Genomic DNA, 57,671 nt, shown 5'->3' with positions numbered 1-57,671 from the left:
GTCAGGTCAGGCTTTGGCAAAAAGCCTGCACCCTTGCAGGGCCATTCGATCAGGCACAGCGCATCGTCTTCGAGGTAGTCGCGGATGCCCAGGTACTCCAGCTCTTCAGGGTCGACCAATCGATACAGGTCGAAGTGGAAGGCGCGAACATCGCCAATCTCATAAGGCTCAACCAGGGTGAACGTCGGGCTTTTCACCGAGCCAGCATGCCCCAACCCCCGGATAATGCCCCGCGACAAGGTGGTTTTACCTGCCCCCAGGTCCCCCTCCAGAAAAAGGATGCCGTGCCCTCGGGTCACTTCAGCGAGACGGGTGCCCAGCGCGACCATCGCGTCTTCATTGGCCAGGTACAGGGTTACTTCAGACACGGTGCTTGCTCCTCCAGCAACTGACGAATGGTGGGAATTAAATCACTGGCCGCCAGCCCCCGGCCCATTTTGCCTTGTTCCTCACCCGCGACGGCATGCAGCCAGACGGCCAGCGCGGCCGCTTCGAAGGCGTCCATTCCCTGGGCCAGCAATGCACCCACCACGCCAGCCAATACATCACCCAAGCCGGCACTGGCCATGGCCGGATGCCCGCGATCACAGCGAAACACTCGACCATCGGGACTGGCGATCAGACTGCCCACGCCTTTCAAAACCACGACTGCCTTGAATTGCGTGCTCAGCGCGCGCGCCACGGTAAGGCGATCCGCCTGAACCTCAGCTGTCGAAATCCCCAAAAGACGCGCAGCTTCCCCTGGATGCGGAGTGATCACGCAATCCTTGGGCAGGCTCACGCCCCCCAGCGCCAACAGGTTCAGTGCGTCGGCATCCCAGACTTGGGGCAACGGCGAATTGGCCGCCGCCGACAGCAAACTGCGACCCCAGGCGTTCTGCCCCAGCCCCGGACCAACCACCAGCACCGAAGCCTGGCCCAACAGCCCCATCAACTGGTTGGCCGATGAAGCCCCCACGGCCATGACCTCGGGCAAGCGAGCCAACGCCGCCGGCACATGTTCGCTGCGGGTGGCGACCGAGACCAGCCCGGCACCGCTGCGCAAGGCGCTTTGGGCGCTGAGCAGGATCGCACCGCCCAACCCCCGGTCACCGCCAATCAATAGCACGTGACCGAACCGGCCTTTATGGGCGCTCGGCGAACGTGCCAAGAGCGTCGTTAAACAGGCTGGATCCAGTGACTGAACGTCGGGTAAATCGTGTTTTGTCTGCGGCATGCGTCTTCGGGCTCCGATGTCTGGCAGAATTATACGCACCTCAGCTCCGGTTTCTCTTGTCTCATGCCTGCAATTACCACAGACCTGCCCGCTCTCGCCCAATCGATCAAGGACTGGGGCCGCGAGCTGGGCTTTCAACAAGTCGGCATTAGCGGCCTGGACCTGGCTGAGCATGAGCAGCACCTGGCGCGCTGGCTCGAAGCGGGCTACCACGGTGAAATGGACTACATGGGCGCCCACGGCAGCAAGCGCTCACACCCCGACGAACTGGTGCCCGGCACCTTGCGCGTGGTGTCGCTGCGCATGGACTACCTGCCGGGTGACACCCGGATGGCCCAGATGCTGGCCCAACCGGAAAAAGCCTACATCTCGCGCTACGCCCTGGGCCGCGACTACCACAAGCTGATCCGCAAGCGCGTGCAGCAACTGGCGGAGAAGATTCAGCAAGTCATCGGTCCGTTCGGCTACCGTGCGTTCGTCGACAGCGCCCCGGTCCTGGAAAAAGCCATCGCCGAGCAGGCAGGCCTTGGCTGGATCGGCAAAAATACCCTGGTGCTGAACCGCAAGGCCGGCAGTTACTTTTTTCTGAGCGAACTGTTCGTCGACCTGCCCTTGCCCGTGGACCCGCCCCACAGCACCGAACATTGCGGGCGCTGCACGGCGTGCCTGGACATCTGCCCTACCAACGCGTTCGTCGGCCCCTATGTACTGGATGCCCGGCGCTGCATTTCCTACCTGACCATCGAATTCAAAGGTTCCATCCCCGAGGACCTGCGACCGTTGATCGGCAATCGGGTGTTCGGCTGTGATGATTGCCAGATCGTCTGCCCGTGGAACCGCTTCGCTCGCCCCTCCGGCGAGAGCGACTTCAAACCCCGCCACAACCTGGACAATGCCGAACTGGCCGAACTGTTCATGTGGGACGAAGACAAGTTCCTGAGCAGCACCGAAGGCTCCCCCCTGCGTCGCGCCGGTTATGAACGCTGGCTGCGCAACCTGGCGGTGGGCCTGGGCAACGCGCCATCGAGCATTGTGGTGCTGGAAGCCTTGAAAGCGCGGGCCGAGCATCCGTCAGAGCTGGTTCGCGAACACGTGGCCTGGGCACTCAGGCAACATGCCAGTCGTTAATGCTCGTCGTTATAGACGAACTTGGGCATTTCCCAATGAAAGCGGATCGCCAACAGTCGCAGCAGGACACCGCCGAACAAGGTGATCAGGATCGCCTGCTCCCCAGGTAATTGCAGGTACAGGCAAAACATGTAGCACCAGGCGGCCGCGAACGAGACGCTGGCGTAGAGCTCGCGGCGGAAGATCAGCGGAATGTCGTTGCAGAAGATATCGCGCAGGATGCCGCCGAACACCCCGGTGATAACGCCGCTGACGGATGCCACCAACATACCGTGGCCCATTTCCAGCGCTGTCATGCAACCGATCAGGGTAAAGGCCACCAGCCCCACCGCATCGAGCACCAGGAACATTGAACGCAGATGACGCATCCAGCGTGCCGCGAACACTGTGAACATCGCCGCGACTGACGTCAGCACCAGATATTCCGGGTGCTTGACCCATGTCAGCGGGTAATGCCCGAGCAGCACATCACGCACCGACCCGCCACCCAGCGCCGTGACACAGGCGATCAACACCACACCAAACCAGTCCATGCCACGACGACCGGCAGACAACGCGCCGGTCATGGCTTCAGCAGTAATGGCAATCAGGTAGAGCATCAGCAACATGGCGGCGGTCCTTGCAAGAAGGCGCGCAGTCTACTCAGATCGTCGAGGTACCAAAAGAGGGCGAAGGGCGAATGCAAAACTGTGGCGATGGCGCAAGCTCGCGCTGGAGTGCGAAGCGCACCCAACCCCGATTGCCTGATAGACCATAGCAGCCGGGTTTACGGCTGCTACGCCCGAACGCGGACCGGCCGGCGGGAGCAAGCTCCCTCGCCACAAAAAGCTCCTCCGCCCACAGATACCCCTTTACGCCGCATCAAGCCTTGATGAAGTGCTGGCGGTAATGCTGCAACTCGGCGATCGACTCGCGGATGTCGTCCAGCGCCAGGTGGGTGCTACCCTTCTTGAAGCTGTCACGTACCTCTGGCGCCCAGCGTGCGGCCAGTTCCTTGAGGGTCGAGACGTCCAGGTTGCGGTAGTGGAAGTAGCTTTCCAGGGACTTCATGTGGGTATAGAGGAAGCGACGGTCCTGGCAAATGCTGTTGCCGCAGATCGGCGACTTGCCCTTGGGTACCCATAGTTCCAGGAACGCCAGGGTCTGGGCTTCGGCTTCGGCCATGCTGATACGGCTGTCGCGCACCCGCTGGGTCAGGCCGGAACCGCCGTGTTGACGGGTGTTCCATTCGTCCATGCCGGCCAGGATCTCGTCGCTGTGGTGAATGGCAATCACCGGGCCTTCGGCCAGGGTATTGAGATTGCTATCAGTGACAATGGTGGCCATTTCGATGATGACATCGGTGTCCGGGTTCAGACCGGTCATCTCCAGGTCGATCCAGATCAGATTCTGTGGGTTTTGCATGTGTCGGCTCCTAAGCAGTATTGCGCAGTTTAGCCTAGGCACGTACGCGGGCGTGCTAAACTCGCGGCCGTTTTACCTAATCGCTGCATTATCAACACGGAACACCCATGGCCAAACGCCAACTCAATCGTCGTCAAAACTGGCGCATCGAAAAGATTCAAGGCGAGCGCGCTGCCCGCGCCGCCAAACGCGAATCCTCCGCCGTACAAGCGCTGGAAGGTGGTGACCTGGGCCCTGAGCAGACGGGCCTGGTAATCGCCCACTTCGGCGTACAGGTCGAGGTCGAGGCCTGCGAGGGCGAACTGGCCGGCCAGGTGTTCCGCTGCCACTTGCGCGCCAACCTGCCTGCGCTGGTGACCGGCGACCAGGTGGTCTGGCGTGCCGGCAACCAGGGCATTGGGGTGATCGTCGCGCAACTGCCGCGCAACACCGAACTGTGTCGCCCGGACAGCCGTGGCCAACTGAAGCCGGTAGCGGCCAACGTCGACATGATCGTGATCGTCTTCGCGCCACTGCCCGAGCCGCACGCAAACCTGATTGACCGCTACCTGGTGGCCGCCGAACACGCCGGCATTCGCCCATTGCTGTTGCTCAACAAGTTCGACCTGATCGACGAGCAGAACGCCCCGGCGCTCAATGCGCTGCTGGCGGTCTATCGCACACTGGGCTACCCCGTGCTGGAAGTCTCGGCGCACCATGGCAATGGTATGGAAACCCTGCAGAAGCAGCTGGACGGGCGCATCAGCGTTTTCGTCGGCCAGTCTGGTGTCGGCAAGTCGTCGCTGGTCAACAGCCTGCTGCCGGAAGTCGATACCCGTGTCGGCCCGCTGTCCGAACTGTCCGGCCAGGGCACTCACACCACCACCACCGCACGGTTGTTCCACTTCCCCGGTGGCGGTGAGCTGATCGACTCCCCGGGCATCCGTGAGTTTGGCTTGGGCCACGTCAGCCGTGCCGACGTCGAAGCCGGTTTCATCGAGTTCAACGACTTGATCGGCACCTGCCGCTTCCGCGACTGCAAGCACGACCGTGAACCGGGTTGCGCCCTGCTCAAGGCACTGGAAGACGGCCGCGTGCAGCAGCAGCGCATGAACAGCTACCGCTCGATCATCGCCAGCCTGCCCGAAACCAGCTATTAAACAGACCGTCCACGCCCCTGCCACCCGGCAAGGGCGCGGACTGCTCTGCCCGCCTTGCACCCAGAGCCAGGCGTATTAACTCAACACCCCCCTTACAAGAAAACCAACGCGAACTGCTGTCTTACCGAACGCAGGTCCGGATCCGGCGCGGTTTTTAAGGCAAACGCCGCCCATGAAAAAGCCGACATCGCTGTCGGCTTTTTCATTGATCACTGCTTGGGGGCTTCAGTTGGCTTCGGCAGCGGGTCGTCAAACAGGTTCAAACGCTCCCGCAACTCATGGGCCGGCAGCGGTTGCTTGTCCGCCGGCAACGCGTTTGGGTCGACCGGCGTGGCAGGTACTTCCCCTGGTGCGCCCTGTCCAGAAGTCGGCGCAGGCTCGGCGCCTTGCTCACCTTCGATGGCGCGCTGGGCCTTCTTGGTCAGCACCACGATGTCGATACGCCGGTTGACCGGGTTGAACGGGTTCTTGCGGTCAAACAGAGCCGAGGAGGCATACCCCACCACTCGCGCCACTTGCTGCTCGGGATAGCTACCGGCCACCAAGGCACGGCGTGCAGCGTTGGCACGGTTGGCCGACAGCTCCCAGTTGCCGAAATCACCGGCGCCCGCATATGGCTTGGCATCGGTATGGCCACTGATGCTGATCTTGTTCGGCACCGCTTTGATGGTGTCAGCCATGGCCAGCAGAATGTCTTCGAAGTACGGCTTCAGGCGCGCACTGCCGGAGTCGAACATCGGCCGGTTTTCCGAATCGATGATCTGGATCCGCAAACCGTCCGGGGTGATTTCAAACAGGATCTGGTCCTTGAACTTCTGCAGTTGCGGGTTCTCTTCGACCTTGTTCTGCAACTCTTGCAGCAACAACTCGAGCCGCTCGTGCTCGACCTGCTCGGCCATGCCTTCAACCTGCTCGGTATCGATGGTCACCTTGTCCGGCTGCGGCTGGGACTTGACCTCCGGGCTGAGGGTCTTGTCCGGTGCCAGCTCCGGCGAGCCCCCCAGATCGATAATGTAAGGCGTGCCGCTTTCCGAGAAGCCGATCGGGTCCTTGAAGTAACCGGCAATGGCGATCTTCTGCTCGGGCGTGGCCGTGGATAACAGCCACAGCACCAGGAAGAACGCCATCATCGCCGTCGCGAAGTCAGCGAAGGCGATTTTCCAGGCGCCCCCGTGATGCCCGCCAGCAATGCGCTTGACGCGCTTGATGATTATCGGCTGATTATTTTCCATAACTTAGCGACCGCGAACCGCTTGTTCCAGCTCGGCGAAGCTCGGACGGTGCGACGGGTACAGCACCTTGCGCCCAAACTCCACCGCCAGCGATGGCGGCATGCCGGAAGCCGAAGCCACCAGCGAGGCCTTGATGGCTTCGTAGACGTTCAGTTCTTCCTTGGCGTCATGGGCCAGGGAATGGGCCAGTGGACCGAAGAAACCGTAGGCCGCGAGAATACCGAAGAAGGTCCCCACCAGCGCCGCACCCACGTGCAGACCGATGGACTTCTGGTCGCCCTCGCCCAGGGAGGCCATGGTCACCACAATCCCCAGGACCGCCGCGACAATACCGAATCCGGGCATGGCGTCAGCGATACCGTTGACCGCATGGGAGGGATGTTCCAGGCTTTCCTTGAGGTTGTACAACTCCATGTCGAACAGGCCTTCAAGCTCATGGGGAGCCATGTTGCCGGAGGACATGATGCGCAAATAATCGCAGATGAACGCGGTCATGCGCTCGTCCTTGAGCACCGTCGGGTACTTGGCAAAAATCGGACTGGCCGCGGCATCTTCGATATCGCCCTCGATCGCCATCATGCCTTCACGGCGGCTCTTGTTGAGGATCTCGTAGATCAGGCCCAGCACCTCCAGGTAGAAGGCGTGCGTAAAGCGCGTGCTGAACATGCTCAAGGACTTCTTGAACACGTGCATGGTCATGTAGCCGGGGTTGGCCTGCAGGAATGCCCCCAAGGCCGCACCACCGATGATCATCACCTCGAAGGGCTGGATCAGGGCGGCAATCTTGCCGTGGGAAAGCACGTATCCGCCGAGCACGCTCGCGAATACGACGATGATGCCGATAATTTTAGCCATAGATAGAAGGTACTTACTTAAGTCGGGTTCAAGGTCATATTCGGAAGGTAAAAAATCTCTTCTTCTACTTATCGGCAAAACTGCGCCAGACTGTAGCCCGTTATGGCGAAAAGCCAATTTGGCCCATTCCGGGCGTGTTTGAAGTCAATGATGATCGCGCCCAACCATGGCTAACGAAACGAACGTTCCAACTGCGAAACCGACCACACTCCAAGGCTGGGTCAAGCTGCTCGATAGCGTGACCTTGCCCGTGCCGCAAGCCAGTCACGATCGCGTTTGCACCGCCATCGGCAACAACCGCAGCTCGTTGCGCGACATCGCCGAGCTGATGCAAGACAGCCCGGCCCTGGCTTTGAGCGTCATTCGCGAGGCCAACCGCCACACCCACGGCAGCCTGACCGAGCCCTGCGAAAACCTTGAGGTGGCGATCACTCGCCTGGGCCTCAAACGCACGGAAGAACTGCTCGCCCGCCTGCCTGCAGTGCCCGGCAACCAAATCCCGCCAGCCCTGCGGCAGCTGCAACTGATCAGCCAGCACGCCACCCAGCAGGCCAACGGTTTTTTTGCCAGTCGCCTGGCACGGCTGTGGCAGGACATTCACTGGGGCAGTTTATTGTTCCTGTCCCCTTTGTGGCCTTTGGCGCTCAGTTATCCACAACTGCTGGAAGACTGGGAGCTGAGGGTTATCCACAAGGGGGAGCCAGCCCATAAGGTCGAGAAAGAACTGTTCGGGGTACGCCTGCTCGAACTCTGCCAGGCACTGGTAGATGTCTGGCGCCTGCCTGTCTGGGTTGCGCAAGGCTATCGCCTGTTGCTGAGCGAACAACGGGAACTGGCGAAGGTGCTGCACATCGCCCGTGACGCGGACCATCCGTTGCGCCAGCAGAATCGCCTGGACGACGATCCGACCCTGCGCCGCTGGCTCAACCAACCTGCCAATACAGTGCTACTGGCCAACGGCCTGGCGCTGTCGGCCCAACATACCTGGGACGGTCCCCACAGCTTGCGCTGGCAGTTCCTGACCAGCCTCTACCTGCAGATGCCGATGGATGAGTTGCAACAGCAACTGCACCAACAGGCCGCGCAAAGTGCCCGTCACCATGCCATGCCAGATCTCTGGCACCCCGCCGAGGCCCTGCTCTGGCCCTGGGGCGATCGCCGCCTGCACCGCGGGCTGCGTGCAGCTGACGCGCCGTCTGCCGAAGACCTGGTGAAATGGCGCCGGCAATGTGCCGAACTGCTCCATGAACCCAGCCGTTTCACCAACGCCTTGCACCTGACCACCTGCGCCCGCGATGCACTGGCGGCCTGTGGCATGCGTCGGGTCGTGCTATTGATGGTGGATCGCAGCCAGACCAGTCTGCGCGTCCACCAGATGGTTGGCCTGCCCAAGGAAACCGCGACCCTGACCCTGCAAGTCAGCCAGAGCAGTGTCCTGCAAAAACTGCTGGCCCAGCCGGCACAATTGCGCCTGACACCCGCCAACCATGCCCAGTTCTCGGCCCTGCTGCCGGGCAGCCTGCGCACGTTGTTCGGCGGCGAACACCTGCTGCTGCGCTCGCTGGCCAACCATGGCCGGGTCATCATGCTGGTGGTCGCGGATCAGGGCGGAGGGCCCTTTTCGGACATCAGCCTGCAAGCGTTCGGCAAAACCGTGCAGTGCATCGAAAAGGCCCTGCACAGCTTTAGCAACCGCGGCCAATAGCCGTTGCGCTACAATCCTCCCCTTTTGTGCTCTGGAGACCTCACATGTCTGACTTCTCTGGCTTGCCGCTGGTGATCGAGCCGAGCGACTTGCTCCCTCGCCTCGACGCCCGCGAACTGATTCTGGTGGACTTGACCAGTCCCGCCCGCTACGCCGAAGGGCACATTCCCGGCGCGCGCTTTGTCGATCCGAAACGCACGCAACTCGGCCAGGCCCCCGCCCCGGGGCTGATGCCCCCGCAGGCAGCACTCGAAACGCTGTTTGGTGAGCTGGGACACAACCCCGATGCGGTCTACGTGGTGTATGACGATGAAGGCGGCGGTTGGGCCGGACGCTTCATCTGGCTGCTGGATGTCATCGGCCACGGCAAGTACCACTATGTCGACGGCGGCCTGACGGCCTGGCTGGCGGAAGGTCTGCCCATGTCGATCCAGATCCCGCCACCTGTGGGTGGCCCGGTTCCACTGACCTTGCATGACGAGCCCACGGCGACCCGTGAGTACCTGCAAAGCCGTCTCGGCGCCGCCGACTTGGCCATCTGGGATGCCCGTGGCCCCCTGGAGTACTCTGGCGAGAAAGTGCTGGCGGCCAAGGGCGGGCACATTCCCGGCGCGATCAACTTCGAATGGACTGCCGGCATGGATCAGGCGCGCAACCTGCGCATTCGTACCGACATGCCGCAAATCCTCGAACAGCTCGGGATCAGCAAAGACAAAGAAGTGATCACCCACTGCCAGACCCACCACCGCTCTGGCTTTACCTATCTGGTGGCCAAGGCGCTCGGTTATCCGCGGGTCAAGGGCTACGCCGGTTCATGGGGCGAATGGGGCAACCACCCCGACACGCCTGTTGAGATTCAAGGTTCTTAAGGACAGTCAATGAAAAAGCGTTTGTTTATCCTCAGTCAGTACCTGCTGCCCCATCACCTGCTGTCGCGCCTGGCCGGCTGCATTGCCGAGTGCCGCGTGCGCTGGTTCAAGAATGCCTTCACCGCGTGGTTCGCCAAGCGCTACCAGGTGGACATGTCGCAGGCACTGGTCGAAGACCTGACCGCCTACGAACACTTCAACGCGTTCTTCACCCGCGCCTTGAAAGACGGCGCGCGTCCCCTGGACCAGACCCCGGGCGCGATCCTCAGCCCGGCAGACGGCGCGGTCAGCCAGCTTGGCCCGATCGAGCACGGTCGGGTGTTCCAGGCCAAGGGCCACAGCTTCAGCGTACTGGAACTGCTCGGCGGTGATGCCGCCAATGCCGCGCCCTTCATGGGTGGCGATTTCGCGACCATCTACCTGTCGCCCAAGGACTACCACCGCGTGCACATGCCGCTGGCCGGCACCCTGCGGGAAATGGTCTACATCCCGGGCCGGATCTTCTCGGTCAACCAGACCACCGCTGAAAACGTTCCAGAGCTGTTCGCCCGCAATGAGCGTGTTGCCTGCATTTTCGACACCGAACGCGGCCCAATGGCCGTGGTATTGGTGGGTGCGATGATCGTCGCCTCCATCGAGACCGTCTGGGCCGGCCTGGTGACGCCACCCAAGCGCGAGCTGAAAACTTTCCGCTACGACGAAGCCGCCCGTGCGCCGATCCACCTGGAAAAAGGGGCCGAACTGGGTCGCTTCAAGCTGGGTTCGACAGCTGTCGTCTTGTTTGGTCCAGACCAGATCCAGTGGGCTGAAGACCTGGCGGCCGGCTCGCCGGTGACAATGGGCCAGGGTCTCGGCTCACCGAAAGCCTGATCTCTGTGCATAAAAAAGCGCCGCTGATAGCGGCGTTTTTTTTGCATTCGATTCGCCTCAGAGTTGACCGTCGCGATCGCGCAAGCCCAGCAGATACAGCACCCCATCCAGCCCCAGGGTCGAAATGGCCTGCTTGGCCGACTGCTTGACCAGCGGCTTGGCGCGGAAGGCGACGCCCAGGCCCGCAATCGCCAGCATGGGCAAGTCGTTGGCACCGTCACCGACCGCGATGGTCTGCTCCAGGCGCAAACCTTCCTTGTGGGCCAGTTCACGCAGCAGATCGGCCTTGCGCTGGGCATCGACAATCGGTTCGACCGCCACGCCCGTCACTTTACCGTCGACCACTTCCAGTTCGTTGGCGAACACGTAGTCGATGCCCAGTTTGGCTTGCAGTTGCTTGGCGAAGTAGGTGAAACCGCCCGACAGAATCGCGGTTTTGTAACCCAGGCGCTTGAGTTCGGCGAACAGGGTTTCTGCGCCCTCGGTCAGGCGCAGGGAGGCACCGATCGAGTCCAGCACGCTGACATCCAGGCCTTGCAGCAACGCCAGGCGTTCTTTGAAGCTGGCACGGAAATCCAGCTCGCCCGCCATGGCCCGCTCGGTGATTTCCGAGACCTGGTCACCCACACCGGCCGCCTTGGCCAGTTCGTCGATGACTTCGGCTTCGATCAGCGTCGAGTCCATGTCGAACACCGCCAGACGACGGTTGCGGCGAAACAGCGAATCTTCCTGGAAGGCGATGTCGACGCTCAACTCCTGAGCCACGCTGAGGAATTCGGCACGCAGGGCTTGCGGATCCGCGGCCTCACCACGCACGGAGAACTCGATGCAGCCCTTGCCCTTGTCGGCCGGGGTGTCCAGAGGCATGCGCCCGGACAAACGATCGATATGGTCGATGTTCAATCCGTACTTGGCAGTGATCGAGCTCACGCGCTGCAATTGCTCGGCGGTCACTTTGCGTGTCAGCAAGGTCACGATATGGCGCTTTTTGCCCTGCGCGCCGACCCATTGCTGGTAATCCTCTTCGGAAACCGGCGTGAAACGCACCTGCTGATCCAGCTCGTATGCCTTGAACAGGATGTCCTTGAGCACCGAAGAACCCTGTTTGGTATCAGGAATATCGACCAGGATGCCAAACGACAAGGTGTCGTGGATCACCGCCTGGCCGATGTCGAGAATGTTCACACCACCCTGGGCCAGTACACCGGTAATGGCCGTAGTCAGACCCGGACGGTCGACTCCCGTGATGTTTATCAGGACGATTTCGCGCAAGGCGCACCCCCGCAAGTGGAAAAAAACCGCATTCTACCCACATTCAGTGACCATCGGGCACAGCCAGCGCTTTGCCGGTCTGGGGGCTATCGCTATACTGCGCCTCAACTTCACGGACAAAAGAGCCGAGCTCAGTGAACCGGCCAACGCCAGTCAAAACCGACAACTTCTTTCTGCTGATCTTCCGGGCACTGCGCCACCGCCGTGTACCGATTGCATTGCGCATTGCCAGCCATAACGTGATCCTGGTCGCATTGGCCCTGGTGATCTACGCCTGCGTGATGGGTCTGCAGTTCAAACAGGCCATGCACGAGCAGGCCGATGCCCTGGGCCAGAGCCTGACCACGCAGACGGCGACGTCAGCCACCGAGCTGTTGGTGTCCAACGACATCCTCAGCCTCAATGTGCTGCTGAACAACCTGACCAAGAACCCATTGGTGGCCCACGCGGCTATTTATAGCGTGGACAACCGGATTCTCGCCGAGGCCGGGCAACGTCCCAAGCATGGCTTGCTGGGCGAAGCCCAAGGCATGTACGAGAGCAAGATCACCTTCCAGGACGTGACCGCCGGCCAATTGCGCATCAGCCTGGACATGGATCAGTTCGAACAGCCGATGACCATCAGCCTGCAAAGCATGGGCATTCTCAGCGCCATCCTGCTGGCCTTGTCCCTGGCGTTGAGCCTGCGTCTGGGCCGGCACATCTCCACGCCACTGCTGCAACTGCGCGTGTGGCTGCGTGATATCGACGAACACACCCCGGCCACTCAGCGCCAGGATGAAATCGGCGACCTGGCCCGCCAGCTGCACAGCAGCTTCGCGCCAGAGCCGGTGGAGCCAGAACCGGCGCCCGAGCCTGACGTCGACGATGAAGACGACACCGACGAAGCCGAACCCGGTTTTGAAGTACGCAACCTGCGCGACCCGAGCTTCGACGAGAGCGCACCCGTGACAGGCGTGAAAGCCGCACCACGGCATCGGGTAAAAGCCGAAGAAGACGAATCGGACGAAGAAGACCCGTTCGCCGACCTTCGCGACAGCGATGCGACCGTTGCACCCGCCAAGCCGCAGCCCAAGCCTGCTGCTCCAGCCGCGCCACAGCACAGTGCCGTACTGGCCGTGCAACTGGGCGCTCAGGATCAACTGCGCCGGTTGCCGCGCACTCGCCTGACCGAACTGCTGGATCGCTACCGCGACTGCCTGGATCAGGCTGCCTCGCTGTATGAAAGCGAGCTGCACACCCTGAACGACGGCAGCACGCTGATGTTGTTCCACACTCAGGACAGCGGCGACGACTACCTGACCAATGCCATCTGCTGCGGTGAGTTGCTGCGTGCCCTGGGCCACCAACTGCAGATCGAGGTCGCTGACAGCGGCATCACCCTGCAATTGCAGCTGGGCCTGACCCTGGGTGACGAGCTGTTCGGCCTCAGCCAGATCGACCTGTTGCTGACCGAAACCGCCCAGGACGCCCTTGCCCTGTCCCAGCACAGCCGCAACCTGCTGCTGGTGGAGCGCAAGATCAGCGACGACGTGCTGATCCGCCAACGCGCACGGATCCGCCCGATCGCCAGCCCGGAAGGTGCCTGCTGCGTCGAGCGCTTGATGGAGCCGTATCCCTCGATGCTCGAGCGCCAGCTGGCCCGCATGCACGAGACCAGCACCAAAAGCTGAGCCTGACCGGTAACAACAAAAGCCCGCCGATGAGTGATCATCCGCGGGCTTTTTGCTGCCTGCCCCCGATACCTTCGCCGGTAAGCGGCGCGCCGCCCAACCAGCTTGCATGCCTAAACGTTAAGGGGACGAGAGCAGCAAACACATGTCTGTGGCGAGGGAGCTTGCTCCCGCTGGTCGGTCCGCGTTCGGGCGCAGCAGCCCCCGATAAGCCCACCAAGGACTTTCTGAAAGACCACCATCGCCTTGTCAGGACCGCTTCGATCCTCAACGGCTGCTTGCTCCCTCGCCACAGAGCCTGATCGCTCAGGCTTGATGGCACGAAAAAGCCCGCACTCGGCGGGCTTTGTCTGCAGCATCGAGCTTAGAAGCGGAACACTTCCATGTCGGTGCGGATCGGCGAAGCCATCGGGATCTTCGGCTGCTTCTCCGGCTCAGCCGGTGCGGTCGGTTTTTCCCGCGCGGGCTTGCTGCGTGGGGCATCGGCAATCGGCGGCTGGTTGGCCAACGGCTTGAGGGCCACCGACAACTGCTCGGCCAGGCGCTGCAACAACACACCCTGAGCCTGCACCTGAGCCGCAGTACCACCGGCGTGCTGTTCTTGCAGGTGAACGATACGGTTATCGCGCACCTGGCCGCGACGGTCGATCAAGCGCCACTGAGCGTCGAGAATCGCCGGTTGCGACTCACCCGAGTCCAGGCGCGTAATCGACAGCAGCACCTGCACGTCCGGGGCAAAGCCCTGCGTTGCCGGTGCCAGGACTACGCGCTGGCTGTCCAGGCGACCGGCCACTTGCCGCAGCAGCAACTGATTGATATCAGAAGACAGACTGCCCGCCCAACGACCATCGGTGGACGCTTGCAGGCTGCCGTCGGGTTGACGCTGCAACAGGGTTTCACGTTGCAGGTAATCAGCAATCAGAACCGGACCCAGCAACACCGCCATGCCGGCGCTTTGCGCAGGCTGAGCAGGGCTGCCGCTGTCCAGTTGATACAGCGACACCGGCTGGTGAACGCTGCAACCCGCCAGGCCAAGAACGCCAGCGAGCAACAAAAAAAGAGGAAGGCGCAGAACAGTCATCATCCCATCCAGGTGGCGGCCACACGGCCGCTCACAGTGAAAAATACTCTAACAATATGACGAACGCTCGACCACGCCGGCGCTTGAAAGGCCATATCATCCGTGAATATGCCGTTCGACTCCAGCGCGAAAGTACCGATCTACGCGTTAAATCATAGATTGAGCGCCCTAAGGCACTTAATCCAGAGCTTCTACCAACAACGCATCCACCCGCTGGAAGCCCCGTGGCAGTTTATTGCCTCGACGTCCACGCTCACCCTTGTAGTGTTCCAGGTCGTCGGCCTTCAGCGACAGCGTGCGTTTACCGGCCTGCAACACCAGCGTCGCACCGTCCGGCAATACCGCGATATCGGTGACGTATTCCTCGCGACTGGCTACACGTTCGCCGGAGATACCAATGATTTTGTTGCCTTTGCCCTTGCCCAACTGTGGCAGGTCGCTGATTTTGAAAATCAGCAGGCGGCCTTCGGTGGTCACCGAGGCCAGCCAGTTCTGCTCACGATCAGCGACCGGGCGCGGCAGGATCACCTTGGCGTTGTTCGGCAGGCTCAACAGCGCCTTACCGGCCTTGTTCTTGGCTTGCAGGTCTTCACCCTTGACCACGAACCCGTAACCGGCGTCGGAGGCGATGACGTAGAGACCATCATCCTCTGGCATCAGTACGCACTCGAAGGTTGCCCCTGGCGGCGGCGTCAGGCGACCGGTCAGCGGCTCACCCTGGCCACGGGCCGAAGGCAAGGTGTGTGCCGGCACCGAGTAGCTGCGGCCGGTGGAGTCGATAAACACCGCGAACTGGTTGGAACGACCGGCAGCCGCCGTCTTGAAACCGTCCCCAGCCTTGTAGGAAAGGCCCGTGGCGTCGATGTCGTGCCCCTTGGCCGAACGCACCCAGCCTTTTTCCGACAGAACGACTGTCACTTTTTCGTTCGGTAGCAGATCGTGCTCGGTCAACGCCTTGGCTTCGGCGCGCTCGACAATCGGCGAACGACGGTCGTCGCCGTAGGTTTCGGCATCCTTGATCAGCTCACTGCGCACCAGCTTCTTGAGCTTGGTTTCACTGCCCAGCAGCGCTTGCAGCTTGGCTTGCTCCTTGAGCAACTCGTCCTGCTCGTCGCGCAGCTTCATCTCTTCCAGCCGTGCCAACTGACGCAGGCGGGTGTCGAGGATGTAGTCGGCCTGGATCTCGCTCAGGGCAAAACGCTCGATCAGCTTGGCTTTCGGGTGTTCCTCGGTACGGATGATGTGGATCACTTCATCCAGGTTGAGGTAAGCGATCAACAAACCGTCCAACAGGTGCAGGCGACGCTCGACCTTGTCCAGGCGAAATTGCAAGCGACGACGGACCGTCTGAACCCGGAACTCCAGCCACTCGACCAACAGCGCGCGCAGGTTTTTCAGCTGCGGCTTGCCGTCCAGGCCAATGATGTTGATGTTCACCCGGTAGGTGGACTCAAGCTCGGTGCTGGCGAACAGATGCTGCATCAACGCTTCGTGATCGACCCGACTGTTGACCGGGATGATCACGATCCGGCATGGGTTTTCGTGATCGGACTCGTCACGCAAGTCGGCGATTTGCGGGGCCTTGGACGGCTTGGCCTGCATCATGGCGGCAATTTGCTCGAGCACCTTGGCGCCAGAGACCTGATGAGGCAGCGCAGTGACGATGATGTCGCCGTCTTCGACGTGGTAAACAGCGCGCATGCGCACCGAACCACGACCGGTTTCGTAGATTTTCAGCAGGTCGGCGCGCGGCGTGATGATTTCCGCTTCGGTCGGATAGTCCGGGCCCTGGATGTGCTCACAGAGTTGTTCGACCGTGGCTTTTGGCTCATCGAGCAAACGCACGCAGGCGGTCGCGACTTCCCGCAGGTTGTGCGGCGGAACGTCGGTGGCCATGCCCACGGCAATACCGGTGGTGCCGTTGAGCAGGATATTCGGCAAGCGTGCCGGCAGTACCAGCGGCTCGTCGAGCGTACCGTCGAAGTTCGGCCCCCAGTCCGCGGTGCCCTGGCCCAGTTCGCTGAGCAGCACTTCGGAATAACGCGACAGGCGCGCCTCGGTGTAACGCATGGCGGCGAAGGACTTCGGATCGTCCGGCGCACCCCAGTTACCCTGACCGTCCACCAGTGTGTAGCGGTAGCTGAATGGTTGGGCCATCAACACCATGGCTTCGTAGCAGGCCGAGTCGCCGTGGGGGTGAAACTTGCCGAGCACGTCACCGACGGTACGCGCGGATTTCTTGTGCTTGGAATCGGCGTCCAGCCCCAACTCGCTCATCGCATAGATGATGCGCCGCTGTACCGGCTTCAGGCCGTCGCCGATGTGCGGCAAGGCCCGGTCCATGATCACGTACATGGAGTAGTTGAGGTAGGCATTTTCGGTGAAGTCAGCCAGCGATCGGCGTTCTACGCCATCTAAGCTGTCTGCAAGGATATCGCTCATGCGGGCCTCATCAATTCGTTGTCTGGCGCAGCAGCATGGTGCCGCCGCGCTGGGTAAATTCAAGTTGTTTCAGGGCGCTCATGCCCAGCAGCACTTGCTCGCCGCCCAGGCCTGGCGCCACCAGGGCACGTACATCGTGCAGGACGATGTCGCCCAGTTTCAGTTGTTCAAGGCGGGTCCGGTAACCCTGGCTGCGACCGTTGGCCGTGCTCAGGGTGACCGGCGCCCCTTTTTCCAGCTTCAGGCGCTCGGCCAGCCTGGACGGGATCGACACATCGGTCGCCCCGGTATCGAGCATGAAATTCACCGGTTGGCCGTTGATCTGGCCATCGGCAACGAAATGCCCCTGGCCATTGCTGACCAGTTTCACTTCGATAAAACCGTCACCCTGTTGCGAGCTGACCTGGGTGTTGGGGTTTTCCAGGCGCTGCTCCCAGGCCCCGAAGAACCGCGTCGCCAGAAACAGCCCGGCGCACCAGGCCAGCACCAGCAGTACTCGACCGGCGCGCTTGCCCGGAGCCTGCTGAGTCATGGCCGGGCGCTCCAGCCGCCTTGCGGCGCGGCAAAGCGCCAGACAATCGGCCTGAATTCACCATCGGCGCGAGCTCCGTTGTTGTTGTCGATGCCGACCCAGGCACCGTCGGCGTCGACCACCAGGGCCTCGGCAAGGCCATAGGCCTGTGGATAACGGCGATGAGCCTGCAAGGCTTGCTCGGCAAACGACCAACATTGCTCGACCTTGGCACTCACTGCATCGCGACGACAAATTTCGAAGGCGTTGCGCTCCAGCGTGAATAGCTTACCGTCGAACCACGACAGGTCGGCAAAGTCCCGGGGAACCGGCTTTGCATTGGGGAACTGCTCCGGTTGCATTTGCATACCCGCCTCACTCAGCAGCACGCACCCTCCGTCGCAATCCCAAACCGATTGCTGGCGCTTGATCCGTAACAGCCCGCGCCGTTCCCGCTCGGCCGCCAGCCATAACTGACTGCCTTCAGGGTCGACGGCAATGCCTTCGAACAACCCATTGAATCGCAGTAACATCCCACTGGCCCGCGCTTCGCGGATCATGCTCGGGGCGATTTTCAGCCACTGGGCAGGTCCCGTCACAGGGACTTGCAACACCGCCGCATGAGACTCGCTGACGATGTAGCGATTGCCCGCCTGATCGCAGGTAATCCCTTCAAAATCCAGATCACCACCACGAATGAACGACGCCGCCCAGGCCCGCGAACTCAGCCCCCAGGGCAAGCCGCTTTCAGGTACCGGCGGCACATCAATGGGCACGGCTTCAGCCTGCCAGACGTTCTGGCGAGTATCGAGGCGATAGATCTGCTCGTCGTCGCGATCAGACACCGTCCACAGGTCGCCACCACATTGCGCCAGTCCCGACAGGTTACCGCCGCGCATGCCTTGCACGGCATGCTCGGACAGCAGTGTCAGTTCAGGCGCCGGCTGCGCGAACACCGCGCTGGCCAGGAACAGTAACGCAAGGGCGAAACCGCTCCGCATCAAGCCAGAACCTCGGCCAGGTTGCCCTTGGATTCCAGCCAGGACTTGCGATCGCCGGCGCGCTTTTTCGCCAGCAGCATGTCCATCATTTCCGACGTGGCCTCGAAATCATCCAGTGTCAGCTGTACCAGACGACGCGTATTCGGGTCCATGGTGGTTTCACGCAGCTGGGGCGGGTTCATTTCGCCCAGGCCCTTGAATCGGGTGACCTGCGGCTTGCCGCGCTTCTTCTCGGCCACCAGGCGGTCGAGAATACCGTCACGCTCGGCGTCATCGAGGGCATAGTAAATCTCTTTGCCCAGGTCGATGCGGTACAGCGGCGGCATCGCCACATAGACGTGACCGGCATCCACCAACGGGCGGAAGTGCTGGACGAACAAGGCGCAGAGCAGGGTTGCAATGTGCAGACCGTCGGAGTCGGCGTCGGCGAGGATGCAGATCTTGCCGTAACGCAGCTGGGTCATGTCCGCCGCGCCTGGATCGACACCGATGGCCACGGCGATGTTGTGCACTTCCTGGCTGGCCAGCACTTCGCTGCCGTCGACTTCCCAGGTGTTGAGGATCTTGCCGCGCAACGGCAGGATCGCCTGGAACTCCTTGTCCCGCGCCTGCTTGGCAGAACCACCCGCGGAATCACCCTCCACCAGGAACAGCTCGGAGCGCATCGGGTCCTGCCCGGCACAATCGGCAAGCTTGCCCGGCAACGCCGGCCCCTGGGTAATGCGCTTGCGCTCGACCTTCTTGCTCGCCTTCAGACGACGACCGGCGTTGTTGATCGCCAGCTCTGCCAGCAGCATGCCGGTCTCAGGGTTTGCATTGAGCCACAGGCTGAAGGCGTCCTTGACCACACCCGAAACAAACGCCGCCGCTTCACGGGACGACAGGCGCTCCTTGGTCTGGCCGGAGAATTGCGGTTCCTGCATTTTCATCGACAGCACGAAAGCAATGCGTTCCCAGACGTCTTCCGGCGCCAGCTTCACGCCACGGGGCAGGAGGCTGCGGAACTCACAGAATTCGCGCATGGCATCGAGCAGGCCCTGACGCAGGCCATTGACGTGGGTACCGCCCTGGGCTGTCGGGATCAGGTTGACGTAGCTTTCCTGAACACTGTCGCCGCCTTCCGGCAACCACAACAGTGCCCAGTCGACGGCTTCCTTGTTACCGGCCAGGCTGCCGCAGAACGGCTCGTCCGGCAGGCGTTCGAACTCGCTGACCGCATCGACCAGGTAGGAACGCAGGCCGTCTTCGTAATGCCACTCGACCTTTTCGCCGGTGCCTTTGTCTTCAAAGCTGACCAGCAACCCCGGGCACAAAACGGCCTTGGCCTTGAGCACATGCTTGAGGCGGCTGATGGAGAATTTCGGCGAGTCGAAGTATTTCGGGTCCGGCGCGAAAAACACGCTGGTGCCGGTGTTGCGCTTGCCAACGGTGCCGATCACTTCCAGCTCGGTGGCTTTGTAGCCATCGGCGAAGGTCATCTGGTACTCGTTGCCGTCACGCTTGACGCGCACACGTACCTGGGTCGACAGGGCGTTGACCACCGAAATACCCACCCCGTGCAAACCGCCGGAGAACTGGTAGTTCTTGTTGGAGAACTTGCCGCCCGCATGGAGCTTGGTGAGGATCAGCTCGACGCCCGAAACGCCTTCTTCCGGGTGGATGTCCACCGGCATGCCGCGGCCGTCATCGCTGACTTCCAGGGAGTGGTCGGCGTGAAGGATGACCTGCACCGATTTGGCGTGCCCGGCCAAGGCTTCGTCGACACTGTTATCGATGACTTCCTGGGCGAGGTGGTTCGGCCGACTGGTGTCGGTGTACATGCCGGGGCGTTTACGCACCGGGTCGAGGCCCGAGAGGACTTCGATGGCGTCTGCGTTATAAGAGCTAGCGCTGGGAGTGGCCATGGGGTCTCGTCGTCTGTCGTTCATGAAAATAGGGGCAAGGATTCACAGTGCCGTGAAATCAATCGCCTGGTACACATCTGCGCCAATGCCGGCAAAACTCAACAGCGCCGGCAATCGCCCGGCAAACCCCTGGAAACCATGGTCGCCGCCGGCCTGGATGCGCAAGGCACAGGCTCGGTAATACTGCTGGGCGAGGCGGTAGTCCAGCGTTTCGTCGCCAGTCTGCAACCACACCTGATACCGCTGCGGATCCTGGAGGCACGGCACATCAAGCTCGGCCAGGGCCGTCACATGATCGTGGGTCAACTCCCAAGTCTCTTCGGTATACAGGTTTTTCTGTGTCCCCAGGTACCCGTCGAACATCCGGTGCGGGCTGACCGCCGGGTTGATCAACAAGGCCTTGAGGCCGTGGCGCTCAGCCAGGTGAGTGGCATAGTAGCCGCCGAGTGAGCTGCCGACCAGCAGTGGCCGCCCCAGCTCGGCAATCGCCTGCTCCAGCTGACCGATGGCCTCGCGCGGGTGGTGATGCAAAGCCGGAACCCGCAACCGATCCCCCAGCCCGAGCCGCTCTATCACACCCACCAGCTGACAGGCCTTTTTCGACGAAGGAGCGCTATTGAAACCGTGGATATAAAGGATCGAACCCGACATGCAAGCACCCTGTACGGTGAGGTGAAGTGCCGCAGTTTACAGGGAGTCGAGCGGGGTTGGGGGTCTGGCATGGATCAAAATGAAAGCGCCCCCCCGCCGAACACGACATCACCAGGAGAAAACAACCGCCAGTCGGAGCGTCAGCACCGGCAAGCCAGCACACCACAAAACCACCCCGCTCTCTCCGCTCTCTCCTCTCTCCTCTCTCCCACCTGCCACCAGCCACCAGCCAACTCCCACCACTCAACAGGCCGAGCGTTAGCTCGCCTGCCGCCCTTGATCTTGCTTTGGCTTTGGCTTTTGATCCACCCGCCCCTTCGGGAGGCTGAGTGCAGGTATTCATCCGGGGATTGGCGCGCAGCGCCGTTCGACGCAGTCGAACTCATTGCATGGAGGTCGTCGCGCAGCAGACCGGAGGGCAATGCCCCCGGATGGATGCCGGAGCGAAGGAACCCCGAGCCTAGGCGAGGGGCCGGACGCTCGGGGCGAAGCGTTTTTTTGCTTACTTTTTTTAGGCGCCTGTAAAAAAAGTGAGTCGCCGTCGGGCGAAACCATAAGTCGCCATGACCGCAGCAACGGATATGTACACCGCACCTGCAAGAGAATGGCCGGCCACCAGACAGCCTTCGCGGGTAAGCCCGCTCCCACAGGCGTACACCAGCAAGAGACAAATCGACTATCAGACCCGAGGAAGCACTCAGTAACCGTTAGACCCGTAATCCACCTGAAACTCAAACCCGCTCACCCGCTCCACCCCGGTCTCAAGCCCCCCATCCGGCAACAACCGCAACCACCGATAACCCGGCGCCAGGGTATCGACCTTGAAATCCTCACTGCGCGGCTCGAACTGGATACAGGTCGACGGCGATGCAATCAAACGCACCCCGTTGCGTAACTGATCGATTTCCTGATGCACATGCCCCCACAACACCGCACGCACCTGCGTAAAACGATCAAGCACGGCAAACAACGCCTCCGGATTACGCAAACCGATCGGCTCCATCCAGGCACACCCAATGGACACCGGATGATGGTGAAAACACACCAGATGATGACGCTGCGGCGCCTCGCTCAAGGCCCGGGCCAGCAACTGCAACTGCTCGTCCTGCAAGTAACCGGGCACCGACCCCGGTACAGCGGAATCCAGCAAGGTAATCCGCCAGTTGCCAATGTCCACCACCGGCTCCAGAAAAGCACTCTGCACCGCCGCCTGGGCCATGATGTGCGGCTCGTCGTGATTACCCGGAATCCAGCGCGCCGGGGCATCGATTTGCCCGCTCATCTGGCGAAACTGCTGGTACGACTCCAGGGTGCCGTCCTGGGACAGGTCACCGCTGGCAATCACCAGGTCAATCCGTGATTGCTGCGCCAACGCCAGCTCGATGACCTGCTGCAGGCTGTCGCGCGTATTCATGCCCAACAGCGTTCCGTCAGCTTCGGCAAACAGGTGGCTGTCAGAAAGCTGCACCAACAGCACGGGGTCACTGGCATTCAGAGTGGATACGCTCGGCAAGGCGTTCTCCCGGGGCGTGGACAGGGATTGGGATGGAGGGGGCAATTATGCTGGGGCAATCGTGAAAGAGGAAACCTGTGAACCGGACACAGTTCACATCTGCTGCTTAACGCACCACTTCGTATTCGTGCCCGCACGCCAGGCAATGGCTCAGCCATTCGCCAAGGAAGACGTTGAGCTGGGCCTTTTCGTCCGGTTGGTGCATCAACGCATTGGGGTAAGGATAGATGCCCCGAAAGCGCCGCGCATGCTCGGCGCTGATGACCTCGGCCATGCGCGCATCGTGATAGACCTGGACTTCCAGCTGCGGCACCGGCAACCACGGCAGGCTGTGCTCCTGACGCACGCGCAAGGTCGTGGTGTACGGACAAGCCCGCAACACCTCCAGCGTCAGCACACCCAGCATCTGGTCGCCCTGGGTCATGGCAATGCGCCGGGCCCCTGGCTGGTTGCGCATGTCCGGCAGCAAGCGCAGCAACCGGGCATAGTTGGCCTCGCAGGCGCTTTGCAGCCCCACAAGGTCGACCCGATATCGGTCGCGCTGTTTGATTACGACCATAGCCCCCTCACTTCAACGCGGTTCAAAGCCAGCCATTGCAAGGCAATAATGCTCGCCGCGTTGGAAATCCGCCCATCACGCACGGCCTGCAGGGAATCTTCAAAGTCCCAGGCCGTGACGCGAATATCTTCTGCCTCCTCTACCAGCCCGTGCAGGCCACCCGCCTCGCTACTGTCACAACGCCCCAGATACAAATGCACGTATTCGGTACTGCCGCCCGGCGATGGAAAGTAGTTGAGCATCGGCCACAGCGCAGTGAACTCAAGCCCAGCTTCCTCCTGCGCTTCGCGGTGAGCAACTTCTTCTGGTAGTTCGTCCTTGTCGATCAGACCGGCGACCAGTTCGATCAACCAGGGATTGTCAGTCTTGCCCAGCGCCCCCACGCGAAACTGCTCGATCAGCACCACCTCATCACGCTGCGGATCGTAAGGCAGCACGCACACGGCATCATGACGAACGAACAGCTCGCGATTGATTTCACGGCTCATGCCGCCAGCGAACAGCTCATGACGCAGGTGCACACGATCGAGCTGGTAGAAGCCCTTATGGCAGCTCTCAGTGCGCACAACGTCTACGGAGGTCGGGGTGGCCTTGGCAAAATCAGTCATAACAATCCTCGTCTACTGCAAAATCCGTCCGAGGCTGCCCCCAGTCTTCGCGCCATCCTAACGCGCCCGTCACGTTTGATGCAGCCCCTTTAAGGTCGCCGGGATAGACGGCAGGGGGGCAAACCAACTCTAATTGACACTATTGAGCTTAGTGGCGAACTGACTGCGCCGCTGACAGTCGAAGCCGGTAACTTTTGCCTACCCCTGATTCATGAAGGACGCCCATGTCACTTTTGAAAATCGCCTCCGTGGCCTGTATCGCCCTGACCCTGGGCGCCTGTCAAAGCCTGTTCCAGCCAAGCTACAAGGCACCGCTGGAAACCCTGCGCGACACCGCCGAAACCATCAAGCCAGGTTGCACGGCCGCCGACTGCCCGCTGGTGAACATCGATACCGTGCGCTTTCCGGGCGAGCCGCAACTGGATGGCATCATCGAAAAACGCTTGCTGCAAATGACCCGCACCTCACCCGACGCCCCGTTGCCAGCCTCGCTCAACACCTATCGCGACCAGTTTTTGCGTGACGCCGGCCCACGCCACAGCAGCTACCTGCAAGCCAAGGTACGGGAGCAGCATGACGGCTTGGTGATCATTGAGTTGTCCAGCTACCTGGACACCGGGACCGCCCACGGCACGCCGGGTCGCGGCTTCATCAATTATTCGCGCCAGGAGCACAAGGTCCTGAATCTGTCTGACATGCTGCGGCCCGGACAGGAAGAGGCATTCTGGAAAGCTGCCCAGGTGGCGCATAACAGCTGGCTGATCAGCACCCGGCTCGATCAGGAGCCGGAATTCATGAAAGCCTGGCCGTTCAAGAAAACCCAGAATGTGGCCTTGACCACCGCCGGGGTGATGCTCAAGTACGACGTGACCACGATTGCGCCTTACGCGCTGGGCCACGTCGAACTGAAGATCCCTTACTCGCGCCTGGGTGGGATCCTCAAGCCTGAGCTGGTTCCCGCCCGTCCGTAACGACACGCCCCAGCAGCAGCTGGAGCAGCCCTGCCAGTATCAACGCCGGCAGGGTTGCGCCGATTTCAGGGTAGAGATTGGCCAGCAGATGATACGTGCTCACACCGCCCAGCCAGGCCAGCAGGCTCGTCCCGCGCAAGGCCGATGACGCCACTTGGGCACTGCGCTTGCGCAGAATGAAGTGATCCACCAGTACGACGCCAAACAGCGGCGCGAACACCGAACCGATCAACAGCAGGAAGTTCTGGTACTGGGCCAGCGGTGCCAGCAGGGCGATCAAGGTGCAGATCACCCCGATGGCCAGGGCCAGGTGTTCGACTTTCAGGCGCAACAGAATCCCACTGGAAACCGCTGCCGAGTGAATGTCGGCAAAGGCGTTTTCGGACTCGTCGAGCAGGATCAACAACAGCGGAATCCCCAGGCCCGCACCGGCCAGCGCCAGCAGCAAGGCGTTGACTTCGCCGCTCGGCGCAAAGGCCAGGGTGTAGGCCACGCCCAGGCTCATCAGCCAGAAGTTACCGATAAAGAAGCCAAGCGCGGTGCCGCCGAAGACGTTTTTTGCCCGCTTGCCGAAGCGCGAGTAGTCGGCGATCAGCGGCAACCACGACAACGGCATGGCGATGGCGATGTCAAAACCCACGGCGAACGGCATCGAACCGTCACCGGCCTGTACCCATAGCGCAGCCAGGTCGGCTTTGGCGAACAGGTTCCAGGTCAGCCAGATACACGCGGCCAGCAGCAGCCAGATCCCCCACTTGCGCAGCACTTTGCGCACGAAGGTCAACGGACCACTGACTGCCAGCAACGTGGCCAGTGCGCCGAAGAACAGCGTCCACAACAGCGGGTTCGACCACAGGCTGCCTTCGCTGAACGCCCGGGCTCCCAACAGGCTCGCCGCGTCGCGCATGACGATGATTTCGAACGAACCCCAGCCGATCAGCTGCAACAGGTTCAACAGCGCCGGCAGGCTCGCACCGCGAGTACCGAGGCTGAGTTTGAGCGCGGCCATCGACGACAGGCCGGTGTCGCTGCCAATTACGCCAACCGCCGCCAGCAGCAACACGCCAACCAGCGTGCCAAGGAAAATCGCCAGCAATGAACCGGACAGGCCCAGGCCGGGCGCGAGCAAGGCACCGGTCTGCAGCACCATCAGGCCGATACCAAGGGAAAACCACAGGGAGAACAGATCGCGACCGCCGAAGACTCGTTTGTCAGTGGGCACCGCGATGTCGGGTGAATACGTGCTGGGTTGAATGCTCAAGGGTGTTATCTCGAAATGGGGCAGCGACAAGCTTTAAGCGGCAAGCTACAAGTTGAAGCATCGATGGATGCCTGCTTCTTCTTGTAGCTTGCCGCTTTCGGCTTAGATTTTTTTATACAGCTGACTGCCTTCCTTCTTGAACCGCTCGGCCTGCTCCGCCAGGCCTTGGGCGACGTCCACGTCGACGGTATCGATCCGCTGGTTGGCCGCGTATTCGCGAACTTCCTGAGTGATCTTCATCGAGCAGAATTTCGGCCCGCACATGGAGCAGAAATGCGCGACCTTAGCCGAGTCCTTCGGCAGGGTTTCGTCGTGATACGAACGCGCGGTGTCAGGGTCCAGGCCCAGGTTGAACTGGTCTTCCCAACGGAACTCGAATCGCGCCTTGCTCAAGGCGTTGTCGCGGATCTGCGCCCCCGGATGCCCCTTGGCCAAGTCGGCGGCGTGCGCGGCAATCTTGTAGGTGATGATCCCGGTCTTCACGTCATCCTTGTTCGGCAGGCCCAAGTGCTCCTTGGGCGTGACGTAGCAGAGCATGGCGCAACCGAACCAGCCGATCATCGCCGCACCGATACCGGAGGTGATGTGATCGTAACCCGGAGCGATGTCGGTGGTCAGCGGGCCGAGGGTATAGAACGGCGCCTCGTCGCAGCACTCCAGCTGCTTGTCCATGTTCTCTTTGATCAACTGCATCGGCACGTGGCCAGGGCCTTCGATCATGCACTGTACGTCGTGCTTCCAGGCGATCTTGGTCAGCTCGCCGAGGGTTTCCAGCTCACCGAACTGCGCTTCGTCGTTGGCGTCGGCAATCGACCCCGGACGCAGGCCATCGCCCAGCGAGAAGCTGACGTCGTAGGCCTTCATGATTTCGCAGATTTCATCGAAATGGGTGTAGAGGAAGTTTTCTTTGTGGTGCGCCAGGCACCACTTGGCCATGATCGAACCACCGCGGGAAACGATGCCAGTCACGCGCTTGGCGGTCATCGGCACATAACGCAGCAACACGCCGGCGTGGATGGTGAAGTAGTCGACGCCTTGCTCGGCCTGTTCGATCAGCGTGTCGCGGAACAGCTCCCAGGTCAGGTCTTCGGCCACGCCGTTGACCTTCTCCAGCGCCTGGTAGATCGGCACGGTACCGATTGGCACCGGCGAGTTGCGGATGATCCACTCGCGGGTTTCGTGAATGTGCTTGCCGGTGGACAGGTCCATGACCGTGTCCGACCCCCAGCGGATGCCCCAGGTCAGTTTCGCCACTTCTTCTTCGATGGACGAACCCAGTGCGCTGTTGCCGATGTTGCCGTTGATCTTCACCAGGAAGTTACGGCCGATGATCATCGGTTCCAGTTCGACGTGGTTGATGTTGGCCGGGATGATCGCGCGGCCACGAGCGATTTCCTCGCGAACGAATTCGGCGGTGATCTCTTTCGGAATGCTGGCGCCAAAGCTGTGGCCGGCGTGTTGCTGCTTCAGCAGACCCGCGGCACGGGCCTCTTGCAGCTTCATGTTCTCGCGGATGGCGACGTATTCCATCTCGGCGGTGATGATGCCTTTGCGCGCGTAGTGCATCTGGCTGACGTTGGCACCGGCCTTGGCCCGACGCGGGTTGTTCACATGGGCGAAGCGCAGCTTGGTCAGCTCGGCATCCGCCAGGCGCTCTTGACCAAAGTTCGAGCTCAGGCCGGGCAGTCGCTCTGTGTCGCCACGGTCGTCGATCCACGCCGAACGCACATCGCCCAGGCCTTTGCGCACGTCGATCACCACATTGGGATCGGTGTACGGGCCGGACGTGTCGTACACGGTAACCGGTGCGTTGATCTCGCCGCCGAAGTCGGTGGGGGTCACGTCCAGGGTGATTTCGCGCATGGGCACGCGAATGTCCGGGCGCGAACCCTGGACATAGATCTTTTGCGAGCGGGTAAAGGGCTGAACCGACTGCTCATCGACCTTGGCCGAGTCACTGAGGTTGGTCGCATTTTTTGGTTTTATCGTCATCACGGGCTCTCCAGACAGCATCCAGGCAGTGGATTGTCGGAGCAGAACCTGAGAGGCACGGACGCACCAGAAATGGTGCTGTGCTTCGTCACGCACAGGAACGTTCGATTGTCGAACAATATCCCGGACGAAGCACAAGAGGACTCGCCGGGTGACGAGAAATCTTGTTCCCTACGCAGGCGCTAACCTGATCAGGTTCAACGGGATCCGAAATTATTCGATCTCAGCCTCATAGCAAGGCACCCCGACAAGAACCCGGCCAGTCTAGACACAACCGGCAAAGAACGCCAACCCCTGTGTAAACAGCGTGATGAATGGCGCAATTGCCGCATTTGTAACAAGAACATGCACTACTGCACTCACAACCCCGCACGTTACCTTGACGCTGTAATGCTAGCGCCGTAAGTTTGGGCGCCTGAATTCTCGTCGTAATATCACTGCTAGGGATCGCCTCATGCTGCGAAAACTCTCACTGGCGCTCGCCGTGTCATGTGCGTCCAATGGAATGGTCTGGGCAGCGCAAGCATCCCTGGCGACCAACACCGACCTGGTGAGCGTCTATCAAGAGGCGGTCAACAACAACGCCGACCTGGCCGCGGCCCGCGCTCAATACGGCGCGCAAAAGGAAGTCGTGCCCCAGGCCCGCGCTGGCCTGCTGCCGAACCTGTCGGGTGGCGCAGAAATCGCCAACGTGCGCACCGACATCGACGCACCGTCGGCCATCGCCAACCGTAGTGCTCACGTCTACCAGGCCACACTGGCCCAGCCATTGTTCCGCGCCGACCGCTGGTTCCAATTCCAGGCGGCCAAGGACGTCAATGAACAGGCGGCGCTGCAACTGTCGGCCACCGAGCAGAACCTGATCCTGCAAACCGCCGAGAACTACTTCAACGTACTGCGCACCCAGGACAACCTGGCGTCGACCAAAGCGGAAGAAGCCGCGTTCAAACGCCAACTGGACCAGTCCAACGAGCGTTTCGATGTGGGCCTGTCGGACAAGACCGACGTGCTGCAATCGCAAGCCAGTTATGACACCGCCCGCGCCAACCGAATCCTGGCCCAGCTCCAGGTGGATGACGCGTTCGAAGCGCTGGTCACCCTGACCAACCGTGAGTACAACTCGATTCAGGGCATCGTCCACACCTTGCCGATCCTGCCGCCGGCGCCTAACGACGCCAAAGCCTGGGTCGACACCGCCGCGCAACAGAACCTTAACCTGCTGGCCAGCAACTACGCGGTGAACGCGGCCGAAGAAACCCTCAAGCAGCGCAAGGCCGGCCATGCGCCGACAGTCGACGCGGTGGCGCAGTACAAGAAAGGCGACAACGACGCATTGGGCTTCAGCAACCCGAGCGCCTTTGGCCAGCCGTACAGTGGCGACGTCTCGCAGACCTCGGTCGGCCTGCAGTTGAACATTCCGATCTACAGCGGCGGGCTGACCAGCTCCCAGGTGCGCCAATCCTATTCACAGCTGGAACAGAGCGAACAGCAACGCGAATCCCTGCGTCGACAAGTGGTGGAAAACACCCGCGACCTGCATCGCGCCGTCAATAGCGACGTCGAGCAGGTGCAGGCGCGCCGCCAGTCGATCATCTCCAACCAGAGTGCGGTGGAAGCCACGGAAATCGGTTATCAGGTGGGTACACGCAATATCGTTGACGTGCTCGACGCCCAGCGTCAGCTGTACACCTCGGTGCGCAACTATAACAACAGCCGCTACGACTATATCCTCGACAACCTGCGCCTGAAACAGGCCGCAGGCACCTTAAGCCCCGGCGATCTGCAAGACCTCAAGCGCTACCTCAAGGCCGACTACAACCCGGACAAGGACTTCCTGCCACCGGACCTGGCCAAGGCCGCGGCGGAACAGCTGAAAGCCCGCCCTTGAGGCACTTCGTGGCGAGGGAGCAACTCCCTCGCCACAGGCGCATGCCTCAGGCTTTGTCGATCAACCGCCCCAACCCATCGAGCAACCGCTGCAAGGCGCCCTGGTTGGCGCGCATCACGTTCAACCCTGCCTCTGCCATGCGCTGAGCATCAGTTGGCAGTTCGAACAACCGCTGCACGGCGACCGCCAACCCTTGGGCATCCTCTACTTCCTGCAAGGCATCGGCACTGCGCATCAACGCCGCGATCTCCAGGAAGTTGAACAGATGGGGACCGCTGAGCACCGGTTTCGCCAAGGCCGCGGGCTCCAAGAGGTTATGCCCGCCATTCGGCACCAGGCTGCCACCGACAAACGCACTGTCCGCCAGCGCATAGAGAAACAGCAGTTCACCCATGGTGTCGCCGAGCAGCACCGACGTATCATCGTTGACCGCCATGCTGGTCGAGCGGCGGACCGTATTGAAACCCTGTTGCTGACAAAGCTCGAACACCGAATTGAAACGCTCGGGGTGGCGCGGTACCAGAATCAGCAGCGCATCCGGGTGGCTGCCGAGCAATTGCCGGTGGGCGGCCAGCACCACCTCGTCTTCGCCTTCATGGGTACTCGCGGCGATCCACACCGGCCGTTCGACCGCCTGCCATTGCTCGCGCAACCGGGCGGCGCGCTGCAGTAATTGTGGGTCGATACTCAGGTCAAACTTGATCGAGCCGGTGACCTGCACCGTCTCTGGCCGTGCACCAAGCTGCCGGAAACGCTCGGCTTCGGCTTCGGTTTGCACGGCAAACAGGCTCATTTCAGCCAGCATCGGCTGAGTCAGGCGACTGAAACGGCCGTAGCCTCTGGCCGAGCGCTCTGAAAGCCGGGCATTGGCCAGCGCGACCGGAATCCCGCGCTTGGCACACTGATGAATATGGTTGGGCCACAACTCAGTTTCCATGATCACCGCCAGCCTGGGCTGGACCCTGTCGAGGAACCTGGCGGCCGCACAGGGCAAGTCGTAAGGCAGGTAGCAGTGCTGGATGCGTGGTTCATTGGCGAACATCGCGTGGATCCGCTCCGAACCGGTCGGGGTCATGCAGGTCACGGTGATCGGAAGCTGTGGATAACGCTCCAGCAGTGCACGGATCATCGGCGCCGCGGCAATGCTCTCGCCCACCGATACCGCATGCACCCAAAGGCCACCCGGCTGCATCACCGGCAAGCCGATGGAGAAACGCTCACCGATGCGTTTGGCGTATGCCGGGGCCTTGCGCGAACGCAGCCACAGCCGAATCGCTACCAGTGGCAGCCCGAGGTAAAACAGCGCGGTATAGAGGGTTCTGTTCATGGCGCCGGAGTTTATCGGCTTTTTCAGTCGATCGCCTGCAAGTGCACGGCAAATCGTTCCGCCAGCCAGCGCGCGGCCGGCCCGAGTGTTTCATCACGCCGCCAGACCAACTCCACCACCAACGCCGGCGGGGTCCACTCGCTGACCAGTTCGACCATCTGCCCTTGATAGGCGGGGTACTGCACCACATGCCGGGGTAGCCACCCCCAGCCCAGCCCCCGCATCACCCATTCGGCCAACACGTAGAAGCTGTCGGCGCGCCAGACTTGCGGGCTGGCCTGCTCGCTGCCCGGGTAGACACTCGAATGGGTGGCCATCAGCAATTGCCGATGCTGGGCCATTTGCTGGCAATTGACCTGCCCGCCTACGGCCAGCGGGTGGCCGACGCCGCACACCGTGACCATCTCGACGCTGCCCAGTACCCGACGTTCCAGGGCTTCGGGGATCTGTTCGTGATAGAACAACAGACCCAGATCCGCCTGACGCTGCTCCAGTTTTCGCGCCACATCGCCCTGCGCGGCACTGGCCAGTTGCACTTCCAGGCTGGGAAATTGATCGGCCAGGGCTTCGAGGCTGTCGAGTACCGGCTGATACGGCATCGCCTCGTCCTGAGCCAGGCGCAAGCGCGCCTCCTGCCCGCGCATCAACGCCTGCGCCCGGCCATTGAGGCGCTCGCACTGGCGCAACACCTCCCGCGCCTCCTCCAGCAATGCGCTACCGGCCTCGGTCAGCCGTGGCTGGCGACCGCTGCTACGATCAAACAAGCTGACGCCAAGGTCTGCTTCAAGCAAGGCAATCGAACTGCTGACCGCCGACTGTGCCTTGCGCTGATCCCGGGCCACGGCGGAAAACGAACGCTGCTCGGCGACGCTGACGAACAAGCGCATCTGCTCCAGATTCCATTGAATACTCATGGCTCAACCCATCTTCAAATCAGATAGGTAATGACTTTACCCCATCTGAAGAAACACTAAAATGCCGACCTCAGAAAGCAACGTTTCACACGAGGATTGACCCATGACCGCCTACTACTACCTGGCCATCGCCATCTGCGCCGAAGTGATCGCCACTGTTTCGATGAAAGCGGTCAAAGGCTTCAGCACTCCCCTGCCCCTGCTGCTGGTGATCTGCGGCTATGGCATCGCCTTCTGGATGTTGACGCTGGTGGTGCGCAGCGTCCCCGTGGGCGTGGCTTATGCCGTCTGGGCCGGCATGGGCATTGTGATGGTCAGCGTCGCCGCACTGTTTATCTACGACCAGAAGCTGGATGTACCGGCGATGCTTGGCATGGCGCTGATCGTGCTGGGCGTGGTGGTGATCCAGTTGTTCTCGAAAACGGCTGGGCATTAAAAACAGCCGCAAGCTGCAAGCCTTAAGCTGCAAGAGGGATATTCTCAGGCTCTTGCTTGCAGCTTGAAGCTTGAAGCTTGAAACTTGCAGCTTCGTTTAGAACACTGAGGTCTGCGCATGCCATCCGTTATTTCCACCGACGTGCTGATTGTCGGCGCTGGTGTTGCCGGCCTCTGGCTGAATGCACGCCTGCGTCGCCAGGGTTATTCGACCGTACTGGTGGAAAGTGCCAGCCTCGGCGGCGGGCAAAGCGTCAAGTCCCAGGGGATCATCCACGGTGGCGCCAAGTACGCCCTGCACGGCGCACTGACCGGTGCCTCGGAAGCCATTGCCGACATGCCACGGCGCTGGCGTGACGCCCTGGCCGGTGACGGCGAGCTGGACCTGGCCGGGGTGAGACTGCTCTCCGAGGCCCACTACCTCTGGTCGCCCGGTACCCTGGCTGGCAACCTCACCAGCTTCTTCGCCAGCAAGGCCGTGCGCGGCCGGGTCGATCAGGTCAAGGGCGAACAATTACCCCCCGCCCTGCAAGACAAGCGCTTCAAGGGCAAGGTCTATCGCCTGGCCGAACTGGTCATCGATGTACCGAGCCTGATCGCACGCCTGGCCGAACTGGCCGGCGACGGACTGCTGGCCGGGCAAAAGGTCGAACCCTTGCTGGAAAACGGCGAACTGGTCGGCCTGCGGGTCGACGAGCGGGACATCCGTGCGCAGCGCATCGTCCTCAGTGCCGGCGCCGGCAATGCCGAATTGCTCGCGACCCTCGGCCTGAGCCAGCCGGCCATGCAAATTCGACCGCTGCACATGGTTCTGGTCAAGGGCCCGAGCCTCAAACCCCTGTACGCCCATTGCCTGGGCGGCGGGCCGAAGCCGCGCATCACTGTCACCACTCATCCGGCAGCCGACGGCCAATGGGTCTGGTACCTGGGGGGCGATATCGCCGAAGCCGAGGGTGTGGCGCGGGAGCCGGCGGCGCAGATTGCCGCCGCACAGAAGGAACTCGGCAACCTGTTGCCCTGGGTCGACCTCAGCCAGGCCCAGTGGGCGACCTTGCGGGTCGATCGGGCCGAGCCGTTGCAATCGGGCCTGACCCGCCCGGACAATGCCTTTCTCGCCGAACAGGATTGCCTGCTGGTGGGCTGGCCGACCAAACTCGCACTGGCGCCCGACTTCGCTGACCGGGTGATCGCCGCGCTGCAACGCGACGCCATCCTGCCGAGCCACCCGGCACCCTTGCCTGAACTGCCAAAACCGCCCATGGGTGTACCGGCCTGGGAGCAACTGCTGCCATGAGCCATGCCACTTTGCACGACCTGCACCGCCCGCTGGGCAGCACGGGGCTGATGGTTTCGCCGCTGGGCCTGGGGACGGTGAAACTTGGCCGCGATCAGGGGGTGAAATACCCCAACGGCTTCCAGATCCCGGACGATGACGAGGCGCGCAGCCTGCTCAAGCTGACCCGTGACCTGGGCATCAACCTGATCGACACTGCCCCGGCCTATGGCCGCAGTGAAGAGCGCCTCGGCCCGCTGTTGCGTGGCCAGCGTCATGACTGGGTGATTGTCAGCAAGGTCGGTGAAGAGTTTGTCGACGGTCAGTCCCGTCATGATTTCAGTGCCGCTCATACGCGGTTTTCTGTCGAACGCAGTCTGCAACGCCTGGAAACGGACGTTATCGACCTGGTGCTGGTGCATTCGGACGGTAATGACCTGGCCATTCTCAACGAAAGCGAGGTCTATCAGACCCTCGCCGAGCTCAAGCGCGAAGGCAAGATTCGTGGCTTCGGCTTTTCCGGCAAGACTGTCGACGGCGGCCTGAAGGCGCTGGAGCAGGGTGATTGCGCCATGGTCACCTACAACCTCAACGAGCAGGCCGAACGGCCGGTCATCGACTACGCTGCTGCCCACGGCAAAGCCATCCTGGTCAAGAAGGCCCTGGCCAGCGGTCACGTTTGCCTGAGCCCGGGCGTGGACCCGGTGCGCGCCAGCTTCGAGTTGTTGTTTGCACAACCCGGTGTTGCCAGTGCTATTGTCGGGACCATCAATCCGCTGCACCTGGCCCACAATGTGGCGACCGTAGCTCAAGTCCTGACCCGCCGTTGACTAGCCGCCAAGGCGGCCGACCCCGACGCAAGGAGGAGCCGACATGCCGCGAACACTGATCAGAAAGAACCCCAGTAACTTCAAGACACTGCCGCTGTATGTCGAAGCGACACCCGACGGCCTGAGTTACCAGAGTGTCGGGAGGCCGCTCAACTTCTCCCAGACCCTGCAGCGCCGACGTCCGGTGACGGTGGCCAATGCCGAGCACTTTGCCCTGGAACTGGCCAACCTCGGTGTGTCGGTAAGACTGACCCTGCGCTGGCAGAATCGCGATTACTGGGTGCTGGTGCGCCAGCGCCGCCAGGATCGGGGCGACGTGGTGCTGAAACTGATTTCCGGTTATGTGCCCGCTCACGAACTCAATCTGCCGCTGCACACAGCCATTCAGGAGATTGCCGAGGAGTGCCTGCTGGAAACCCCGGAAGGCTGGCTCGGCGGGCGCTTCAATGACACCTGGCTACCGGCCCCCTATGCCACTGCGCTGCACTACCGGGAAGCCATGCCGTTTCGCCTGATGCCAGAATCCGGTGCCGCCCGCCCCGTACGCTGCGCCAACCTGCAATTGATCGAGCGCCCGCGCGCCTATGTGCACCTGCCTACCGCATCGCTGCAACTGATTTACGATTTGCGCCTGGAGGTGCCCAAGGAAGCCAAGTCCTTGAGTCTGTTTCACGTCGATGAGCGCCTGGAAGGTGATCAACTGGTCGCACGGCTGGACCGCAAGCGCCCGGACCTGTACCTGATGCCGCTTCAGGATGGCCAGCCCGTGCCTGAGCTCTACACCCTGAAAAAAGACCAGCTATACCCCGCAAGCACACGCGGCCTGTACCTGGCGGAAAGTTTTGCCCGTCAGGAAGGCTGGCTGGTCAGGGATGAGCGGATTCGCTGGAAAGACTGGCTCAAGCAACAGGGCTTGAGTCAGCCGGACAAGCCTTCGGGCTTGAGCCGCCTGACCGGTAAGGCCAAACAGCTGCTGAAGAAGATCGTGCCGCACAAGGCGGCACGCTAACCCACTGTAGCGAGGGAGCTTGCTCCCGTTGGTCGGTCCGCGTTCGGGGCGCAGCTGTCGTAAACCGTGCCCGGAGAGTATCTGGATCAATACGGTGGGGGCATTCGGGTTGCTTCGCAACCCAGCGGGAGCAAGCTCCCTCGCCACGACAAGCCTCTCGCTACAGCGTCAGTTCTTGCGGATTTTCTCGACAATGGCGGTGGTCGAGCTGTTTTCCACCAGCCCCAACACCTTCACCGTGCCACCGTAAGCACTGACGATATCGGCGCCGACCACCTGGTCTATGCCGTAATCGCCGCCCTTGACCAGTACGTCCGGCTTGACCTGCGACAACAGGTTCTCCGGTGTACCTTCAGGGAAGCTGATCACCCAGTCCACCGCCCCCAGCCCCGCCAACACGGCCATGCGTCGGTCAACACTGTTGATCGGCCGCCCCGGGCCTTTCAAGCGACTGACCGAGGCATCGTCGTTGACCGCCACGATCAACCGGTCGCCCTGCGCTCGCGCCTGCTCAAGGTAGGTCACGTGGCCGGCATGCAGGATGTCGAAGCATCCGTTGGTGAAAACGATCGACTCGTTATGCGCGCGCGCATCGTCAATCGCCAGCAGCAATTGGTCGAGGCTCAGCACCCCCCGCTCGGAACCCTCTTCGCGCTGAATCGCACGACGCAGTTCCGGGGCACTGATGGCCGCCGTACCCAGTTTACCTACCACGATGCCCGCTGCCAGGTTGGCCAGGGCCACTGCATGGGGCAATTCCTCACCGGCCGCGATCGCCGCTGCCAGGGTGGAAATCACTGTATCGCCGGCACCAGTGACGTCGAACACTTCACGGGCACGGGCCGGCAAGTGCAATGCCGGGTGATCGGGACGCAGCAAGGTCATGCCGTGCTCGCCACGGGTCACCAGCAACGCGCCGAGGTCCAGGTCGTGCATCAACTTCGCGCCCTTGTTCACCAGGTCGTGCTCGTCGATACAGCCACCGACGATGGTTTCGAACTCGCTGAGGTTCGGCGTGATCAGGCTGGCACCGCGGTAGATCGAAAAATCCTTGCCCTTCGGGTCGGCCAGTACCGGAATGCCACGAGCACGGGCGGCCTGAATCAGCACCTGATGGTTCCTCAGGGCGCCTTTGCCATAGTCGGACAACACCAGCACCTTGATGCCTTCCAGCAGGCTGTCGACTTGCTCACCGAGCGCCAGCGCATCGGTGGCGAAGGGCTCTTCGAAGTCGATACGCAGCAATTGCTGGTGACGACTCATGACCCGCAGCTTGACGATGGTCGGCTGGTGGGCAATGCGCTGGAACAACGCACGGACACCGGCGCCCTTAAGGCTGTTGGTCAGGCTGTCGGCGGCCTCGTCATCACCGGTCACACCGACCAGGGATGCCGGCGCACCGAGCGCGGCAATGTTCAAGGCAACGTTGGCGGCGCCGCCTGGGCGGTCTTCGATTTGCTCGACCTTGACCACTGGCACCGGCGCCTCAGGAGAAATCCGTGAGGTACCACCATGCCAGTAACGGTCGAGCATGACATCGCCGACCACCAAGACAGGGGCTTGATCGAATCGCGGCATGGACAACTTCATGGTGCAACCCACATACAAAATGAACAGGGGCGCGATATTAGCACAGGGTGAACGCTGCCTAGTTCGACAGCTTCATCCACTGTGAATCTGAGCGTTACATTGGTTGTTTTTTAAGCAGAATATGCAAATAGAGGGAGACTTTCAGGATGAGTCAGGGCACCCGAATGCAAGGCAACGGGCGCATTGCACGCCCGCACGCTTCAGGGTGAACAACGTCCACCCCGCGGGTTTACATCAGGTGATGTCCACCGGAGCTGGTTCGTCCAGGCCCATGGCATGCAGACGGGAGTAGTACCCGCCTTGCGCCAGCAGCTCGGTATGAGTGCCCCGCTCGACAATTTCACCGTGATCCATCACCAGGATCAGGTCCGCCTTTTCAATGGTCGACAGTCGGTGTGCAATCACCAGCGTGGTACGGCCCTTCATGACTTTATCCAGGGCGGCCTGGATATGCCGCTCGGACTCGGTGTCCAGTGCCGAGGTCGCCTCGTCGAGGATCAGCAACGGCGCGTTTTTCAACAACGCACGAGCGATCGCCAGGCGCTGACGCTGCCCGCCGGAGAGCAATACGCCGTTCTCGCCGACCTCCGTATCCAGGCCTTGTGGCAGCTGGGAGATGAAGTCCATCGCGTAAGCGTCTTCAGCGGCCCTCTCGATGTCTGCACGGGGCGCGCCCGCCAGATCGCCATAGGCGATGTTGTTGGCGACCGTGTCGTTGAACAGGGTGACGTGCTGTGTGACCTGGGCCACGTGCTTGCGCAGATTACGCAGGCGATAGTCTTCGATCTCCACGTCATCGAGCAGTATTTTCCCGCTCTCGTGATGGTAGAAACGCGGGATCAGGCTGGCCAGCGTCGACTTGCCGCTGCCCGAACGACCGACCAATGCGATCATCTGCCCCGGCGCGGCCGTGAAGCTGATGTCCTTGAGCACTTCGCGATCGGTGCCCGGGTAAGTGAAGCTCAGCTTTTGCACATCCAGACGGCCGCTGATGCGTTCGCGCTCGATCGTTCCGTTATCGACTTCCGGCTCGACATCCAGTTGTTCGAAAATGCTCTCAGCGCCGGCCACGCCCTTTTGAATGGTCGAGCTGACTTCCGACAGCTGACGAATCGGCTTGGGCAGCAAGCCGGCCGCGGTAATGTAGGCCACCAGATCACCGGCCGTCGCGTCCCCCCGCAGAAACAGCACCAGGAACATCAACGACGCCATGGCGGTGTAGATCACCAGTTGCAGCGCAGGCGTATAGATTGCGCTGGTTCGGGTCATGCGCAGCTGCTTGTTGGTGTTGCTCTGGCTGGCACGGGCAAAGCGCTGTTCTTCGTAGCTTTCGCCACCAAAGCTGCGCACCACCCGATAGCCCTGAATGGTCTCGGACGCCACGTGCGTGACGTCCCCCATCGCTACCTGGATCTTCTTGCTTTGCTTGCGGAATTTCTTGCTGGTATTACCGACCATGAAGGAAATAATCGGCAGAATCGCCAGCATCACCAGGGTCAGCTTCCAGTTCATCCACAGCAGGTAGGCGAACAGGAAGATAACCGTCAGGCCTTCACGAATCACCACCTTGATGGCATCGGTTGCCGCGCCGGTGACCATGGTCACGTTGAAGGTGATGCGCGAGATCAGATGCCCGGAGTTGTGGGTATCGAAATAACGGTTAGGTAGCACCAGCAGCTTGTTGAACAGCTCTACCCGCAGGTCATGGACCAGCCCCAGGGAAACCTTGGCCAGGTAGTAGTTGCTCAGAAACGAGCCAAGCCCCTGCCACGCCGCGATCATAATGATCAGCAGGGGCACGGCGACCAGCAACTGCAAATCCTGCAGATAAGGCACATTGGGAAAGAGCACCGCTTCAGGGTTGCTCAAACCGTCGACGAAATATTTGAGAATCCCGGCCAGCATCGGCTGAGTGGAGGCAAATATGACGAAGCCCACAATACTCAACAGGAAAATGCCGATGTAGGGTTTTACGTACCCCAGCAGTCGCAAATAGATTTTCAGGCTTGAATCCTGTTCCGCTTTGGGCGGTGCTGCACTCATCGTAGAGCTCACTTCTTAGGTAGAACGCGGAATTTTATCACAGGCTTTGTACTTGGCCTGTGTCCATACCAAAACGGTGGCCAGGCCAATCGGTAGCCAGCTGATGAACCATTCGGCCCGCGGCGTACCACTGATACTGGCCGCATCGAATTGCATCGCCAGAAACGAGAACATCCAGATACCGATGATACCCCGACCATAGAGCGTTTCGCGGGCTCGCCAGGCCTCACGCAATACCGCAAACCAGACCCCGCACCACAGCAATAGACCGGGCACCCCCAACTCGATGGCGATATGGGTGAACAGGTTGTGGGAGTGGTCAAACTGCAAGCCTGCAGCCGACACCGAGTAGGCAGACCCCATGCCCAGGCCGCGCAACGGATGCTGCGCAATCATGTCCAGGCTGGCCATGAATATTTGTGGCCGGAACGACGCACCGCGAGCCATCACCAATGGTTCGAGCAACCAGAATGCCACCATCGTCAACGCCAGGGCGGTCGCCGCGACAATGCGGCTCTGTCGGTCACGGCACCAGATCGGCATGGCGATGATCGTCAACAGCAAGGCCAACGCAGCGCCGCGACTCTGGGAGAGCAGGACAAAACCTGCAAGAAACGCCAGCGCCACCGCCCAGCCCGCCTGCACCCAGCGGTTGCGCGGCACCCAATGGGATAACCAGACAGCCGCCAGCCCCAGCACATAACCACCCAGGATCGGATGGGCCAGCTCTCCCAGCCCCACAAGGCGCGCCGTCAGGACGTTACCATCGATCACGTAGAACTTGATGGCCGCTAGCAACGCGGTCAATGCCAGCCCCAGACCACCCCATTGCATGATGCGAATCACCCGTTCGGGACGGGCATTGGCCAACAGTGGAAAAAACAACAGAAACACGATGATGTATAACGAACGCTTGGCACCCCGTGACGGGTCCTCGTCATGGGTCCAGGTCAGCGAAAGCAATGCCCAGAGCCCTAGCCCGAGAACGCTCAGGCAGAGCAGACGCTGCTCTTGCCAGAGCTCCCGCAACCGGGCACGCATCGACCAGCCAAAAAACAGTGTCGGTAACCAGAGAAACGCGACCAGCCCCTGTTGATAAATCTTGTTGGTCGGTGCAAATGCTATAGCGAGCAAAAACCATAACAAACCTGTCGCCATCCAAACCTGCGCCCAGCGTGTTTCCCGCATCTACCTGCTCCCGCCAAATAATCCGACTGCCAACATGGCATGGTGAAAACAACAACTTTTCGGCATCATTGCTCGTCAATACGCCCCATTTTTCTACAAGGCTTACTTCATGCAATGCTCCCGGCTTCCCAATGCCGCTTTAAATCAAATGGTTGACGGCGCCAGAGTACTAGAAGCCGACAGCTTCGGCCCGAAAGTCTTCCTTTTGCCGGACGGGAATATTCTTAAAATGTTTCGCCGCAAGCGACTGCTCTCCTCGGCACTGCTTCGCCCTTACTCCAAACGCTTTATCGACAATGCCGTGCAGCTGGAGAAGATAGGGATTCCAACCCTGCAGGCACTCCAGCTCCATCAACTGGAAACACCTGGCATGACCGCCGTACTCTACCGCCCCCTGCCAGGGGAAACACTGCGCCAGATCGCGGAAAAAGACGGCTTCGACTGGCACCAGGCGCTACCTGCACTGACCGTGTTCATTCGTCAGCTGCACAGCGCCGGGGTCTACTTCCGCTCCCTGCACCTGGGCAACATCGTGGTGACACCCGACAACCAGTATGGCCTGATCGATGTCGCCGACATGCGCTTCCTCCGTGGGCCGTTGCCACACCATCTAGTCAAGCGCAACCTGCAGCACTTCGCGCGATATATTGACCGAGAGAAGCTGAACAAGAGCTTTCCAATGCAGTCACTCGAACAGTCCCTACTGTCGGTTTGACAACAGGGTCCGGGCAGCCTGACAGAACTCTTGCCAGGCGCCGCCTGGAGAAAGTACAGCGGATTGAGCCTCTGCGATCTGCCCGGGAACGACTTCGAAGGCCTGGATCAGCGCCTCGCTCCAGGCATTCGGATCTTCTGTCGTGGCGTACCAGCCCGCCTGCGCCAACTGCTCGCGAAACACCGCCAGCTCGCTGGTCAGGACCGGAACACCCGCCAGCACCGCCTCTTGCAGAATCAGGCCAAGGCCTTCTTCGAGCGAGGGGATAGCCACCCAGTCGAAAGCCCGATACAGCGTTGCGGCATCATCCAGATGCCCCGGCAACGAAACCCTGTCGCGCAAGCCGAGCCGATCGATCTGCTCTTGCAACGCGGTACGCGCCTGACCTTCACCGACGATCACCAGGCGCATCTGTGGACGCTGCACCAGAGCCTTGGCAAAGGCATCAATCAAACAGCCAAATCCCTTGTTACCGACCAGGCGGCCCACAGCCCCAACAACGTGCGTGTTATCGACAGGCAACTGCAGCCGGGCACGGGCCTGTTCGCGAGACAGCAGCCGGGCACGGAAGTCCATCGGGTCAAGCGCACTGCGCAGCGTGACGACCGGGACCTGCAGATCCCTCTCAAGAGAGCTGGCCAAGGTTTGGGAGACCGCCGCGACGGTCAGCTGCGGGGGGGGGAGTTGGCGCAGCAAGGTACGATCTGCCGACTTGATCCGGGTTTCCCCGTGAAAAAGCACCACTGCCCGCAATTGCGGCAGTTTTTTCAGAACCGGCAACAACGCTCGGGCCGTACCCAAGCCATCAAGCAACACTACCTGTACATCAGTGCCCTTGAGGGCCTTGTAGAAACGCCGCTGCATCCATGGCTTGAGCAGCGTCCAGACATGTTTGCCCTTGAGCTGAGCGGAGGAGAAGTGCCATTCACGGGTCCGGCCGATATCGGCGGAACAACCCCGTACATCCCCCTTCAACAGCCAGGTATTGACCGGAGTGCCGGGATCCACCTGAACCAGTATCTGCCGATGAACCTTGTGGACCGAAGCAAAGGCAGAGCCGCCGGACCACATGACATTGAGGATACTCATCGAGCGGGGAGCCCTTTTTCACATCGGCTTGCGACACTGTTTAGCCTCAACAATGCCCTATGCCTGGCCGTTTTGATTACACGTGCTTTCAATCGCTGATAACGCCCTGTCAAATGCCCAGCTTCTGGCGCCATTGTTCGAGCAGGCTCAAGGGTGCTCGGGGCCTCAGCGCCGGCTGGAGCTCTTCTACGATACGCTGGCCGACCCGCGCAAAACTGAACTGGCTGACCGCCAGATCACGTCCGTTACGGGCAATGTTCGCCGCCAGCTCGGGATCGCTACGCAACCGGGCGAGCTTTTCCTGCAACTGCGCAATGTCACGATAGAACACGATGTTGTGCATATCCTGCAGCCCCAGGGCGCGGCTTTCCGCCTCTCCCTGATCGTAGGCCAAAAGCACGCAACCGCAGGCCATCGCTTCAAAATTCTTGATCATGAATTCGCCCATGCCCACGTCGGCACTGACGAAAAACCGGATACGGTTGAGCGTGTCGCGATACTCGTCACCGGACTTGGTACGGGTCACCACCAAGGGCTCGACACTCGCCAACTCGTCGAGCAGTGCTTTACGACCGCTGTAGGCGACGCTGTTGGTACTGCCGACGAACGCCAGTTCGATATCCCGCTCCCCCCCTTGATCCTGCAACAAGCTCTGATCATAGCCCTTGGGCACGAACACCGCGTCGAAGCCCTCCTCGCGCAAACGCTCGGCGACCACAAAGCCGGAACTGATCACTCGCGCCCAAGGCAGCCGGCGGTAATGCGCACTGAACTTGCCGGTGTACTTGCAAGGAATGTAGTTCTGGTAGGCATCGTGTTCGAGAATCACCAGGTTGGGGAGGGTGCGAATAAAGCTCACCTGGCGAATTTCCTGCTTGAAGCGCAGGAAGAACACGATGCGGTCATAACGCGACACATCCACTTCACGACGGAAGTAGCGGCGCAGGTTGCGCTGCTCGTCGCTGCTCAGCCAGCGCAGGTCGCACTCGCAATGAGCAGCCACACCCTCATACAAGCGGTCCAGGATGGCCCGCTGTTCTTTCTGCACCAGAAACAGAACTTTCATCGTCATCCTTACAGCGCACAGCGGCCGAAAAGAGCGCAGGGAGTCACCTGCTGTGTCAGTAGAAATATTTCACGCACTATCAACCTACAAGCGCCAGAACAGCTCGTGGCGGCGTACAGCCTTGCGAAAGAACTCGTTTTCGCCATAGGGCGAACCCGAACGCCCCGCCAATACCCTCTGTAGCCCGCGACGCAAACGGCGCTTGAAGGGTGCGGGGGGCTGCAAGTCATGCATCATCCCCAGCGCCATCGCCTTGTCACGCTGCTGCTCGATCGACAGTGACAAACAATAAGGCTGCAATACCTGAGCCGGATCAAACACCGGTGGCAATGCTATCCCGGCCCCCGAATCGCCCATGGGCCAGCGGTCATTGTCATGCAGGTGGTTAGCGTAGCCGAGCAAGGTCGCAGGCTGCCATTCAAGACCGTTCAGGGCCTCCAGTACGGCTTGCTGTGCACAGATGTGATCGGGATGGGGATCGAGGGAGGTATGGGGCAGCACAATCACCTCAGGGCGCGCCTTGAGCAATAGCGCGCGCAGATCCGCCAACAGGTTGTTCCAGGTCGGTTGGCCATCGAGGTCCGCCGGCAACGCAAACGCATTGAGCTGACGAAACGGGCGAACATCGACCAGATCCGCTTCACGAGACCCGACGGGCTGACTCGGTGCAGCCTGCATGGCCGGTAACTGCAGGCAGAAATAGCCCAACTGCACGCACTGTGCTTCAGGCACTCCGGCCCAGCGCGGCACGGCAATACTGTCCCAGACCCGCAGACGGCCCTTGAGCCGCGAGGCCTCGACGGCATTCAGGCCCATCTGTTGATAGTGCCCGGCTTCGATTTCACCGGCCGTCAGGGTGACAATCCAGGTGTCAGCGGCCTGGCTGTACAAGCCGAAGGCCGCCAGTTCGGCATCGTCGGCATGGGGCGCAATCACCATCACCCGTTGCTGGCGATAGTCCGGCTGCTCGAATGACCAGAGCACCGGCTCACCCAGTACGCGACAGAAACGCCCGCGTACCCGCAATTGCCCCTGGGAAAGCACCTGCGCCTGACCACTGAGGTTGAGGTAACGCAGGCCGTTCACCCCACGCTCGAAGGCTTGCCTATCCGGGCGGTCGCCGCCGGTCAGCGTCACCAGCGGATCGATAAACCGCCCCAGCCAGGTGCTCTTGACCCGCAACGCCAGGATCAGCGTGCTGTCATCGGCCAGCATGACGCCGTCGTCCAGCAGCAAGCGATCACCGTCCAGGCGTATCTTGGGTTGCGCCGTATACGGCGGGAAGCTGTACTGGTAGTCGTCGTTGGGAGAGTAGAACAGATGGTCGGCAAACCATGCCTCATGGGCCACCCAGGCCACGACCGCCAGTACCAGCGGCAGCCACCAGGCAACCAGTACGCCGACAACGATCAGAAGCACCAGGGCGACCAACAGGCCAAGGCGCTTGTTGCGGCGATGACGCTTGAGCAGTTGTTGTTTGCGGCTCATGGGCTGACTCATACGGTGAAGACCGGCACCGGGTTGCACCAACGGTCCTTGTACTCGCGGTCGGCGCGGCCAAATGAGAAACGCAGTGGCTTGTCGATAGCCCTTGCCTGCTCCCAGGCGCTTTGGGTATTGAGGAAGCTCAACACGCTGCCGGGGCTGAACTCACGGGTTTCGGGGTCGACGCCGCCATTGATGTACTCGATGCTGACCCACTGCGGCGCCTCCACCCGGTACACCAATTGAATCGCAATGGGTGCATCGTTGAGGAAGATCACCGAGCCAATCAACAACTCGCGCAGCAACTCGAGCACCTCGCCCATTCGCGCCGCGCCAGTGGCCGGGAAGCCCCAGCGGCGCTGGAACAGATCGCAGTAAATCGCCGCCAGTTCCTGGCTGGAGAAGTCGCTGACCGGCCGCACAACGCCACCCGCCTCTTCCAGCAAGCGCAATTCACGGCGCTGGTTGTAGCGGAATTTTTTCGACAGCTCTTCGGGTGTGCGTGCCATGGCCAACTGCTCGGCCTGCGGCTTGAGGCCGGCAAAACGACCTTCATTGAGCGCCGACAGATAACGTGCGCGATGACGCAGCATAGCCTGGGTATCGGGTGCCGCCGGCAGGATCAACTCGGCATTGCCCAGATCGAACAAGCCCTTCTTGCCGTGACGCTTGAGCACATCCTTGGACAGTGCCAGATCACGCCCCCAGGTCGGGATCGACGCTTTCAGCTCGCCGCCCTGCTCCCAGGCCAGGTAACGCACCGGGATACCGGCCAGATGAGCCAGACGCTCGACCACCAGCGGATGAGTCGCGACACTGCCACCAAAGCGCTGCCAGGCATCGCTGTAGGTCGACGCGTCGACAACGGACCAGCCACGTTCGCGCCAGCCTTGAAATCGGTTGAGCATCAAGCCCTCGCCGTCAGTTCAATGACATGCGGCAGGCGCCAGAACGCATCGCGTACCGCAAGATCCGAAAAGCGCTCACGCAAGCGGTCAAGCATCATCTCGGCACACATCCGGCGCTCGCGCTGATCCATCACGGCCAGGTGTTGCAGCCCTTGCGCCAGGTGTTCGGCATCCCCCAGCGGGAACAGAATACCGACACCTTCGACCACTTCCTTCGCCCCACCGCATGCGGTGGCCAGCAACGGCACGCCCGCCGCCATGGCTTCGAGCAGCACCATGCCGAACGGTTCGTGGTCGGAACTCAGGGCAAACACATCAAAGGCGCGGAAATAGCGTCGCGCGTCCGGCACCTGGCCGAGAAACAGCACGCGATCACCAATGCCAAGCTCACGGGCCAGTTCCTTGAGGTCCTGTTCCAGGCGCCCACTGCCCAGAATCGCCAGTTGACTGTCGAGCGGCAGGCGCGGCAATGCCTGGGCAAAGCCATGGAGCAAGGTCGTCTGGTCCTTGTCGGGGTGCAGGCGGCCAACGTTGCCGACTACCCATGCGTCTGGCGACAGGCCCAGGGCGTCACGCGCCTCATCGAACGACACCTGGCTGGCTTGCAAGGCGTCGACATCGATGCGGTTGTAGAGTGTTTGAATCCGCGCGGCAGGCCATTTAGGCAAGCAACGACGCATATCGTCGCGCACGGCATCGGAAACCCCGAGCAGGCTCAGGCGCTTGCGAAAAACATGGGCGAACAGCTGACGCGTGCGCCGCTGGTAATCCCCAAAGGCGTGATGCACGCCGATCACCGGCAAGGATGTACCAAGCAAGGCGATATAGATCGGCTTGAACCGGTGGGCGATACAGAAACTGAAATTGCGCGACTGGGCGATCTTGCGCAGATCGGCAATCGCCGACAGCTTCAGGCCACGAATGGCCTTGGAGCTGTACTCCATGAACAGCACTTCATCAGACGCACAGCCTGCGGCAATGTCGGCATCGGCAACCCCGGTGAGAAACACCGTGGTCACGCGATAACCAGACCCTGCGAACAGGCTGGCGTACTGACGGGCACAGTCCAGGAACGGCCCGTCATAGCCGTGGCAGAACTGCAGCACATGGCGCTCAGCCGAGCGTGTCATAAGCGTCCGCGCCGTCTTTGACCACCAGGATGTCTTCCATGATCAGATACTGTAGATCGGAACCGAAGAACATGTTCAGGGCGTCCGTCGGCGAGCAGATCATCGGCTCGCCACGGCGGTTCAGCGAGGTGTTCAGCGACACGCCGTTGCCGGTCAGCACTTCCAGCGCTTTCATCATGTCGTAGTAGCGCGGGTTGTATTCGCGCTTGAGCACCTGGGCACGGGAGGTGCCGTCCTCATGGACGACTTCCGGCACACGGGTCTTCCACTCTTCAGCCACTTCGAAGGTGAAGGTCATGAAGGGGGCCGGGTGATCGATCTTGATCATCTGCGGCGCCACGGTGTCGAGCATCGACGGGCAGAAAGGCCTCCAGCGCTCGCGGAACTTGATCTGGTGGTTGATCCGGTCAGCCACGCCCGCAATGCTCGGGCAACCGATGATCGAACGACCGCCCAAGGCGCGCGGACCAAACTCCATGCGACCCTGGAACCAGGCCACCGGGTTGCCGTCGACCATGATTTTGGCGATCTGCTCCGGCATGTTGTCGAGCTTGCGCCATTTCGGCTTGTCGGCATGGCGGGCGCAGGCCGCGATCACGTCTTCGTTGCTGTACGACGGGCCGAGGTAGACGTGTTCCATCTTCTCGACCGGTACGCCACGGGCGTGGGACACATAGGCTGCCGCGCCGACTGCTGTGCCGGCATCGCCGGATGCAGGCTGTACGAACAGCTCTTTGACGTCGTCGCGGGCGATGATTTTCTGGTTCAGCTTGACGTTCAACGCACAGCCACCGGCATAGGCCAGTTTGCCGGTTTCCTTGAGTACGTCGCCCAGGTAGTAGTCGATCATCTGCAGCGAAATTTTTTCGAACAGCGCTTGAATGCTGGCGGCGTAGTGGATGTAAGGCTCGTCGGCGATGTCGCCTTCGCGCTTTGGGCCCAGCCACTCGATCAGCTTCGGCGAGAAGTAGTAACCCTTGCCCTTCTCTTTGTAGCGACGCAGGCCGATGACGTTGGCGTAGTCGGTGTTGATTACCAGCTCACCGTTTTCGAACGAAGCCAGGCGCGAGAAATCGTATTTGCTGGCGTCGCCGTACGGCGCCATGCCCATGACCTTGAACTCACCGTCAAGCATATCGAAACCGAGGAACTCGGTGATCGCGCCGTACAGGCCGCCGAGGGAGTCCGGATCGAAGAATTCCTTGATCTTGTGGATCTTGCCGTTTTCGCCATAACCGAAGAAGGTCGTGGCGTACTCGCCCTTGCCGTCGATGCCCAGGATCGCGGTTTTCTCTTTGAAACCGGAGCAGTGATAAGCGCTGGAGGCGTGGGCCAGGTGGTGTTCGACCGGCTCGATCTTGATTTTCTTCGGATCAAAACCCAGTTGTTCCAGGCACCAGACGATCTTGTTGCGATAGCGCTTGTAGCGACGGTTGCCCATCAGGATCGCGTCGAGTGCACGGTCCGGGGCGTACCAGTAACGCTTGGCGTACTGCCAGCGAGCCTTGCCGAACAGGCTGATCGGAGCGAACGGAATCGCTACCACGTCAACGTCGGAAGGCTTGATGCCCGCCTGCTCCAGGCAGAACTTCGCCGATTCGTAAGGCATGCGGTTCTTTGCATGTTTATCGCGTACGAAGCGCTCTTCTTCAGCAGCCGCGACCAGCTTGCCGTCGATGTACAGGGCTGCGGAAGGATCATGGCTAAGGGCGCCGGACAGGCCAAGAATCGTCAATGCCACAGGGGTCTAGCCTCTTTAGTCTGCATGCAGGCGACAAGCGCCTGGAAATAATGTGCTCCTGCATAAAGGCAAGAAGCAGCTAAAGGGCGGGATTATAGCGTAAAGATGGTGGAAGTGACCCAGAGGTTGTTTGACGCGGGGGGGATAGATCAAAGGATCGCGGCGCTACGATGGCGACATCACCGGTAAATAGTGATGTTGCCATCGATAACCTGACGATAAACCGTGTAAGGCAGGAACACCGTATCCATGACACCCGACAGCAGCAGATCCACCAGCATCAGAGACATCAGGAACTCCGCGGGTTCTGGCGGTGCATTCAATATACAGAAATCGTATGCCACACCACTGTAGATGTGCGGAATGGTCTGGCAGTAGGTTTTCTGCTTCCTGAGATCGTGGGCGGCTTGATCATCACCCTGCAGCACCGTATTCACCGTCCCGCAACCGCCTAGTACGAGCACAAGAACCCCCAACGAAATACCCTTTTTAATCATCACGCATCCGCCTTCCGAGAACGTCAGGCAAAGCTAGCACCGAGCGAACAAGCCCTATAGCTCACAACCTGCACAGGTCACGTAGGTCGATTCAGAACAATCTGTCAGGCCATGCACACAAAAGCCCGCACAAGGCGGGTTCCGGCACTCCAGCCACGGCGTTCGCATCACGCAACCCGCCGGTACGCTCAAGCAGTAATATCCTTGGGCAACCGCTGATCAATCACCTGATACAACGCCGTGCTCTCGGGCCAGTTACGCATGAACCGCGCCCGGTCCCGCGCATACGCCGGGGCGAAACTGCTGAGCGAGCGGTGCTGGCACATCGAGTCCAGGTCGATCAGCGACCAGCGATCCTTGTCCCAGAACAGGTTATGCCCCTTGAAGTCACCATGACTGATCCGCTCGGCAATCAACTCGGCGAACAGCTTGTCCAGTGCCAGCAGTTCGGTTTCAGGCGCCTTACCACTCTCGACGTAGGGCGCAAAGCGCTCGATGATGTCCGGCCCAGGCAGGTGCTCGGTGATCAGATAGGCCCGACTGCGCAGCCAGAAAAAGCGCGTTTCCAGCAGCGCCAGTGGCTTGGGTGTCGCAATGCCGAGGAAGGCCAGGCGATTGCCTTCGCGCCACGAATGCCAGGCCCGGCTCGGGCGCCAGAAACGCTTGAGCCAGTGGGCAAAGCCCTTGATGTTGTAGCGCTTGACCACCAGCGTGCGACCCGCCACCTCGACTTTGCCAACGCTCGCCGCACCGCCGGTCTTGTACAAGTGCCCCTGATCCAGCAAGGCATCAGCCTGCTCCAGCACCGGCAGCATGGCGACTTCTTCTTCGCGGCGAATCGCGCGCAAGCCAAACGCCCCGCGCTGCACACTGAACAGCGAGCAGTCACGGCCAACCTTGATCAGAAAGTCCTTCAGCCGCCAGCCTTGAACCTTGCGCACCTGCTTTTGCAATGCCTCCAAAGGCAACGCGTGCTCGCTATTGCTTAACAAGTAATGCACGAGCAATTCTTCGGTGAACGGCTCAAGGGACTTAGGCAACTGAGCGAAAAACACCCCTAGATTTCCCAGCACTTTTTCCCGGGACAACGGCTTCCCAGCCTGTTCCACGCGGATCCCGGCACCGTCGATCAAGTACAGTTTGCCGTCGTGACGCAGCAGATTGTCCAGGTGCAGATCTGCCTGCCACAGGCCCTTGCTGTGCATCTGGCCGATGGCGGCCAGTGCTTCGGCCAGGACCACTGCTTGCTCGTCCGCTAGCACGGGCCTTGCTTCAACCTGCTGCCAGGCATCACCGAGGCTTTCGGCGCCCTCAAGAAACTCGAACAGCAGCCAACCGCCCTCACCGTCTTTCAGGCCATCAGCCAGCAGCAATGGCGTCGTCAGACCTTGAGCGGCGAGCAAACGCACGCCCTCGAGCTCACGCTGAAAATGTCGCGCGGCCTTGCTGCCCACCAGCAACTTGGCCAGCACCGGACGCCCGCGCCATACAGCGGCGCCCACATAACGCTGCCCTGGCAATACCCGCAACAGACTGAGCAGCTGTAGCTGCGCCGGGCCCGCGGCATCCGCCAACTCGACGCTCAACGGCAGGCTTGGCGTACGCCCGGCGCTTTTCAGTTCTGACAACTGCATCAACGCACTCCCTTGTGACTGCGTCGAGCGGACAAACGCCCGAGCCAGGCATCCACCAGAGCACTGTCGACGGGTTGATCCAGATAGGCCGCCAGCAACAGCCGAACATCCCCAGTGCTCCAGACCGGCGCCCGCCGCAGCAACGGCTCCAGGTCCTTGACCCGATCACGCTGACCGAACAGCAGGGGCCGGGTTTTCTCCAGGTCGATCAGTTGCGCCCGATAGCCGTCGCCAGCCGCCTGCAAAAAGATGTGCTTGGGATAAAAACACCCATGGGCCTGACGCGCGCCGTGTAATTGCCTCGCCAGCACCCCGCAGGCACACAGGATGCCCTGTTGCTGCGGATCACTGAGCTGCGGCCACTGTTGCAGCAGCGAATCCAGATCTTTCCAGCCATCCAGCGCACGCGTCAGCAAAATCGCCCTGACCTCGCCGTCGACTTTGCGCTCGCCAAAAAACACCGCCTCCAGCGCCGGGATACCCAGCTGCCGGTAACGGCTGATGTTGCGAAACTCGCGAGCGAAACTGGGCTCACCAAACGGGCGGTGCAAGGTTCGCATCAGGTAATTGCTCTGACGCTTGAGGTAATAACCCTGACCCTCCAGGTCCAACCGGAACACACTGCTCCAGCCACCACCCGAGGTGTTGGGCTCATCCACCGCCTCAAGCTCCCGGGCCCACAAGGCGTCGAACGTGGCCAAGCCGTGACGTTCAAACAGTTCACGGTCTTCAGCGGCCAAAAAGTCAGTCATTGGCTTCTCTCGAAAAATGTCACCACCTGCGTGTTGCGGCTCGAAACCCGCATCAGAGCGCATCGCCATAGCGCTGCTTGCGCTCGTACAGCTTGTTGGCCTTGCCGTCGAGCCAGGCCAGCAACGAGGCTTCTTCGCGCAGGATCTGGCGCAATGGCTGCAGGAAATAGCCCTTGAGGAAACGCAGCTTGTCGCGGCGCGTCAGGCCAATGTCCAGCGCCGAGAAGTACAGCGCAGCCAGGTCCTTGTTGCGCCAACGCCTGGTGATCGCCGGGCGGGTCTGGGCACGGTGCAGGTCGATGACCGAAAGCTTGAAGTCATCGGCCGTGACCGGCTTGTCGGTGTGCAGCAGGAAGTGGCAGATGTAGCAGTCGCGGTGGTTGACCCCAGCGCGGTGCATCATGCCGGTCATGCGCGCCACTTCAGCAATCAGCGCACGCTTGAGCCGGGGTGCAGGTGGCTGCTTGAGCCAATCGAGGCTGAAGTCTTCCAGGCTGACCGTCGGTGCCAGTTCTTCGGTGACGATGAACGAGTGCTGGTCGGCCGGATTGCTACCCCGCTCGCCATAAGCGACGGCGGTCATGGTGGGCACGCCGGCTTCCTGCAAGCGCTGGATCGCCCGCCACTCCTGGCCCGCTCCCAGAACCGGCAACTTGGCGGTGAGCAGGTTCTTGAAGATTTCACCCCAGCCAATACCACGGTGAATTTTCACGAAAAACCCGTTCCCGCCCACTTCAGTGCGCAGGGTACGGCGAGCTTCGAGCTCACGGTAAACCTCGCCCTTCAGGCCTTCGACTTCGGTGAACGCATCGCGTCCGGCCCAAAGGCTCTTGAACGGTTCGGCAAGAATCAACTTCATCGGTGTTGCTCCGCCAGAATCACATCCGCCGCATGTTGCGGCATGCTGTAGAGGTCGGCCGTGTCGGCGAACGCCAGGCCATTGCGGCTCCAGGCCGCACGCGCTGCGTTGTCGCTCAACATGGTCGTCAGGTACTGCGTGAGCTGCGCCTGCTCGAACGGTTCATCCAGCACCAGGCCGCTATCGGCCTCGGCGATGTAATGCGCATACCCGCACACCGCGCTCACCAGCACCGGCAAGCCGGCCACCAGCGCTTCAAGCAGCACCGTACCGGTGTTTTCGTTGTACGCCGGATGGATCAACAAGTCGGCGCCCAGCAGGAAGCGCGGGATATCGCTGCGCCCCTTGAGAAATTGCACGTTGTCGCCAAGGCCCAGCGCAGCACTCTGCAACTGGAATACCTTGGGGTCGTCCTGGCCAATGACAAACAAACGGGTGCGCTTACGCAGTTCCGCCGGCAGTGCAGCCAGTGCCTTTAGGCTGCGATCGACGCCTTTGGTCTTGAACCCGGAGCCGATTTGCACCAGCAGCAATTCGTCGTCGCCCAAGGCGAATTCGCGGCGAAAATCCGCGCGAATCTCGGCGGCGTTGGGCGGCGCCCGACGGTCCTGGGCAATCCCCGGCGGTAGCAGGTGGAAGCGCTCGATAGGTGTGTCGTAATGCTTGATGAACAGCGGTTGCTGCACTTCGGAGATCATCAGCACTTCGGTTTTCGCGTCTTTGGCAAACACCGCGCGCTCGTATTCGGCGAAGTGCCGGTAACGACCCCAGCGCCGGTACAGCGAGTTGCGCAGGTTCTGGGCCTTGTCCTCGAAGCAGCCGTCGGCGGCGTAGTAGACGTCCAGGCCCGGCATCTTGTTGAAACCGATCAGCCGATCCACCGGACGCTTGGCCAGGTCGGCCGCCATCCAGGCACTGAGCTTCTCGTTGCGCCTATGGTTGAAGATTGCCTTGACCGGCGCCACCAGCACTTCGAAACCCGGAGGCACGTCCCCTTCCCAGATCAGCGTGTATACACGGATCTGATGCCCTCGCTGCTGACATTCCAGCGCAATGCGCATGAAATCACGCTGCAGGCCGCCAAACGGGAAATATTTATAAAGGACAAAAGCCAATTGCATCAGCGCAGCTCCTCAGCCATTAACATCGTGCTCAGTCGGCTCGCGACACGCTCGGGATTCAGGCGAGTGAAGCACAACGGCCACTCGTGCTTGAGATCGAACCGACGCTGATCTTCAGCCGTCGGTTGATAAGTACATTTCTTTTGCAGGCAGGGTGCGCACGGGAAGTCGCTCGCCATGTGCACCTGGCTCTTGCCATAGGCGCCCGTCAGGCCCGGATTGGTCGGGCCAAACAGCGACACCGTCGGCACGTCCAGCGCGGCAGCCAGATGGCCAAGGCCGGTATCCACCGCCACGCAAGCCTGCGCGCCGGCCAGCACCTTGGCGACACCGGCCAGGTTCAGCTTGGGCAGCACTTCGGCGTTGCGCAGGCCATGGGCGATACGCTCGGCGCGCGCCTTCTCCGTCGGGTTGCCCCACGGCAGCTTCACCGCCATGCCCATGTGCCCCATGCGCTCGGCCAGTTCACGCCAGTAGGCTTCCGGCCAGTGCTTGGTGTCCCACGTGGTGCCGTGCAGGAACAGCACATAGGGATTCTTGCGTGGCAGTTCGACCAGGCGCTCGACGTTCAGACCATAGTCACCCAAGCCTTGCGGCAGGTCGTAGCCCAGCGCCACCGCGAACAGCTGGCGCAAGCGCTCGACCGCATGCTGACCACGTGCCACCGCCAGTCGCCGCGAGTAAAAGCGCGCGGCCAGGGGTTCACGGGCCGAATGCTGGTCCAGCCCGGCCACCGGGGCTTTGACATAGCGTGTCAGCCAGGCGCTCTTGAGCAGGCCCTGGGCATCGATCACCAGATCATATTTTGTCGCGCGCACGCGTTGCTTGAAGCGCTTCCACTCACCGCTCTTGAGGGTTTGCCAGATGTTCTTGCGCCAGCGACGGATCGCCACCGGAATCACCTTGTCCACCGCCGGGTGCCAGGTCGGGATTTCGGCGAAGCCTTCTTCCACCACCCAGTCGAACTTGATCCCCGGGATTGCCCGCGCCGCATCGGTCAGCGCTGGCAACGCATGAATCACATCACCCAGCGAAGAGGTCTTGATCAACAGTACCCGCAACTTAACGAACCTCGACCACGGAGCCCTGCAGTCGCTGCAAGGCATCGTTCACAGGCGCAGGCGTCAGTTGACGCAGGCAGTTGTAATGGCCAAAGCGGCAGGTGCGATCAAAGCAAGGGCTGCACTCGATACCCAGGCGCACGATCTCGACATGCTCGGCCAGTGGCGGGGTAAAGCCCGGCGAAGTCGAACCGTAGACCGCCACCAGCGGGCGGTTCAGGGCGGCGGCAACGTGCATCAGGCCCGAGTCGTTGGACACCACGGCGTCAGCGCAGGACATCAGGTCGATGGCCTCGGCCAGCGAGGTGCCGCCACTGAGGTTCGTCGCCTCTTCACGCAGGCCCGGAATCAAGCGCGCGCGGATGTCTTCGCCGACGGCGTGATCGTTTTTCGAGCCGAACAGCCAGACTTGCCAGCCGTCGCGAATCTTCGTCTCGGCGACCTTGGCGTAGTGCTCGGATGGCCAGCGCTTGGCTTCGCCAAACTCGGCACCTGGACACAGCGCCAGCACCGGACGGTCAAGGGTCAAGCCGAACTTGGCCAGCGCGGCGTCGCGGCTGGTCGAATCGATTTGCAGGCTTGGACGTGGGTACGGCGTGGGCAACTCGGTACCCGGCTCATACGCCAGCGCCATGAAGCGCTCGATCATCAGCGGGTAACGGTCTTTATCCAGGGTGCGCACATCGTTGAGCAGGCCGTAGCGGAACTCGCCACGCCAACCGGTGCGTTTGGCGATACCGGCAAAAAAAGGCACCAGCGCCGACTTCAGCGAGTTGGGCAGCAAAATTGCCTGATCGTACTGGCCGACCAGGGATTTGCCGATCCGCCGCCGCGTCGCCAGCTCCAGCGCGCCATGACCGAGCGGAAAGCTCAAGGCCTGGCGAACTTCGGGCATGCGCTCGAGGATCGGCCGACTCCACTCGGGGGCCAGCACGTCGATCTCGCACTGTGGGTGACGCTGCTTCAGACACTGGAAGAGTGTCTGAGCCATCACCATGTCACCGACCCAACTGGGCCCAACGATCAGAATTCTCATAGTTATCCACAAACGAGCGGGGAGGCATGACCAGTCTTCCTGGCGGCCTCCCCGTCTTATTTATCCAGGCTTTATGTGAGTAGTGTACGCCACTCGGCAATCCTGCATTTTGCTTGCCCCGCCTGACGACACCTCGTCAGCTCAAACCCAGCCACGCCCAGATCCGCAGAACCTCACGCCGCTCGGCGGCAAACTGATCCCCCGGCACCACCCCGGCTTCATTCTGCAAAGCCTGGCGGTGCGCCGCGGAGCGATAGGCTTTATAGACCTCTCGCAGCAGGCTGGCATCTTCGGCGGGCATCAACCCGACCTCCTCAAGCCCCTCCAGAATGCGGATGTTATCCGTATAACGCAGCAGCGAAGGGTGGGCGTCGGACCACGCCAGAGCAGCGTATTGCACCATAAATTCAATATCGACGATACCACCGGCATCCTGCTTGAGATCAAACGGCGCCGTGGCTTCGAAGGCGTTGGCAGCCGTGCCGGCAGCGGTGCTCTTGGTCCCCAGGTTGTCGCGCATCTTGGCGCGCATCTCACTGACTTCCTGCCGCAGCTTGAGCAAGTCCCGGGCACGCCCCAACACCTTGGCACGAACCTTCTCGAAGGACTGGCCAACATCCTGACTGCCCACCAGCACCCGCGCCCGCACCAGTGCCTGATGCTCCCAGGTCCAGGCTTCGCTCTCCTGATAGCGCTCGAACGCGCCGAGCGAGCTGACCAGCAGCCCCGATGCCCCCGAGGGGCGCAAGCGCATGTCGACTTCATACAGCTGGCCGGAGTTGGTCTGGGTGGTCAGCAAATGAATGATCCGCTGGCCCAACCGGGTGAAGAACTGCGCGCCATCGATGGGCTTGGGCCCATCGGTTTCGGCCACGGGGTCTGCGTCGTGGATAAACACTAGATCCAGGTCCGAACCATGCCCGAGCTCCAGCCCGCCGACCTTGCCGTAACCGACAATCACAAAGCCCGGGTCACACAGGGTGCCGTCGGGGCGTTGTGGCGCGCCATACTTGGCTGCCGTCTGCCGCCAGGCCAGCGCCAGCACCTGCTCCAGAATCGCTTCGGCGAGCCAGGTCAGGTAATCGCTGACCTTCATCAACGGCAGGCTGCCGGCAATTTCCGAGGCCGCCACGCGCAAGCGGTGCGCCAGCTTGAAATGGCGCAAGGCTTCCATTTGCTGCTCAAGGTCATCCTCGGGGATGCGCGTCAGGCGCTCACGCAGTTCGGCGGCCAGTTCCGGCGCCAGCGGTGGCTTAAACAGCCGGCCTTCATTGAGCAACTCGTCGAGCAGCAGCGGGAAGCGAGTGATCTGCTCGGCAATCCACGGACTGGCCGCACACAAGGTCAGCAATCGACGCAGCGCGCCAGGGTTTTCCGTGAGCAGCACCAGATACGCCGAGCGCCGCGCCACCGCTTCAACCAGAGGCAACACCCGCTCCAGCACCAGGTCCGGATTGGCGTGTTCCACGGCCTGGGCCAGCAAACGGGGGATAAAGGCATCGAGACGCTCGCGCCCCAGGCGCTGCATCGCTCGCAACTGCGGACTGCCACGCAGGCCGGCAAGGGCCTTGAGCGCCTTGGGCGCGTCGGCAAAGCCGCCCTCTTCCAACTGACGGCAAGCGGCCTCTTCGTCCTGGGCTTCCTCCCAGAGTGGCAACCACTCACCGCCGACCACCACTTCGCTTTCCTCGCCGTCCTCTTCATCCGGATCAGCGATCACTTGGCGAAAGTGCCAGTCGACCCGGCCGCGCCAATACATCAGTTGCTCATGGAACGCCGTCCAATTGGCGAACCCCAGCATAAAGGCAATGCGCGCCTGATCCTGCTCGCTATCGGGGAGCATTTGCGTCTGCCGGTCGGCAATCGCTTGAATCGCGTGCTCGGTGTAACGCAGGAACTCATAGCCCTCGCGCAGTTCGCTGATGACCGCCGGCGGCAAATACCCCTGCCCCTCCAGCGTGCCGAGGACTTTTAACAGAGGACGCTGCTGCAGGCTCAGGTCGCGGCCGCCGTGAATCAGCTGGAAGGCCTGGGCAATAAACTCGACCTCCCGGATCCCGCCGGCCCCCAGCTTGATATTGTCGGCCATGCCCTTGCGCCGCACTTCCTGCTGGATCAACTGTTTCATGGTGCGCAGTGCTTCAATCGCCGAGAAATCCAGATAACGCCGATAGACGAAGGGACGCAGCAGGTCGAGCAATTGCGCGCCCGCCTGCTGATCAC

50 protein-coding genes and 1 riboswitch (2 of these 51 only partly in view) are annotated in these 57,671 nt (G+C 61.3%); of the genes, 13 read left to right on the top strand and 37 right to left on the bottom strand.

Going from position 1 to position 57,671, the window contains the following annotated elements; genetic code table 11:
- Together tsaE and CKW07_RS09950 are read right to left on the bottom strand one after the other, a co-directional pair.
- A protein-coding gene (tsaE, locus tag CKW07_RS09955) for a tRNA (adenosine(37)-N6)-threonylcarbamoyltransferase complex ATPase subunit type 1 TsaE (RefSeq protein ID WP_095078141.1) crosses the window boundary here: on the bottom strand, positions 1-368 show its 5' portion. It extends 103 nt beyond the left edge of the window; only the first 368 of its 471 coding nucleotides appear in the window; its start codon is at positions 366-368; the stop codon falls past the left edge of the window.
- Positions 356-1,216 carry an NAD(P)H-hydrate dehydratase gene (locus CKW07_RS09950; protein WP_095144736.1) on the bottom strand — a complete coding sequence of 287 codons (861 nt, stop codon included), beginning with the start codon at positions 1,214-1,216 and terminating at the stop codon, positions 356-358. The genes tsaE and CKW07_RS09950 overlap by 13 nt, the downstream gene beginning before the upstream one ends.
- Positions 1,217-1,279: 63 nt before the next feature.
- Here CKW07_RS09950 and queG point away from each other — a divergent pair, with 63 nt between their 5' ends.
- A complete protein-coding gene (gene queG / locus CKW07_RS09945; RefSeq protein ID WP_095144735.1) occupies positions 1,280-2,344 on the top strand; it encodes a tRNA epoxyqueuosine(34) reductase QueG in 1,065 nt (354 codons plus the stop codon).
- Here queG and CKW07_RS09940 read toward each other — a convergent pair.
- Both CKW07_RS09940 and orn read right to left on the bottom strand, forming a co-directional pair.
- The gene (locus CKW07_RS09940; protein ID WP_095144734.1) at positions 2,341-2,952 is read right to left on the bottom strand and encodes a trimeric intracellular cation channel family protein; all 612 of its coding nucleotides are present in this window, start codon (positions 2,950-2,952) and stop codon (positions 2,341-2,343) included. The two genes, queG and CKW07_RS09940, sit on opposite strands and share 4 nt — an antisense overlap.
- A gap of 253 nt (positions 2,953-3,205) precedes the next feature.
- Positions 3,206-3,748: an oligoribonuclease gene (orn, locus tag CKW07_RS09935; protein ID WP_095144733.1), complete on the bottom strand. Its 543-nt coding sequence runs from the start codon at positions 3,746-3,748 to the stop codon at positions 3,206-3,208.
- A 107-nt stretch (positions 3,749-3,855) separates the two neighbouring features.
- On the opposite strand from orn, the gene rsgA reads away from it, so the two are divergent.
- On the top strand, positions 3,856-4,887 hold the full coding sequence (gene rsgA, locus CKW07_RS09930; protein ID WP_095144732.1) for a small ribosomal subunit biogenesis GTPase RsgA: 1,032 nt from the start codon (positions 3,856-3,858) through the stop codon (positions 4,885-4,887).
- A 209-nt stretch (positions 4,888-5,096) separates the two neighbouring features.
- On the opposite strand, the gene motB is transcribed toward rsgA, so the two are convergent.
- Positions 5,097-6,119 (bottom strand): flagellar motor protein MotB, encoded by a 1,023-nt coding sequence (gene motB / locus CKW07_RS09925; protein ID WP_095144731.1) that lies wholly within the window; start codon positions 6,117-6,119, stop codon positions 5,097-5,099.
- Positions 6,120-6,122: 3 nt separating this feature from the next.
- Positions 6,123-6,974, bottom strand: coding sequence for a flagellar motor stator protein MotA (gene motA / locus CKW07_RS09920; RefSeq protein WP_095078132.1), 852 nt, complete (start codon positions 6,972-6,974; stop codon positions 6,123-6,125).
- Positions 6,975-7,140: 166 nt separating this feature from the next.
- Here motA and CKW07_RS09915 point away from each other — a divergent pair, with 166 nt between their 5' ends.
- From CKW07_RS09915 to asd, 3 genes are read left to right on the top strand one after another with little or no spacing between them, the layout of a single operon-like run.
- The gene (locus CKW07_RS09915; RefSeq protein WP_095144730.1) at positions 7,141-8,679 is read left to right on the top strand and encodes an HDOD domain-containing protein; all 1,539 of its coding nucleotides are present in this window, start codon (positions 7,141-7,143) and stop codon (positions 8,677-8,679) included.
- Between the two features lie 44 nt (positions 8,680-8,723).
- Complete coding sequence (rhdA, locus tag CKW07_RS09910) at positions 8,724-9,548, top strand: thiosulfate sulfurtransferase (RefSeq protein WP_095144729.1); 825 nt, start codon at positions 8,724-8,726, stop codon at positions 9,546-9,548.
- 9 nt (positions 9,549-9,557) lie between these two features.
- The gene (gene asd, locus CKW07_RS09905; RefSeq protein WP_095144728.1) at positions 9,558-10,418 is read left to right on the top strand and encodes an archaetidylserine decarboxylase; all 861 of its coding nucleotides are present in this window, start codon (positions 9,558-9,560) and stop codon (positions 10,416-10,418) included.
- 57 nt (positions 10,419-10,475) lie between these two features.
- Here asd and serB read toward each other — a convergent pair whose 3' ends face one another.
- A complete protein-coding gene (gene serB / locus CKW07_RS09900) occupies positions 10,476-11,690 on the bottom strand; it encodes a phosphoserine phosphatase SerB (RefSeq protein ID WP_095144727.1) in 1,215 nt (404 codons plus the stop codon).
- A 134-nt stretch (positions 11,691-11,824) separates the two neighbouring features.
- Between serB and CKW07_RS09895 the strand changes: the two genes are divergently transcribed.
- Positions 11,825-13,363, top strand: coding sequence for an AhpA/YtjB family protein (locus CKW07_RS09895; protein WP_095144726.1), 1,539 nt, complete (start codon positions 11,825-11,827; stop codon positions 13,361-13,363).
- A 364-nt stretch (positions 13,364-13,727) separates the two neighbouring features.
- Here the strand turns inward: CKW07_RS09895 and CKW07_RS09890 are convergent, their stop codons facing one another.
- The 9 genes from CKW07_RS09890 to CKW07_RS09845 form a co-directional block, all read right to left on the bottom strand.
- Positions 13,728-14,444 (bottom strand): membrane integrity-associated transporter subunit PqiC, encoded by a 717-nt coding sequence (locus tag CKW07_RS09890; protein WP_095144725.1) that lies wholly within the window; start codon positions 14,442-14,444, stop codon positions 13,728-13,730.
- Between the two features lie 177 nt (positions 14,445-14,621).
- Complete coding sequence (parC, locus tag CKW07_RS09885; RefSeq protein ID WP_095144724.1) at positions 14,622-16,886, bottom strand: DNA topoisomerase IV subunit A; 2,265 nt, start codon at positions 16,884-16,886, stop codon at positions 14,622-14,624.
- A 10-nt stretch (positions 16,887-16,896) separates the two neighbouring features.
- The gene (locus tag CKW07_RS09880; RefSeq protein ID WP_095144723.1) at positions 16,897-17,418 is read right to left on the bottom strand and encodes a TIGR02281 family clan AA aspartic protease; all 522 of its coding nucleotides are present in this window, start codon (positions 17,416-17,418) and stop codon (positions 16,897-16,899) included.
- Positions 17,415-18,398, bottom strand: coding sequence for an esterase-like activity of phytase family protein (locus CKW07_RS09875; RefSeq protein ID WP_095144722.1), 984 nt, complete (start codon positions 18,396-18,398; stop codon positions 17,415-17,417). The genes CKW07_RS09880 and CKW07_RS09875 overlap by 4 nt, the downstream gene beginning before the upstream one ends.
- Positions 18,398-20,302 (bottom strand): DNA topoisomerase IV subunit B, encoded by a 1,905-nt coding sequence (parE, locus tag CKW07_RS09870; RefSeq protein ID WP_095144721.1) that lies wholly within the window; start codon positions 20,300-20,302, stop codon positions 18,398-18,400. Before parE ends, CKW07_RS09875 begins: the two co-directional genes overlap by 1 nt.
- 42 nt (positions 20,303-20,344) lie before the next feature.
- Complete coding sequence (locus CKW07_RS09865; RefSeq protein ID WP_095144720.1) at positions 20,345-20,953, bottom strand: YqiA/YcfP family alpha/beta fold hydrolase; 609 nt, start codon at positions 20,951-20,953, stop codon at positions 20,345-20,347.
- A gap of 697 nt (positions 20,954-21,650) precedes the next feature.
- The gene (gene cpdA, locus CKW07_RS09855) at positions 21,651-22,466 is read right to left on the bottom strand and encodes a 3',5'-cyclic-AMP phosphodiesterase (RefSeq protein WP_095144719.1); all 816 of its coding nucleotides are present in this window, start codon (positions 22,464-22,466) and stop codon (positions 21,651-21,653) included.
- A gap of 106 nt (positions 22,467-22,572) precedes the next feature.
- Entirely contained in the window at positions 22,573-23,025 is a 453-nt protein-coding gene (locus CKW07_RS09850; RefSeq protein ID WP_095078119.1) for a DUF1249 domain-containing protein, read from the bottom strand.
- Positions 23,016-23,633: an NUDIX domain-containing protein gene (locus CKW07_RS09845; RefSeq protein WP_095144718.1), complete on the bottom strand. Its 618-nt coding sequence runs from the start codon at positions 23,631-23,633 to the stop codon at positions 23,016-23,018. The genes CKW07_RS09850 and CKW07_RS09845 overlap by 10 nt, the downstream gene beginning before the upstream one ends.
- A gap of 224 nt (positions 23,634-23,857) precedes the next feature.
- Here CKW07_RS09845 and CKW07_RS09840 point away from each other — a divergent pair, with 224 nt between their 5' ends.
- Positions 23,858-24,604, top strand: a complete 747-nt coding sequence (locus CKW07_RS09840) for an RsiV family protein (protein WP_095144717.1) — start codon at positions 23,858-23,860, stop codon at positions 24,602-24,604.
- On the opposite strand, the gene cytX is transcribed toward CKW07_RS09840, so the two are convergent.
- Together cytX and thiC are read right to left on the bottom strand one after the other, a co-directional pair.
- Entirely contained in the window at positions 24,573-25,865 is a 1,293-nt protein-coding gene (cytX, locus tag CKW07_RS09835) for a putative hydroxymethylpyrimidine transporter CytX (RefSeq protein ID WP_095144716.1), read from the bottom strand. The two genes, CKW07_RS09840 and cytX, sit on opposite strands and share 32 nt — an antisense overlap.
- Before the next feature lie 102 nt (positions 25,866-25,967).
- The gene (gene thiC / locus CKW07_RS09830) at positions 25,968-27,857 is read right to left on the bottom strand and encodes a phosphomethylpyrimidine synthase ThiC (protein ID WP_095144715.1); all 1,890 of its coding nucleotides are present in this window, start codon (positions 27,855-27,857) and stop codon (positions 25,968-25,970) included.
- A gap of 151 nt (positions 27,858-28,008) precedes the next feature.
- A riboswitch (TPP riboswitch) is annotated at positions 28,009-28,114 on the bottom strand.
- Positions 28,115-28,311: 197 nt separating this feature from the next.
- On the opposite strand from thiC, the gene CKW07_RS09825 reads away from it, so the two are divergent.
- On the top strand, positions 28,312-29,745 hold the full coding sequence (locus CKW07_RS09825) for a TolC family outer membrane protein (protein ID WP_095144714.1): 1,434 nt from the start codon (positions 28,312-28,314) through the stop codon (positions 29,743-29,745).
- A gap of 46 nt (positions 29,746-29,791) precedes the next feature.
- On the opposite strand, the gene waaA is transcribed toward CKW07_RS09825, so the two are convergent.
- Positions 29,792-31,072 (bottom strand): lipid IV(A) 3-deoxy-D-manno-octulosonic acid transferase, encoded by a 1,281-nt coding sequence (waaA, locus tag CKW07_RS09820; RefSeq protein WP_095144713.1) that lies wholly within the window; start codon positions 31,070-31,072, stop codon positions 29,792-29,794.
- Positions 31,073-31,095: 23 nt separating this feature from the next.
- The gene (locus CKW07_RS09815) at positions 31,096-31,986 is read right to left on the bottom strand and encodes a LysR family transcriptional regulator (RefSeq protein ID WP_095144712.1); all 891 of its coding nucleotides are present in this window, start codon (positions 31,984-31,986) and stop codon (positions 31,096-31,098) included.
- 103 nt (positions 31,987-32,089) lie between these two features.
- Between CKW07_RS09815 and CKW07_RS09810 the strand changes: the two genes are divergently transcribed.
- From CKW07_RS09810 to CKW07_RS09795, 4 genes are all read left to right on the top strand, one after another.
- Complete coding sequence (locus CKW07_RS09810) at positions 32,090-32,422, top strand: multidrug efflux SMR transporter (protein ID WP_095144711.1); 333 nt, start codon at positions 32,090-32,092, stop codon at positions 32,420-32,422.
- Between the two features lie 117 nt (positions 32,423-32,539).
- Entirely contained in the window at positions 32,540-33,715 is a 1,176-nt protein-coding gene (locus CKW07_RS09805) for an FAD-binding oxidoreductase (RefSeq protein WP_095144710.1), read from the top strand.
- Positions 33,712-34,524 (top strand): aldo/keto reductase, encoded by an 813-nt coding sequence (locus CKW07_RS09800; protein WP_095144709.1) that lies wholly within the window; start codon positions 33,712-33,714, stop codon positions 34,522-34,524. The genes CKW07_RS09805 and CKW07_RS09800 overlap by 4 nt, the downstream gene beginning before the upstream one ends.
- A gap of 43 nt (positions 34,525-34,567) precedes the next feature.
- A complete protein-coding gene (locus tag CKW07_RS09795) occupies positions 34,568-35,533 on the top strand; it encodes a metal ABC transporter ATPase (protein WP_095078108.1) in 966 nt (321 codons plus the stop codon).
- 168 nt (positions 35,534-35,701) lie between these two features.
- Here the strand turns inward: CKW07_RS09795 and hldE are convergent, their stop codons facing one another.
- From hldE to CKW07_RS09780, 3 genes are all read right to left on the bottom strand, one after another.
- Positions 35,702-37,123, bottom strand: coding sequence for a bifunctional D-glycero-beta-D-manno-heptose-7-phosphate kinase/D-glycero-beta-D-manno-heptose 1-phosphate adenylyltransferase HldE (hldE, locus tag CKW07_RS09790; protein WP_095144708.1), 1,422 nt, complete (start codon positions 37,121-37,123; stop codon positions 35,702-35,704).
- Positions 37,124-37,357: 234 nt separating this feature from the next.
- Positions 37,358-39,166, bottom strand: coding sequence for a lipid A export permease/ATP-binding protein MsbA (gene msbA / locus CKW07_RS09785; RefSeq protein ID WP_095144707.1), 1,809 nt, complete (start codon positions 39,164-39,166; stop codon positions 37,358-37,360).
- A gap of 15 nt (positions 39,167-39,181) precedes the next feature.
- Positions 39,182-40,354 carry an O-antigen ligase gene (locus CKW07_RS09780; RefSeq protein ID WP_095144706.1) on the bottom strand — a complete coding sequence of 391 codons (1,173 nt, stop codon included), beginning with the start codon at positions 40,352-40,354 and terminating at the stop codon, positions 39,182-39,184.
- Between the two features lie 109 nt (positions 40,355-40,463).
- Between CKW07_RS09780 and CKW07_RS09775 the strand changes: the two genes are divergently transcribed.
- Positions 40,464-41,069 carry a toluene tolerance protein gene (locus CKW07_RS09775; protein ID WP_095144705.1) on the top strand — a complete coding sequence of 202 codons (606 nt, stop codon included), beginning with the start codon at positions 40,464-40,466 and terminating at the stop codon, positions 41,067-41,069.
- On the opposite strand, the gene CKW07_RS09770 is transcribed toward CKW07_RS09775, so the two are convergent.
- The 14 genes from CKW07_RS09770 to glnE form a co-directional block, all read right to left on the bottom strand.
- On the bottom strand, positions 41,055-42,158 hold the full coding sequence (locus tag CKW07_RS09770; RefSeq protein WP_095144704.1) for a glycosyltransferase: 1,104 nt from the start codon (positions 42,156-42,158) through the stop codon (positions 41,055-41,057). The genes CKW07_RS09775 and CKW07_RS09770 overlap by 15 nt on opposite strands.
- A 109-nt stretch (positions 42,159-42,267) precedes the next feature.
- Positions 42,268-43,224, bottom strand: a complete 957-nt coding sequence (locus CKW07_RS09765) for a glycosyltransferase (protein ID WP_095144703.1) — start codon at positions 43,222-43,224, stop codon at positions 42,268-42,270.
- 84 nt (positions 43,225-43,308) lie between these two features.
- Positions 43,309-44,712 (bottom strand): PIG-L deacetylase family protein, encoded by a 1,404-nt coding sequence (locus CKW07_RS09760; protein ID WP_095144702.1) that lies wholly within the window; start codon positions 44,710-44,712, stop codon positions 43,309-43,311.
- An 8-nt stretch (positions 44,713-44,720) separates the two neighbouring features.
- Positions 44,721-45,617 carry an antimicrobial resistance protein Mig-14 gene (locus tag CKW07_RS09755; protein ID WP_095144701.1) on the bottom strand — a complete coding sequence of 299 codons (897 nt, stop codon included), beginning with the start codon at positions 45,615-45,617 and terminating at the stop codon, positions 44,721-44,723.
- The gene (locus CKW07_RS09750) at positions 45,617-46,747 is read right to left on the bottom strand and encodes a glycosyltransferase (RefSeq protein ID WP_095144700.1); all 1,131 of its coding nucleotides are present in this window, start codon (positions 46,745-46,747) and stop codon (positions 45,617-45,619) included. Before CKW07_RS09750 ends, CKW07_RS09755 begins: the two co-directional genes overlap by 1 nt.
- Positions 46,731-48,488, bottom strand: coding sequence for a carbamoyltransferase (locus CKW07_RS09745; protein WP_095144699.1), 1,758 nt, complete (start codon positions 48,486-48,488; stop codon positions 46,731-46,733). Before CKW07_RS09745 ends, CKW07_RS09750 begins: the two co-directional genes overlap by 17 nt.
- 179 nt (positions 48,489-48,667) lie before the next feature.
- Entirely contained in the window at positions 48,668-48,985 is a 318-nt protein-coding gene (locus CKW07_RS09740) for a YceK/YidQ family lipoprotein (RefSeq protein WP_095144698.1), read from the bottom strand.
- A gap of 188 nt (positions 48,986-49,173) precedes the next feature.
- The gene (locus tag CKW07_RS09735; protein ID WP_095144697.1) at positions 49,174-50,619 is read right to left on the bottom strand and encodes a lipopolysaccharide kinase InaA family protein; all 1,446 of its coding nucleotides are present in this window, start codon (positions 50,617-50,619) and stop codon (positions 49,174-49,176) included.
- Complete coding sequence (locus tag CKW07_RS09730; RefSeq protein WP_095144696.1) at positions 50,619-51,371, bottom strand: lipopolysaccharide kinase InaA family protein; 753 nt, start codon at positions 51,369-51,371, stop codon at positions 50,619-50,621. Before CKW07_RS09730 ends, CKW07_RS09735 begins: the two co-directional genes overlap by 1 nt.
- Positions 51,372-51,423: 52 nt before the next feature.
- The gene (gene rfaP, locus CKW07_RS09725; RefSeq protein WP_095144695.1) at positions 51,424-52,230 is read right to left on the bottom strand and encodes a lipopolysaccharide core heptose(I) kinase RfaP; all 807 of its coding nucleotides are present in this window, start codon (positions 52,228-52,230) and stop codon (positions 51,424-51,426) included.
- Positions 52,227-53,351, bottom strand: a complete 1,125-nt coding sequence (locus tag CKW07_RS09720) for a glycosyltransferase family 4 protein (RefSeq protein WP_095144694.1) — start codon at positions 53,349-53,351, stop codon at positions 52,227-52,229. Before CKW07_RS09720 ends, rfaP begins: the two co-directional genes overlap by 4 nt.
- Positions 53,351-54,412 carry a lipopolysaccharide heptosyltransferase RfaC gene (gene rfaC / locus CKW07_RS09715; protein ID WP_095144693.1) on the bottom strand — a complete coding sequence of 354 codons (1,062 nt, stop codon included), beginning with the start codon at positions 54,410-54,412 and terminating at the stop codon, positions 53,351-53,353. The genes CKW07_RS09720 and rfaC overlap by 1 nt, the downstream gene beginning before the upstream one ends.
- A gap of 1 nt (position 54,413) precedes the next feature.
- Positions 54,414-55,448: a lipopolysaccharide heptosyltransferase II gene (gene waaF, locus CKW07_RS09710; protein ID WP_095144692.1), complete on the bottom strand. Its 1,035-nt coding sequence runs from the start codon at positions 55,446-55,448 to the stop codon at positions 54,414-54,416.
- Positions 55,449-55,584: 136 nt separating this feature from the next.
- A protein-coding gene (gene glnE, locus CKW07_RS09705; protein WP_095144691.1) for a bifunctional [glutamate--ammonia ligase]-adenylyl-L-tyrosine phosphorylase/[glutamate--ammonia-ligase] adenylyltransferase crosses the window boundary here: on the bottom strand, positions 55,585-57,671 show its 3' portion. 853 nt of this gene lie beyond the right edge of the window; the window shows 2,087 of its 2,940 coding nt (coding positions 854-2,940); its start codon lies beyond the right edge, outside the window; it ends in the stop codon at positions 55,585-55,587.

Origin of the sequence: Pseudomonas sp. Irchel s3b6, assembly GCF_900187415.1 — a bacterium.
Taxonomy (GTDB): domain Bacteria; phylum Pseudomonadota; class Gammaproteobacteria; order Pseudomonadales; family Pseudomonadaceae; genus Aquipseudomonas.
This window is presented reverse-complemented; position numbering and strand designations above follow the sequence as displayed.

Coding starts and splice junctions, on each gene's coding strand:
- parC (WP_095144724.1), bottom strand. CDS start 16,886: ATGAGCGATATCCTTGCAGACAGCTTAGATGGCGTAGAACGCCGATCG.
- CKW07_RS09880 (WP_095144723.1), bottom strand. CDS start 17,418: ATGACTCAGCAGGCTCCGGGCAAGCGCGCCGGTCGAGTACTGCTGGTG.
- CKW07_RS09740 (WP_095144698.1), bottom strand. CDS start 48,985: ATGATTAAAAAGGGTATTTCGTTGGGGGTTCTTGTGCTCGTACTAGGC.
- CKW07_RS09755 (WP_095144701.1), bottom strand. CDS start 45,617: ATGCTCAACCGATTTCAAGGCTGGCGCGAACGTGGCTGGTCCGTTGTC.
- CKW07_RS09800 (WP_095144709.1), top strand. CDS start 33,712: ATGAGCCATGCCACTTTGCACGACCTGCACCGCCCGCTGGGCAGCACG.
- CKW07_RS09780 (WP_095144706.1), bottom strand. CDS start 40,354: ATGCGGGAAACACGCTGGGCGCAGGTTTGGATGGCGACAGGTTTGTTA.
- CKW07_RS09850 (WP_095078119.1), bottom strand. CDS start 23,025: ATGGTCGTAATCAAACAGCGCGACCGATATCGGGTCGACCTTGTGGGG.
- waaF (WP_095144692.1), bottom strand. CDS start 55,448: ATGAGAATTCTGATCGTTGGGCCCAGTTGGGTCGGTGACATGGTGATG.
- CKW07_RS09915 (WP_095144730.1), top strand. CDS start 7,141: ATGGCTAACGAAACGAACGTTCCAACTGCGAAACCGACCACACTCCAA.
- msbA (WP_095144707.1), bottom strand. CDS start 39,166: ATGAGTGCAGCACCGCCCAAAGCGGAACAGGATTCAAGCCTGAAAATC.
- CKW07_RS09875 (WP_095144722.1), bottom strand. CDS start 18,398: ATGCGGAGCGGTTTCGCCCTTGCGTTACTGTTCCTGGCCAGCGCGGTG.
- parE (WP_095144721.1), bottom strand. CDS start 20,302: ATGGCCACTCCCAGCGCTAGCTCTTATAACGCAGACGCCATCGAAGTC.
- CKW07_RS09840 (WP_095144717.1), top strand. CDS start 23,858: ATGTCACTTTTGAAAATCGCCTCCGTGGCCTGTATCGCCCTGACCCTG.
- CKW07_RS09810 (WP_095144711.1), top strand. CDS start 32,090: ATGACCGCCTACTACTACCTGGCCATCGCCATCTGCGCCGAAGTGATC.
- CKW07_RS09750 (WP_095144700.1), bottom strand. CDS start 46,747: ATGACACGCTCGGCTGAGCGCCATGTGCTGCAGTTCTGCCACGGCTAT.
- orn (WP_095144733.1), bottom strand. CDS start 3,748: ATGCAAAACCCACAGAATCTGATCTGGATCGACCTGGAGATGACCGGT.
- CKW07_RS09795 (WP_095078108.1), top strand. CDS start 34,568: ATGCCGCGAACACTGATCAGAAAGAACCCCAGTAACTTCAAGACACTG.
- hldE (WP_095144708.1), bottom strand. CDS start 37,123: ATGAAGTTGTCCATGCCGCGATTCGATCAAGCCCCTGTCTTGGTGGTC.
- CKW07_RS09825 (WP_095144714.1), top strand. CDS start 28,312: ATGCTGCGAAAACTCTCACTGGCGCTCGCCGTGTCATGTGCGTCCAAT.
- CKW07_RS09940 (WP_095144734.1), bottom strand. CDS start 2,952: ATGTTGCTGATGCTCTACCTGATTGCCATTACTGCTGAAGCCATGACC.
- asd (WP_095144728.1), top strand. CDS start 9,558: ATGAAAAAGCGTTTGTTTATCCTCAGTCAGTACCTGCTGCCCCATCAC.
- queG (WP_095144735.1), top strand. CDS start 1,280: ATGCCTGCAATTACCACAGACCTGCCCGCTCTCGCCCAATCGATCAAG.
- CKW07_RS09865 (WP_095144720.1), bottom strand. CDS start 20,953: ATGTCGGGTTCGATCCTTTATATCCACGGTTTCAATAGCGCTCCTTCG.
- CKW07_RS09845 (WP_095144718.1), bottom strand. CDS start 23,633: ATGACTGATTTTGCCAAGGCCACCCCGACCTCCGTAGACGTTGTGCGC.
- thiC (WP_095144715.1), bottom strand. CDS start 27,857: ATGACGATAAAACCAAAAAATGCGACCAACCTCAGTGACTCGGCCAAG.
- CKW07_RS09765 (WP_095144703.1), bottom strand. CDS start 43,224: ATGAAAGTTCTGTTTCTGGTGCAGAAAGAACAGCGGGCCATCCTGGAC.
- CKW07_RS09760 (WP_095144702.1), bottom strand. CDS start 44,712: ATGAGCCGCAAACAACAACTGCTCAAGCGTCATCGCCGCAACAAGCGC.
- CKW07_RS09890 (WP_095144725.1), bottom strand. CDS start 14,444: ATGACTGTTCTGCGCCTTCCTCTTTTTTTGTTGCTCGCTGGCGTTCTT.
- waaA (WP_095144713.1), bottom strand. CDS start 31,072: ATGAACAGAACCCTCTATACCGCGCTGTTTTACCTCGGGCTGCCACTG.
- motA (WP_095078132.1), bottom strand. CDS start 6,974: ATGGCTAAAATTATCGGCATCATCGTCGTATTCGCGAGCGTGCTCGGC.
- rfaP (WP_095144695.1), bottom strand. CDS start 52,230: ATGAAGTTGATTCTTGCCGAACCGTTCAAGAGCCTTTGGGCCGGACGC.
- rsgA (WP_095144732.1), top strand. CDS start 3,856: ATGGCCAAACGCCAACTCAATCGTCGTCAAAACTGGCGCATCGAAAAG.
- CKW07_RS09735 (WP_095144697.1), bottom strand. CDS start 50,619: ATGCAGTTGTCAGAACTGAAAAGCGCCGGGCGTACGCCAAGCCTGCCG.
- CKW07_RS09775 (WP_095144705.1), top strand. CDS start 40,464: ATGCAATGCTCCCGGCTTCCCAATGCCGCTTTAAATCAAATGGTTGAC.
- CKW07_RS09720 (WP_095144694.1), bottom strand. CDS start 53,351: ATGCAATTGGCTTTTGTCCTTTATAAATATTTCCCGTTTGGCGGCCTG.
- motB (WP_095144731.1), bottom strand. CDS start 6,119: ATGGAAAATAATCAGCCGATAATCATCAAGCGCGTCAAGCGCATTGCT.
- CKW07_RS09950 (WP_095144736.1), bottom strand. CDS start 1,216: ATGCCGCAGACAAAACACGATTTACCCGACGTTCAGTCACTGGATCCA.
- CKW07_RS09805 (WP_095144710.1), top strand. CDS start 32,540: ATGCCATCCGTTATTTCCACCGACGTGCTGATTGTCGGCGCTGGTGTT.
- CKW07_RS09815 (WP_095144712.1), bottom strand. CDS start 31,986: ATGAGTATTCAATGGAATCTGGAGCAGATGCGCTTGTTCGTCAGCGTC.
- CKW07_RS09770 (WP_095144704.1), bottom strand. CDS start 42,158: ATGAGTATCCTCAATGTCATGTGGTCCGGCGGCTCTGCCTTTGCTTCG.
- rhdA (WP_095144729.1), top strand. CDS start 8,724: ATGTCTGACTTCTCTGGCTTGCCGCTGGTGATCGAGCCGAGCGACTTG.
- CKW07_RS09730 (WP_095144696.1), bottom strand. CDS start 51,371: ATGACTGACTTTTTGGCCGCTGAAGACCGTGAACTGTTTGAACGTCAC.